Source organism: Pseudomonas sp. 57B-090624 (assembly GCF_003234055.1).
GTDB lineage: Bacteria > Pseudomonadota > Gammaproteobacteria > Pseudomonadales > Pseudomonadaceae > Metapseudomonas > Metapseudomonas tohonis.
This window is the reverse complement of the sequence record NZ_QKRU01000014.1, coordinates 1-56,255: the sequence shown is the minus strand read 5'-3', so window position 1 is coordinate 56,255 and position 56,255 is coordinate 1. Positions and strand designations below refer to the sequence as shown.

Sequence of the window (56,255 nt, the reverse complement as noted above, 5' to 3'; positions counted from 1 at the left end):
ACGCCGCGATAGCGGTCGTCGAGGCCGTAGATGGTGGTGTTGTACTGGTCGTGGGAGCGCAGGGTCTGGAGGATCAGGTCGGGCTTGAGGCCGCTGGCGCGGATGCGTTCGTGGATCAGGGTCTCCGGCAGCGGGTTGGCCTTGAAGTTGGCACGGCCGCTGGCGGTCTTCCAGGTGCGGGCGCCGGCCGAGTTGCCCAGGTAGAAGCCGCCCGGGTGCTGCACGCGCTGGTTGAAGTCGGCGAAGCCGGGGATGGTGTCGGCGATCAGCTCACGGATGCGGTCGTAGTTGGCGATCATCGCGTCCCAGTCCACCGGGTGGTTGCCCAGGGTGGCCTTGGCGATGCCGGCGACGATGGCCGGCTCCGAGCGCATCTCGCGGGACAGCGGCTCCAGCTGGCCGTTGGAGGCGTGGATCATGCTGAAGGAATCCTCCACCGTCACCGCCTGCGGACCGTGGGCCTGGTGGTCGATGTCGGTGCGGCCGAGGCAGGGCAGGATCAGGGCGTCGCGGCCGACGGTGAGGTGGCTGCGGTTGAGCTTGGTGCTGATCTGCACGGTGAGCTCGCAGTTCATCAGCGCCTGGTGGGTGCGCGGGCTGTCCGGCGTGGCCTGGGCGAAGTTGCCGCCGAGGCCGATGAAGACGCGGGCCTGGCCGTCGAGCATGGCGTTGATGGCTTCCACGGTGTTGTGGCCGTTCTCGCGGGGCACCTTGAACTGGAAGCGCTTCTCCAGGGCGTCGAGCAGGGCCGCCGGCGGGCGGTCGTTGATGCCCATGGTGCGGTCGCCCTGCACGTTGCTGTGGCCGCGCACCGGGCACAGGCCGGCGCCGGGGCGGCCGAGGTTGCCGCGCAGCAGTTGCAGGTTGACGATTTCCTGGATGGTCGGCACCGAATGGTGGTGTTGGGTGATGCCCATGGCCCAGCAGATGATCACGCGCTCGGCGCGGCGGTACATGCGCGCGGCCTGTTCGATCTCGGCGAGGGCGAGGCCGGACTGGCGCTCGATGTGTTCCCAGTCGGTGGCGTCCAGCTCGGCCAGGTAGGCGTCGACGCCGGCGGTGTGTTCGGCGATGAAGGCGTGGTCGAACACCGCCGGCTGGCCGGCGGCCTGGGCCTCGCGCTCCCACTGCAGGAGGAACTTGGCGATGCCGCGCATGGCAGCCATGTCGCCGCCCAGGGCCGGGCGGAAGAACGCGGTGTTCAGCGGGGCGGAGCCGTTGGTGAGCATCTCCAGGGCGTGCTGGGGATGCTGGAAGCGTTCCAGGCCGCGCTCCTTGAGCGGGTTGAAGGCGACCACCTGGGCGCCGCGCTTCACCGCCTCGCGCAGCGGTTCGAGCATGCGCGGGTGGTTGGTGCCGGGGTTCTGGCCGAGGACGAAGATCGCGTCGGCGTGCTCGAAGTCGGCGAAGGTCACGCTGCCCTTGCCGACCCCCACGCTCTGGCCGAGGGCCACGCCGCTGGCCTCGTGGCACATGTTCGAGCAGTCGGGGAAGTTGTTGGTGCCGTAGGCGCGGACGAACAGCTGGTAGAGGTAGGCGGCTTCGTTGCTGGCGCGGCCGGAGGTGTAGAACTCGGCCTGGTTCGGGTCGGGCAGGCGCTTGAGGTGGCTGGCGACCAGGGCGAAGGCGTCGTCCCAGCTGACCGGCAGGTAGTGGTCGCTGGCGGCGTCGTAGCGCATCGGCTGGGTCAGGCGGCCCTGGTATTCGAGCCAGTAGTCGCTCTGCTCGCGCAGCTGGCTGACGCTGTAGCGGGCGAAGAAGGCGGCGTCGACGCGGCGCTTGGTGGCTTCCCAGTTCACCGCCTTGGCGCCGTTCTCGCAGAACTTGATGCGGCCGTCTTCGGGGGAGTCGCCCCAGGCGCAGCCGGGGCAGTCGAAGCCGCCGTTCTGGTTGGTCTTGAGCAGGGCGCGCAGGTTCTTGAACGGCTGCTTACTGTCGAGCCAGAAGTGAGCGACGCTCTTGAGCGCGCCCCAGCCGGCGGCGGCGCCGTTGTAGGGCTTGTAGCGGGGATGCACGGGTTGCAGGCTCATGGCTGTACTTCTTCTGTCCGGGGCGCCGGGCTGTAGACCCGGGGCGCGCTGTGATGGGGCAGGTGGATCAGGTTCAGGTTGTGCCGGCGCGCCCATTGCACGGTGAGTGCCGTGGGGGCCGAGAGGCTGACCAGGGTGCCGAGGCCGGCACGCACCGCCTTGTGGATGAGTTCGAGGCTGCAGCGGCTGGTGACCACGGCGAAACCGGCGCGCGGGTCGAGCTTGTGCCGCAGGAGGGCGCCGATGAGTTTGTCGAGGGCGTTGTGGCGACCGATGTCTTCGCGGCACAGCGCCAGTTCGCCGCTGGCGTCGACGAAGAGCGCGGCGTGCAGGGCGCCGCTGCGGCGCCCGAGGTCCTGCTTGGCGGCGATGCGCTGGCGCAGGTCGGCCAGGTGCTCCGCCGGGGGCAGTGGCTGGGGAGGCAGCACGGTGAGGGTGGGCAGGGCCTGCTCCAGGGCCTCCACGCCGCAGAGGCCGCAGCCGGTGGTGCCGGCCAGTTGGCGGCGCTGGTCCTTCAGGGCCCAGAAGGCGCGGTTGGCGATTTCCACGTCTGCCTGGCGGGCGTCGTCGCAGCCGCCGAGGCGGGTGTCATAGATGTCATCGATCGAATCGACGATACCGGCGCTGAGGCTGAAGCCGGCGATGAAGTCTTCCAGATCGGCGGGCGAGACCATCATCACCGCGTGGCCGATGCCGTTGTAGGCGATGGCCAGGGCGCACTCCTCGGCCAGCAGGCCCTCGCCGGTCGTGGCGGCGCCGCCCAGTTCGGCATAGGCATAGCCCCGCGCCTGGGTCACGGGCTCGGTGTCGTTGACGGGGGGGAGGGATGGCTGGCGTGGCACGGGTGGCGCCCCTGCGACGGATTGACACAGGCAGCCTAGGCGCTGGTGGCGGGGTCCGTCTAATCGCTATTGCCGATACTGTGATCGACGGTGTCTATCAGGTCGGGGAAAACAGCCGGCGGGCCTCTTCGAAGCAGGCATCCGCCAGCGCGGAGCGGGGTTGCCCGCGGCGCTGGATGAGCCCCAGCGGCGCCAGGGTGTGGGCGTGCTCGATGGGCAGCAGGGCGAGGTGTTCGGTGAGTTCGTCGAGGCCACTGGCGAGCGGCATGATGGCGCAGCACAGGCCGGCGTTGACCGCCTGCAGCAGCTGGTGCACGGCGTCGGTCTCCAGGCGCGGCTGCGGCGCGAGGCCCCGGCTGCGGAAGCCGTGGTCGATCGACTGGCGGAAGTGCATGCCGGCGGAGAGCAGGCCCAGAGGCAGGCCGGCGAGAGCCTCCCAGGTGAGTTGCGGGGCGTCGAAGGCGAAGTGGCGGCGGTCGTGCAGCAGGCCCATGCGGGTGTCGGCGACTTCCAGGCTGTCGAAGTGTTCGCGATCGAGGCGGTCCAGGTAGGAGAGGCCGAGGTCGAGCTGGTTGCGTGCCAGGCGTTCGAGGATCTGCTCGGAGCTGAGGGCGAACAGCTGGAAGCGCAGGTCGGGATGCTGCCCGGCGAAGGCCTGGACCAGGCGCATGGGGTCGTAGCCGGCCAGGGGCACCACGCCCAGGCGCAGGGTGCCGACCAGGTGGCCGCGGCAGGCGGCCGCCTCGGCGTGCAGGCCGTCATGGGCGGCAAGCAGGGTGCGGGCCCAGGCGAGCACGCGCTGGCCGGCATCGGTGAAGCCTTCGAAGCGCTGGCCGCGCTGCACCAGCTCCAGGCCCAGCTCCTCTTCCAGGCTGCGCAGGCGCATGGACAGGGTGGGCTGGGTGACGTGGCAGCGCGCGGCGGCCTGGCCGAAGTGGCGGGTCTCGTCGAGGGCGACGAGGAACTTGAGCTGCTTGATGTCCATGGTCGCTCCCGCCGGGCTAGAGCCCGTCCACCAGTTCGCGGTAGCCGTCGACCGCGGCGAACTCCTCGGTGTCCTTCAGCGCACCCCGGCTGTCGGGCTGCAGCACCGCCAGCAGGTGGGCGACGCCGTAGGCCCGTGCGCTGCGCAGGATCGGCAGGCTGTCGTCGATGAACAGCGTACGCGCCGGGTCGAAGGGCGAATCCGCCTGCAGGGCGTGCCAGAACTGCTGATCTTCCTTGGGGAAACCGTAGTCGTGGGAACTGATCAGGCGATCGAACCAGGGCGCCAGTTCGACCCGTTCCATCTTCAGCGACAGCGAGTCACGGTGGGCGTTGGTGATCAGCACCACGCGCTTGCCGGCGCGGCGCAGGGCGGCGAGGAAGTGGTCGGCGTCGGGGCGCAGGGCGATCAGGTCGGCGACCTCGCGCTTGAGGTCGCGGATCGACAGCTTCAGCTCGCGGCTCCAGAAGTCCGTGCAGTACCAGTTGAGCTGGCCGGCGTGGTGCCTGAACAGCGGCACCAGTTCGGCGTCGGCCGCCTCGCGGCTGATGCCGTGGTGTTCGGCGTAGCGCTGGGGCAGGTAGTCCAGCCAGAAGTGGTTGTCGAAATGCAGGTCGAGGAGGGTGCCATCCATGTCCAGCAGGACGGTGTCGATGGCGGACCAGTTGAGCTGTGGCATGCGTGTCCGGGGCTGTAGGTGGGAGGGCTGTCGCGATTGCACCCTGGACGGTCGTCGGCGTGCAATCTCCTACGCAGATAATCGGAAAAGCCGGGGTATGATAACCCGCCGGTCATGCCAAGGAGTTCCGTTATGCGTCAGAAGCCCACCGTGCTCGCTCGCGAGATCGTCGCCAGCAGCCGCCTGTTCCGTGTCGAGGAGCTGCAGCTGCGCTTCTCCAACGGTGTCGAGCGTACCTACGAGCGTCTGGTGGGCAAGGGCTCCGGCTATGGCGCGGTGATGGTGGTGGCGATGGTGGACGCCGAGCACGTGCTGCTGGTGGAGGAGTACTGCGCCGGCACCGACGACTACCAGCTGTCGCTGCCCAAGGGGCTGATCGAGCCGGGCGAGGACGTGCTGGTGGCGGCCGACCGCGAACTCAAGGAAGAGGCGGGGTACGGCGCGCGCAAGCTGGAGCTGCTGACCGAGCTGTCGCTGTCGCCGGGCTACATGAGCCAGAAGATCCAGGTGGTGCTGGCCCGTGACCTTTACGAAGAGCGCCTGCCGGGCGACGAGCCCGAGCCGCTGGGCGTGGAGAAGGTCAGCCTGCGCGAGATTTCCAGCCTGTTGCAGCACCCGCAGTTCAGCGAGGGGCGCGCCCTGGCGGCGCTCTACCTGGCCCGCGACCTGCTGGGCCAGCGCGGGGAGTTCCTCGTATGAGCCATCCGCTGCTGCCCGCCGTCATCGAGCTGGTTGGCCTCGCCGGCCAGGCCATCCTGCCGTTCTGGCGCGCGGACGTCGCCGTGGTCGAAAAGGCCGATGCGTCCCCCGTCACCGCCGCCGACCTGGCTGCCCACCGCATCCTCGCCGACGGCTTGGCAGCGCTGGATGCCGGCATCCCGGTGCTATCCGAGGAAGCGGCGGACATCACGCTCGCCGAGCGCGCCGCCTGGGAGCGCTGGTGGCTGGTCGACCCGCTGGATGGCACCAAGGAGTTCATTTCCGGCTCCGAGGAGTTCACCGTCAACGTCGCGCTGATCGAGCGCGGGCGGGTGGTCTTCGGCGTCGTCGGCGTGCCGGTCACGGGCCGCTGCTACCTCGGTGGTGCCGGCCTGGGTGCCTGGCGCATCGATGCGGGCGAGCGCGAACCGATCAGGGTGCGTATGGCCCCTGCACAAGCCTTCACCCTGGTGGCCAGCAAGCGCCATTCGAGCCCCGCGCAGGAACGCCTGCTGGCCGGGCTGGGGGAGCGCTTCGGGGAATTGCAGCTGGCCAATATCGGCAGCTCGCTGAAGTTCTGCCTGCTGGCCGAAGGGGCGGCGGATTGCTACCCGCGCCTGGCGCCCACTTCGCAGTGGGACACCGCTGCCGCGCAGGGCGTGCTGGAAGGCGCCGGTGGCGAGGTGCTCGACCTGGCCGGCAAACCGCTGGGCTACGGCGCCCGCGAATCCTTCCTCAACCCGTCCTTCCTGGCCCTGCCGGCGGCAGCCGCGTGGCGTGGCGAGCTGCTGGAGCTGGCGCGCGCCCTGGATTGATCCGGAACGCGCCTGTCGGGCCATCACGCAGGGTGGCGCGGGGTTCCTCCCACCCCGCTTACCTCGTGACGATCAGTCGAGCATGTCCTTGAAGCGTTCGTCCTTGCCGTAGAGCAGCGGCTGGGCGAAGCCGGGGACCTTGATGCCCTCGGCGGTGACTTCCAGGGCCTTGTCGTCGATCAGGTCGTTGCCGAAGTTGTAGATGATGTCCAGCTCGCCCTTGAGCGCGCGCTCGTCGTACTGGCGGGCGGCGGCGCGGGTGGCTTCGCGCTTCTCGCAGTAGGCGGCGAAGGCTTTCTCGCCATGGCGCTTGCGCAGCATGTTCTCGGTCAGGCGCGGCGAGATCACCACGCCGCTGGCGTTGTTGCCGCCAAAACCCTTCGAGTTGACGAAGCAGATATCCAGGCTGCGTTGCTCCATGCGCTGGTCGCGGGTGGAGATCGACAGGTGCTGTTGGTGCACGTCGTCGGCGACCCGGTCGATGGTCTTGATGCCCGGCAGGATGCCGTAGCGGAAGGTGCCGAGGGCCGAGACCACCTGATCCCCGCTGGCGGTGGCCAGGCTGTGGCCGACGAAGGCCTTGACCGCGGTGATGGGCCAGGACTCGATGCCGAAGGCGGCGGCGACGCGGTCCAGCAGTTCGGATTCGGTGACGCGGTTGGCCGGGGTGCTGGAGCCGTGGGCGTGGACGAAGCTGTGCTGGCGCACGGTCTCGCTGCCGAACAGCTGGGTGGCGCTGGCCACGGCCTTGGCCAGGGTCAGGTAGTTGCCCGGGCCGGGGGCGGAAATGGATTTCTTGAAGCCGTCGGCGTTGATGAAGACGTCGGTCACCGCGCCATGGATATCGGCACCCAGCTCCAGGGCCAGGGCGTCGTCCATCAGCACCACGTACTGGCTGGACTCGGCCAGGGTGAAGCCGCAGTTCTCGCCGAAGGGGCGGCTGGCACGGCGGAAGTCCACGTCCTCGCGGCCGCCGACCTGGCGCAGGCCGTCCTCGGTGGCCAAGGCGCCCATGGCGCCGTAGCCGTCGATGCATTCCTGGTTGATCGGCGCCTCGGCGTTGCCCACCAGGGCGACCCGCGCGCGGCCGGAGCCGATCAGCTCGATGGCCTTCTGCAGGTTGTAGAGGAAGGTGGCGCAGGCGCCGGTGACGCTGCCGGTGGTGCCGACGCTGCCCAGCACGTACGCGTTGATGAAGTCGGCGGGCATGGTGTTCAGGCCCAGCGGCAGTTGCTTGGCGGTGACCCGGCCACCCTTGAGGCGCGACTGCATCAGGCCGCCGAAGCCGTTCTCGTCGAGCTGGCTCATGATGCTGCCGGAGAACACCGCGACTTCATCGGGCTGCACCCGGTCGACGATGCGCTGCCAGGGCAGGCCGATGGAGCGGATGGCGTCGGTGGCGGCGACCACGGACAGCTGCAGGCCGCGCGGGTGGAAGCGCGAGTTGTACAGCTCGCCCGGCTCGAAGCCGGTGGGCAGCTGGCCGGCGGATTTGACCGGCAGGGCGCGGAAGCTCTCGACCTTGAACTCGGTGGCGTCGGTGAGGGTGACGCGCACCTCGCCGGATTCCAGCGGCTCGACCGACCAACTGGCCGGCAGCGGCTCGGGCAACTGCTTGCGCGAGGTGACGAAGCGGATGCTGGAGCCCGGCTCGGCGGCGACGCCGATGCTCTTCTGCCAGGGGGCGGCGTCGACGTCCAGGTGCTGCTTCTCGATGCGGCGCACCAGGGTGGAGGCGAGGAGGCGTTCGCCGAAGCGCGACTCGATGTCGGCAAGGGTCAGCGGCGCGCCGTCGGCGTCCAGGTACTGGCCATCGACCACGGTCACCAGCTTGGTCATCACCGCCAGGCCGGCCAGGGTCTCCTGGCGCGCGGCGGCGTCGACGGACTCGATCACGGTACGGCGGAAGCCATGGTGGAACGAGCTTCGGCCCGCTGCGTTGTAGCCGCCGAAACCAACGATGACCGGAAGTCGAGACATGACGCGGGAACTCCTCAAATAGACCATTTCGTGACCGGGGCCGGGCCGAGCGCGGTGAAGAGGGGCCATGATGGCCGCAGGTGCGGCTGGCCAGGGGACGCGTCGGGGATGTCCGGCCACCGGGTACGAACCAGGTGGCAGCTCGAAAGATTCGAATGCCTAACCTGACGCGGCAGCTGACCGTCGAGTCACTTGAGGATTGATCGGTACTGCCCGTGTGCATGGGCGCCAGGTGTGGTCGCGAGGGCGGGCGGGAGGAACCGGGGCCGCTTGCACGGCCCCGTGGTTTGGGCTTCAGCGGTAGCTGATACCCGGGTTGGCGGTGCTGACGCGGGTGCCGGCCTTGCCCTGGACGATGGCTTCGATATCGGCGAGGGAGCCGATCACCGCGACGCGCCCGGTGTTGCGGGCGAATTCGCTGGCGGCCTGGACCTTGGGCCCCATGGAGCCGGCGGCGAAGCCGAGGCGTTCGAGCTCATCCGGGTGGGCTTCGGCGATGGCCTTCTGGGTCGGCTTGCCCCAGTCGATGTAGGCCGCGTCGACGTCGGTGGCGATCACCAGCAGGTCGCTCTCCAGCTGCTGGGCCAGCAGCGCGGAACACAGGTCCTTGTCGATCACCGCCTCGACGCCCTTGAGCTTGCCGTTGTCGTCATAGAGCGTGGGGATGCCGCCACCACCGGCGCAGATCACCACCGAGCCTTTTTCCAGCAGCCACTTCACCGGGCGGATCTCGAAGATCTGCTTGGGCCGGGGGCTGGCCACCACGCGGCGGAACTTGTCGCCGTCGGGGGCGATGGTCCAGCCTTTTTCTGCGGCCAGGCGCTCGGCTTCTTCCTTGGAGTACACCGGGCCGATGGGCTTGGTGGGTTTCTGGAAGGCCGGGTCCTTGGCGTCCACTTCCACCTGGGTGAGCAGCGTGGCGAAGGGCACCTCGAAGGGCAGCAGGTTGCCCAGTTCCTGTTCGATCATGTAGCCGATCATGCCCTCGGTCTCGGCGCCGAGGACGTCCAGCGGGTAGGTGCTGACCGCCGTGTAGGCGGCACCCTGGAGGGCCAGGAGGCCAACCTGGGGACCGTTGCCGTGGGCGACCACCAGTTCGTTGCCGGGCTGGATCTTGGCGATCTGCTCGGCGGCGATGCGCACGTTGATGCGCTGGTTCTCCGCGGTCATCGGCTCGCCACGACGCAGCAGGGCGTTGCCGCCCAATGCGACGACTATTCGCATGATTGTTCTCCTGTTGCGGTGGAGAGGGAGCGATAGGCTGCTCCTTCTCCGATATCAGGGACATTCCGGGAAGCCACAGGGGACGATGGCGCGCAACGCAGCCGACAAAGCCAGCGCCCCTGTGGCGACCTGGAGTCAGACGTCGGCGAGGGTCGAGACCAGGATCGCCTTGATGGTGTGCATGCGGTTTTCCGCCTGCTCGAAGGCGATGCAGGCCGGGGACTCGAACACGTCGTCGGTCACCTCGATGCCGTTGGCCAGTTGCGGATACTGCTCGGCGATCTGCTTGCCGACCTTGGTATCGCTGTTGTGGAAGGCCGGCAGGCAGTGCATGAACTTGGTCCGCGCGGTGCCGGAGGCCTTCATCATCTCGGCGTTGACCTGATAGGGCAGCAGCTGCTTGATGCGCTCGCCCCAGGCTTCCACCGGCTCGCCCATGGAGACCCAGACGTCGGTGTGGATGAAGTCGACGCCCTTGACCGCCGCCTTGGGGTCTTCGGTGATGGTGATGCGCGCGCCGCTTTCCTCGGCGAATTGCTTGCACTGGGCGATGAAGTCGTCCTCCGGCCACAGCGCCTTGGGTGCGGCGATGCGCACGTCCATGCCCAGCTTGGCGCCGATCAGCAGCAGCGAGTTGCCCATGTTGTTGCGGGCATCGCCCAGGTAGGCGTAGCTGATGTCGTGCAGCGGCTTGTCGCTGTGCTCGCGCATGGTCAGCACGTCGGCGAGCATCTGGGTGGGGTGGTATTCGTCGGTCAGGCCGTTGAACACCGGGACGCCGGCGAACTTGGCCAGCTCTTCGACGATCTCCTGCTTGAAGCCGCGGTACTCGATGGCGTCGTACATGCGCCCGAGCACGCGGGCGGTGTCCTTCATGGTCTCCTTGTGGCCGATCTGCGAGGAGTTGGGGTCGATGTAGGTGACGTTGGCGCCCTGGTCGTAGGCGGCGACCTCGAAGGCGCAGCGGGTGCGGGTGGAGGTCTTCTCGAAGATCAGCGCGATGTTCTTGCGTTTCAGGTGCTGCTGTTCGGTGCCGGTGTACTTGGCGCGCTTCAGGTCGCGGGAGAGGTCCAGCAGGTAGCGCAGCTCGCGGGTGCTGTGGTGCATCAGGCTGAGCAGGTTGCGGTTGTGCATGTTGAAAGCCATGGTCTTTCTCCTTTTGGGCAGGTCGGAATCCAGGCCCCGTCAGAACAGCTCGTGGCTGGCGGGGCGGGCGGCCGCGGGTGGCGGCCGCCGGGGTTCGGCTTTTTGCTATCAGTAGTCGATCGGGTCGCGCAGGATCGGGCAGGTCATGCAGTGGCCACCGCCACGGCCGCGGCCGAGTTCGCTGGCGCTGATGGTCACCACCTCGACACCGGCCTTGCGCAGCTGGGTGTTGGTGTAGGTGTTGCGGTCATAGCCGACCACCACGCCGGGCTCCAGGCAGACGACGTTGTTGCCGTCGTCCCACTGCTCACGCTCGGCCTCGAAGCTGTCGCCGCCGGTCTGCACCACGCGCAGCTGCTTGAGCCCGAGGGACTCGGCGACCACGTCGATGAAGCTCTTCTCCTCGCGACGGATGTCGATGCCGTAGGGGCGGCTTTCGTCCGGGCGCAGGATGAAGGGGACGATCTCCTTGACCACTTCCGGGAAGACCGTGACCAGGTCGCGGTCGCAGAAGGTGAAGACGGTGTCCAGGTGCATGGCCGCGCGGGACTTCGGCAGGCCGGCGACCACCACCTTCTGTGCCGCGCCCTTGGCGAACAGCGACTGGGCCAACTGGCCGATGGCCTGGCGCGAGGTGCGCTCGCCCATGCCGATGAGCACCACGCCATTGCCGATGGGCATCACGTCGCCGCCTTCGAGGGTGGCGCTGCCGTGGTCCTGGTCGGGGTCGCCGTACCAGACTTCGAACTCGGCGTTGGTGAACTCGGGGTGGAACTTGTAGATGGCGGTGGTGAGCAGGGTTTCCTGGCGTCGCGCCGGCCAGTACATCGGGTTGAGCGTCACCCCGCCGTAGATCCAGCAGGTGGTGTCGCGGGTGAACTGGGTGTTGGGCAGCGGCGGCAGGATGAAGCTGGAGTGGCCCAGGTAGTCGCGGTACATCTTGACCGCGCTGACGCCCTCGCTGTCCGGCAGGTCGGAGCCTGCGACCCCGCCGATGAGGAACTCGGCGAGTTTGCGTGGCTCAAGACCCTCGAGCCAGGAGCGCACTTCGTTGGTCAGGCCGATGCCGACCTGGTTGGCGGTGATCTTGCGGTCGAGGATCCATTTCAGGGCCTCGGGGTTCTGCACGATGTCGGTGAGCAGGTTGTGCATCTCCATCACCTCGACGCCGCGCTCGCGCATCTTGGTGACGAAGTCGAAGTGGTCGCGCTTGGCCTGGTTGACCCAGATGACGTCATCGAACAGCAGCTCGTCGCAGTTGTTGGGGGTCAGGCGCATATGGGCCAGACCAGGCGAGCAGACCATCACCTTATGCAGTTTGCCGGCTTCGGAATGAACGCCGAGTTTGACTTTGGACATGGCAGGTCTCCTTACGAGTTACAGAGTCAGGAAGCCGTCGTAGAGGCCGTAGGCCGCCACGAGCGCGCCGATGACCACGGCGGCGAAGATCAGCTTCTCAACGTTGGTGAAGATGGGTTGGCCGAGCTCGTGCTTGGCCTTGGCGAAGAGGATCGCGCCAGGGGCGTAGAGCAGGGCCGAGAGCAGCAGGTACTTCACGCCGCCGGCGTAGAGCAGCCACACGGCGTAGACCAGGGCGACGGCGGCGATGGCCAGGTCCTTGTTGCGGTCGCGGCCGTCCGTCTCGTAGGTCTCGCCACGGATCGGCAGCAGCAGGGCGTAGGCGGCGGACCAGAAGTAGGGCACCAGGATCATCGAGGTCGCCAGGTAGATCAGCGACAGGTAGGTGCTGGCGCTGAACAGCGTGACGATGAGGAACAGCTGGACCATGGCGTTGGTCAGCCACAGGGCGTTGGCCGGCACATGGTTGGCGTTCTCGCGACGGAGGAACTCCGGCATCGTGTGGTCCTTGGCGGCGGCGAAGAGGATCTCCGCGCACAGCAGCACCCAGGACAGCAGGGCACCGACCAGGGAGATGATCAGGCCGACGCTGATCAGCACCGCGCCCCAGTGGCCGACCACGTGCTCCAGCACCGCCGCCATGGACGGGTTCTGCAGCTTGGCCAGTTCAGGCTGGGTCATGATGCCGAGCGACAGCACGTTCACCAGCACCAGCAACAGCAGCACGGTGACGAAGCCGATGATGGTGGCCTTGCCGACATCGCTGCGCTTCTCGGCGCGGGCGGAGAAGATGCTCGCGCCCTCGATGCCGATGAACACCCAGACGGTGACCAGCATCATGTTGCGCACCTGGTTCATCACGCTGCCGAGCTCGGGGTTCATCGAGCCCCAGATGTCGGCGGTGAAGATGTCCAGCTTGAAGGCGAACAGGCAGATGAGGATGAACAGGAACAGCGGCACGATCTTGGCGACCGTGGTCACCAGGTTGATGAAGGCTGCCTCCTTGATCCCGCGCAGCACCAGGAAATGCACGGCCCAGAGCACCACCGAGGCACCGATGATGGCCGCCGGGGTGTTGCCCTCGCCGAAGATCGGGAAGAAGTAGCCGAGGGTGCTGAACAGCAGGACGAAGTAGCCGACGTTGCCCAGCCAGGCGCTGATCCAGTAGCCCCAGGCCGAGGAGAAACCCATGTAGTCGCCGAAGCCGGCCTTGGCATAGGCGTACACGCCGCCGTCGAGATCGGGCTTGCGATTGGCCAGGGTCTGGAAGACGAAGGCCAGGGTCAGCATGCCGACGGCGGTGATGCCCCAGCCGATGAGGATGGCGCCGACATCGGCACTGGCTGCCATGTTCTGCGGCAGCGAGAAGATACCGCCGCCGACCATGGAGCCAACTACCAGCGCCACCAAAGCGCCTAGTCGGAGTTTTTGGGTGGAGTCTGACATCTTGCACCTCCAGTAGGAGTAGGAACTGTGCTTAGTTGGCTCTTCCTTTCGGGGAAGAGTTATGACGTAGGTCAATAGCTAGCTATCAATCCGCGCGGGACAATTTCCTTACAGATTTCGGAGGGGGCGTGGCGGCTTCGGAGGCATGCTCGGAATGAGCAGAATAGGGGGTCGGCAAGCCATCCCAGGCGGCGCCCAGTTCAAACTAGTTGGTTTTTGTGACAGTTCAAGCTGTAAGAATTTGTTGTAAGAAACATGGCCAAATGCCATTTGCTTATATTGGAATTATTCAAGTTTCACTTGATTTCGAATGGATATAAGCCAACTAACTTGGAAGTTTCCTACATCAACTTTCCATAAGGTGGATGGAGCACGTTTCGACCTGGGCACCTGGCCGTCAGACGGGCCAGGGCAGGGCCCTGCCCTGGCTGTCTGGTCGACATGGAATACCAGCTCCGGCAGCGTGATCGCGAAACCTACGTGCACGTCGACCTGCGAGGTGAGGTGACCGGGCGCGGTCTCCATGAACGCTTCGCGTTGCATGGCGATGTCGCCTACAACGTGCTGCAGAGCGCCTGCCGGCGCCTGCGACGGCATGGATTTGCGGATCACTGCGGGCATGCGTGGGATTACGAGCGGGTCTTCGCCGACCTGCGCAGGCAATTGCACGCTGCGCCGGGAATGCCGGTGGACCTCGCGCGCTTTCTTCTCGACAGGTCGCTTTGACCGGGTAGATACGACGAACCCGGCGCGAGGGCCGGGTTCGACGTGGAAGACGACGGGCTGATGGTCCGCCGCCTGCCGCCAGGGCCGGGGAGGACCGAGGCTGCGCTGGGGAAAGAAACCCGGTGGCGGCTTGTGGCCGCTGCGGGCAGGCATCCCGGGGAGGCGGGATGCCCTGGTTCAATGCCTTGGCATTGAGATGCGGTGTACGGAGCAAGGCCTGTGCCAGTGCCGGTGGGCGCCGGGATTGCTGGCTTCGGCCCGGGGAGCGGCTCCGATCTGAGCGGAAGTCCGCCTATCAGTCCTGCTCGTCGGCGGGATTTCCGCCACCGAAGCTGAGGTTGTGCTTGCGCAGCTTGTCCGACAGCGTCTTGCGCGGCAGGCCCAGGGCCTCGGCGAGACTGCGCATGGAGTTGTGCGGGTTGGCCAGCTCCGCGAGGATCAGTGCCCGCTCGAAGGCTTCCACCTGCTCGCTCAGGCCGCCGCTGCTGCTGGGCAGTTCCGGCGCACCGTTGTCCAGGGCCAGGTCGAGGCCGAGGGCGAAGCGCTCGCTGGCGTTCTGCAGTTCGCGCACGTTGCCGGGCCAATCGTGGGTCAGCAGCAGGGCACGCTGCGAGCTGTCCAGCGTGCGCGGCTGGCTGCCGTGGCGCGCGGCGGCGGCTTCGGCGAAGTGCTGGAACAGCAGGAGGATGTCCTCGCCGCGTTCACGCAGCGGCGGGATGCGCAGGCTGGCGACGTTGAGGCGGTAGTAGAGGTCGGCACGGAAGCGGCCCTGGTCGGCGGCCTGGCGCAGGTCTTCCTTGGTGGCGGCGATGACGCGGATATCCAGCGGGATCAGCTGGTTGGCACCGAGCCGTTCGACCACGCGCTCCTGCAACAGGCGCAGCAGCTTGACCTGCACGTCGGGGCTCATGCTCTCGATCTCGTCGAGGAATACGGTGCCGCCGTTGGCGTACTCGAACTTGCCGATGCGGCGCTTCTGCGCGCCGGTGAAGGCGCCCTGTTCGTGGCCGAAGAGCTCGCTCTCCACCACCGACTCCGCCAGGGCGCCGGCGTTGATGGCGACGAAGGGGCCGTCGCGGCGCGCGGACAGGTCGTGCAGCGCGCGGGCCACCACCTCCTTGCCGGCGCCGGTCTCGCCGAGGATCAGCACGTCGGCGCTGGTGCCGGCGAGGGCTCCGATCTGCTCGCGCAGGCGCTGGGCAGCGGTCGACTGGCCCACCAGGCGGCCGCTGAGCTGCTGGCGGTCGGAGAGGGCCAGGCGCAGGCTGCGGTTCTCCAGCACCAGGCGGCGCAGGTCGAGGGCGCGGCGCACGCTGTCGAGCAGGTCTTCGCTGGCGAAGGGCTTCTCCAGGAAGTCATAGGCACCGGCGCGCATGGCCTGCACGGCCAGGGGTACGTCGCCGTGGCCGGTGATCAGCAGCACGGGCAGCTGGGGGTCGCGTTCGTGAAGCTGGCGCAGCAGTTCGAGGCCGTCGACACCGGGCATGCGGATGTCGCTGACCACCACGCCCGGCCAGTCGGCGGGCAGGTTCGCGGCCAGGCCCTTGGCGTCGCCCAGGGTGGCGACCTTGAGGCCGGCGAGGTCGAGGGTCTGGCTCAGGGCCTGGCGCAGGTGCGGGTCGTCATCGACCAGCAGGACCTGGGTGCCGGCTTCGAGTGGCTGGGTCATGCGGAATGGTCCTCGGGTGAGAGGGGGTTGGCGCCGGGGATGGCCGAGCGCAGGTGCAGGGTCAGCAGGGCGCCGCCTTCGGGGTGGTTGGCCAGCAGCAGTTCGCCGCCGAGGGCACGGATCAGGCTGTCGCAGATGGCCAGGCCGAGGCCCAGGCCCTGGGCACTGGTTTTGGTGGTGAAGAAGGGCTCGCGCGCGCGCTGCAGGGCTTCGCGGCTGAAGCCCGGGCCGTTGTCGCGCAGGGTCAGGGTCACGCCTTCGGCATGGGCTTCGGCGCTGAGCCAGATACGCCGGGGCTGCGGCTTCTCGCCCAGGGCGTCGAGGGCGTTGGCCAGCAGGTTGCCGAGCACCTGGCGCAGGCGGGTTTCACCGGCCTGGACCCAGAGCTGGGCCTCGGGCATGTCGCGGATCAGTTCCACCTCCATCGCCCGGCGACGCTTGGCCAGCAGCGCCAGGGCATCGTCGAGCGCCGGTTGCAGGGCGACGTTCTCCGGTGCGTGGCGGTCGCGCCGGGCGAAGGCGCGCAGGTGGGCGATGATCGAGGCCATGCGTCCGGTCAGCTCGCTGATCTGCCGCAGGTTGCCGCGGGCATCGTCATAGCGCCCGTGGTCCAGCAGCACGCCGGCGTTGTCGGCGTAGCTGCGGATGGCGGCCAGCGGCTGGTTGAGTTCGTGGCTGATGCTCGCGGACATGGTGCCGAGGGCGGAGAGCTTGCCGGCCTGCACCACTTCGTCCTGAGCGCGCACCAGCTCCTGCTGGGCCTGTTCGCGCTCCAGCACCTCGACCTTGAGTCGGCTGTTGAGGGCTTCGAGGTCCTGGGTGCGCTCCTGCACGCGCTGCTCCAGTTCGCGGCGGGCACGGGTGTCCAGGGCGATGCGGTCGAGGTAGTGGCGGCGGCGCTGCATCATCAGGCCGAGCAGCAGCAGCAGGGCGAGCAGGGTGGCGGCGGCGATGGCGTCGGTGGTACGCACCTGGCGGTCGACCAGGACCTGCGGCGCGAGGATGCTCACCGTCCAGCCGGTTTCACGGAGCTCGCGGCTCTGGGTGATCCACTCGCCGGGGCGCAGGCGGATGGGCTCGGGGGACTGGGTCGGGTAGGGCTGGTTGGCGGCGATGGCTGCGCGTTCGGCGTTGTCCAGCTCACGGGTGGCATGGAAGCGCCACTGCGGGCGCGAGGTGATGATCGCGACGCCGTTGGAGTCCGTCACCAGCAGCTGTTCCGGGGTATTGCCCCAGAGCGATTCGGCATCGTCCAGATCGACCTTGACGACCAGTATGCCGATCACCGCCTGGCCCTCGCGCACGGGACTTGCGTAGAAGTAACCGCGCTTGCCGGAGGTGGTGCCGAGGCCGAAGAAGCGCCCCTGACGGCCCTGCAGCGCCTCGCGGTAATAGGGACGGAAGGCGAAGTCGCGGCCGATGAAGCTGTCCGCCTTGTCCCAGTTGGAGGAACTGAGGGTGATGCCCTGGGGATTCATCAGGTAGATGACGTCGGCACCGGTCTCCTCGCGCACCTCGCTCAGCAACCGGTTGGCGGCTTCCAGGCGCGTCGGGTCGTGCGGCTCGGCCAGCTGGCTGCGCAGGGCGGGCAGGTCGGCGAGGATCGGCGGCAGTACTTCGAAGCGACGCAGGGTGCCCAGCAGGTTGGCGACGTAGAGGTCGAGGGTCTGCCGGTTCTGCTCGGCAAGGGCCTGGTTGTAGTAGCGCTCGGCCAGGTGGTGGGCCGGCCACAGCAAGGGCGCCAGGACCAGGGCCAGCAGGACGAGGCTGCGCCAGCGGGGGCGATAGGGGAGGGCGTTGGCGGTCATGGGTGTCGGAATGCGCCGGGGATGCGGCGCATTATGACACCGGCGGACTCAGCGAGGGTGACGCAGGCACTCGTCCAGGCCCTGGCGCCAGTCGGGCAGGGCGACGTCCCAGTCGCGCAGCAGCTTGCTGCCGTCCATCCGCGAGTTGAGTGGCCGCTGGGCCGGCGTCGGGTAGGCGCTGCTGGGGATGGGCTCCAGGCGGGCGCTGGGCTTGTCCTCGGCCTTGAGCGCGTCGGCGATGGCGCTGGCGAAGCCGAACCAGGAGGTCTCGCCGCCGGCGCTGAAGTGATAGGTGCCCCAGGCCTGGCGGCCGTCCTGCCAGCGCTGGATCAGCGTGGCGGTAGCGGCGGCGATGTGGCCGGCCCAGGTGGGTGCGCCGATCTGGTCGTCCACCACGCGCAGGTGTTCGCGCTCCTGCAGCAGGCGCTGCATGGTGAGCAGGAAGTTGCGCCCGTGCAGGGAGTAGACCCAACTGGTGCGCAGGATCAGGTGCGCACCGCCCACCGCGCGGATCGCCTCTTCCCCGGCCAGCTTGCTGCGGCCGTAGACGCCCAGCGGGTTGGTTGGGTCGTCCTCGTCATAAGGGGCGGGCTTGCTGCCGTCGAAGACGTAGTCGGTGGAGTAGTGGATCAGCGGCGCGCCCAGGGCGGCGGCTTCTTCGGCCAGCACGCCGGGGGCGCTGGCATTCAGGGCGAAGGCGGCCTGGGGCTCGCTCTCGGCCTGGTCCACGGCGGTGTGGGCGGCGGCGTTGATGATCAGGTCGGGGCGCTCGGCGCGGACCCGCTGGCGGATGGCCTCGCTGTCGGCAAGATCGAGGCGGTCGCGGCCCAGGACCAGCAGTTCGGCCCGGTCGGCGAGAGCCAGTTGCAGTTCGCGGGCGACCTGGCCGTTGTGGCCGGTGATGAGGATCTTCATGGGAATACGTCGGCCTCTGCGAGGCTCAGGCCGGCCTGGTCCTTGGCGGAGAGCTGGGGCGCTTCGCTCAGTTGCCAGTCGATGGCCAGCGTCGGGTCGTCCCAGCGGATGCAGCGCTCGTGGGCCGGGGCGTAGTAGTCGGTGGTCTTGTAGAGGAACTCCGCGAACTCGCTGAGCACCACGAAGCCGTGGGCGAAGCCTTCCGGGATCCAGAGCTGGCGCTTGTTCTCGGCAGACAGGTGCACGGAGACCCAGCGGCCAAAGTTCGGCGAGCTGCGGCGCACGTCGACAGCGACGTCGAGCACCTCGCCGGCTGTGACCCGCACCAGCTTGCCCTGGGCCTGTTGCAGCTGGTAGTGCAGGCCCCGCAGCACGCCCTTCTGCGAGCGCGAGTGGTTGTCCTGGACGAACTCCCGCTTGAGGCCGGTGGCCTCTTCGAAGGCCCGGGCGTTGAAGCTCTCGAAGAAGAAGCCGCGCTCGTCGCCGAAGACGCGGGGTTCGAGGATCAGCATCTCCGGCAGTTCGGTGGCGATGGCCTTCATGCCAGTTCCCCTGCCAGCTTGTAGAGGTATTGGCCGTAGCCGGTCTTGCCGAAGGCCTTGGCGCGTTCCAGCAGCAGCGTCTTGTCGATCCAACCGTTCTGGAAGGCGATCTCTTCCAGGCAGGCGACCTTGAGGCCCTGGCGGTGCTCGATGGTCTGCACGTACTGGGAGGCTTCGAGCAGGCTGTCATGGGTGCCGGTGTCGAGCCAGGCGAAGCCGCGGCCGAGCTTCTCGACACGCAGGTCACCACGTTGCAGGTAGGCGTTGTTGACGTCGGTGATTTCCAGCTCGCCGCGGGGGGAGGGCTTAACCGCCTTGGCGATGTCGATGACGTCGTTGTCGTAGAAGTACAGTCCGGTGACGGCGTAGCTGGACTTGGGCTTGGCGGGTTTTTCCTCGATGGATATGGCCTGGCCCTGGGCATCGAACTCGATGACGCCGAAGCGCTCCGGGTCGTTGACCCAGTAGCCGAACACGGTCGCGCCTTTGCTGCCTTCGGCCGCGCGCTTGAGCTTTTCGGTGAAGTGCTGGCCGTGGAAGATGTTGTCGCCGAGGATCAGGCAGACCGGGTCTCCGCCGATGAATTCCTCGCCGATCAGGAAGGCCTGGGCGAGGCCATCCGGTGAAGGCTGCTCGGCGTAGCTTAGGCGCACGCCGAACTGGCTGCCGTCACCCAGCAGGTTGCGGTACTGGGGCAGGTCCTGGGGGGTTGAGATGATCAGGATCTCGCGGATGCCGGCGAGCATCAGCACGGAGATGGGGTAGTAGATCATCGGCTTGTCGTAGATCGGCAGCAGCTGCTTGGACACGCCGAGGGTGATGGGGTGCAGGCGGGTGCCGGAGCCCCCGGCGAGGATGATGCCTTTCATGCTTGGGCTCCCAGGCGTTCGCGTTGGTAGCTGCCGTCCTGTACGCGGCGGCACCACTCCAGGTTGTCGAGGTACCACTGCACCGTCTTGCGCAGGCCGGTCTCGAAGGTTTCTTGAGGCCTCCAGCCCAGCTCGCGTTCGATCTTGCCGGCGTCGATGGCGTAGCGCAGGTCGTGCCCCGGGCGGTCTTTCACATGGGTGATCAGCTCCTCGAAGCGGGAGACGCCCTGGGGCTTGGCGGGTGCGAGCTCTTCCAGCAGCGCACAGATGCCGCGCACCACATCGATGTTCTTCTGCTCGTTATGGCCGCCGACGTTGTAGGTCTCGCCGACCACTCCACGGGTGACGACTTCGACCAGGGCGCGGGCGTGGTCCTCGACGAACAGCCAGTCGCGCACCTGCAGGCCGTCGCCATAGACCGGCAGCGGCTTGCCTTCGAGGGCATTGAGGATCATCAGCGGGATCAGCTTCTCGGGGAAGTGATAGGGGCCGTAGTTGTTGGAGCAGTTGGTCAGCAGCACCGGCAGGCCGTAGGTGCGGTTCCAGGCGCGGACGAGGTGATCGGACGCCGCCTTGCTCGCCGAGTAGGGCGAGCTGGGCGCATAGGGCGTGGTCTCGGTGAACAGGTCGTCCACGCCATGCAGGTCGCCATACACCTCGTCGGTGGAGATGTGATGGAAGCGGAAGGCGGCCTTGCGCTCGGCATCCAGTCCGGACCAGTAAGCGCGGGTGCTTTCCAGCAGCGCATAGGTACCGACGATGTTGGTCTGGATGAATTCGGCCGGGCCGTCGATGGAGCGGTCGACATGGGACTCGGCCGCCAGGTGCATGATGGCGTCGGGCTGGAAGCGCTGCAGGGCGGCGCCTACGACGGCGCTGTCGGCGATATCGGCCTTGAGGAACTGGTAGCGGGGGTTGTCCGCGACGCTGGTCAGGGACTCGAGGTTGCCGGCATAGGTCAGCTTGTCGAGGTTGAGGACTTCGTGATCGGTGTGGACCAGCAGATGCCGGACGAGTGCGGAGCCAATGAAGCCGGCTCCGCCGGTGATGAGGATGCGCATGTTCGAATCCGGAAAAATGAAACGATTATATCCAGCGTGGCGGTGGACTCTCCAGGGTTCATCCAACGCATGCACGGTAATTCAGATCAGTCGGCTTTTCTCATAGAAATCGAAGGCTTCCTGCATGTAGCGGCTATTGCCCAGGTTGAAGCCGAGTCCTGAATCGGAAGTTCTGGCCGCTCGCTTCAGCAGCTCGAAGAAGAGCGCGGCGACAACCGGAAAACCCGACAGCAGTTCGATGTTCCGGGTGAGGAATATATCCAGTGCATCGTCCGTGGACAGCTGGAAGGTCTTCATGCCCCCCCAATAAAGCAACTGATGGGTAGTGACACACTCTGCAGCGGGTCTGCTCTGGCTGACAAAAAGGCAACTCCTGGTCTGCTGCATCTTTTCCGCCGTCAGGAAGTTCGATGCCGCGAGGGCGGCCAGTCGCTGCTCCTGGGGGCCATAGTCGGCGAGTGTGTCCAGTATCGACCAGAGGTAACGGGCGTCCAGAAAGCCCAGCAGAACACTTAGATAGCGCTCTGTGAATGCCGTGAAGGCAGCCAGGTCGCTATCCTTCGCCTCATAGTCGATGCCGCTGAAGCGCCCTCGCCAGCCCTGGCCGCGCTTGCCCCTGCGCAACCGGATCATCAAGCTCTTGTAGGCCTCCAGATCAGAGCCCTTGGCAAGGATCTGCTCGGTGCTGGCGCGCAGATACTGCGGGTCGTCCCTGGGTAGCAGTTCGAAGTGGATGAAGGTGTTCAGCAGTGCTGTGTGGTCGCCGTAGAGCCGGAGGAACTCTCGCTGGCCATCGGTGGTTCTGAGTACCACCTTGTAGATGTTCCCGGGGGCTATGCCGTATTCGGCGGCGTGGAATGCGAACCCGCAGTGCCCCGTTTCGTGCAGGCGTGCCGCGAGTACGTCGGGCCTGTTCAAGGTGCAAGGTACGGCCCCGAGGAACTGGTCATGGTGATGGAGTTCAGCCCTGACCGGCTGCGCACAGGACGCCCAGCCAGAAAGCGCCGGGGTCCTCAGATTGATGTCGACCGAGCACCTGAACGTCATATCAGGCCCCTGTAGAACGCTGCTCGTCGCCAACCCGAAAGTGCCTGTCCGCCGAACGGCCGGCCATACATGGTGCGCCGGAAATGCTCGCGCTGATTGGGGTCGAGGCTATTGGCCAGGTTCTCGATGTCTCGTGGGTTGAAGATGCCGCGGTAGAGACCATCCATCTTGATCAGCGGAAGGCCCATCGCATGGAGGAAGGCATTGTTCTGGTGAATTTGCGAGCCCACCGAGAAGCAATCGAGGAAGCCTGCAAGGAGTTCGGCCCTCACCTCCTGCTGGATGCGTGCCCTATCCTCGCTTTCATTGCTGAGTGAATTGCAGAGTGCCTCCACGAACTGCGTCACGGTGCCTGAGAAGAATACGTCGACGCTCTTCATGTCCGTCAGTCGGGTGGTGGCGGGGGTGGTGCTCAGGAGTTGGGTGGTGTTGTACAGATACCTGGATGTGATCCGTACTGCGGCATCCCCAAGGGAGAAGGTCCTCCAGGACACCAGTTTGGAGTTGCGGGTCAGCTCGACCATCTTCTCGAGCAATCCATCGTCGTCCCGCAGCGCATGGGCGGCTCGCGTCGTGTCGTACAGGGCCCGAAAATGCTCCGCTGAGCGAGCGGCCTTGCGCAGGTGGCGTGACAGGGCCATTTCGCCACGCTTGATCACGAGAGGTCGTACGTCGCTGCAGCGGTATCGCTTCCAGAACCCTCGTATGCCTTTGCTTCTCAGCACTTCGCCGCTCATGGCGATGCAGAACGAGCCGAGGTGGTGCTCGATCTCATGGTTCTCGGTCGCACCCAGGACATCGCAACTCGACTCGAACATTTCCTGCAGGAAGCTTTTGCAGTGCTTGGTGCTGAAATAGATGCTGTCATTGACCATCAGCAGCCTTGGGCAGCTGTCGGCCATGGCGGACTCATAGAGAAACTCGAAGCCGGTCTTGTAGCTGCCGAAATCGCGACCGAAGTTGCGCCGTTCAATGTAGCAATCGATCAGATGCCGGTAATCCTTGGGGCTATCCAGTTTCAGGGTGTTGACGCAGAGCGTGTAGATACCCAACTCCTTGGCAGCTTCAAGAAGTTGGATGACGTCGTCTCTCAACCGACCCTTCTCGTACAAGGCCAGCAGCATCAGCTTCTGGCCCTGGTAAGGGGCCGTGAAGATGCCCCGCTCTCTGGAGCCGAGATTGCCGACGCCATTCTTCAACGACTGGAGCCAGAGATAGAAGTACGCGGCCCGGTAGGTCGCCTCGGTTCTGATCCTTTTCAACATGGGAGTCTCATCATTCGTGGGGTTCGTACTGCAGAACGGCTCAGGTCTTGGGGGGCTTGCGTTCAAGGAGGGACTCGTAGAGGTCCAGAACCTGGGTCACCGAGGTGCCCTCGATGATCTGTCCGTCTTCGAGGATCACGCAGCGATCGCAGACCTTTTCCACCTGTACTCGGGAATGGGAAACCATGACTACCGTCTGGCCCAAGGCGATCTTTTGCATCATGGTGCGCTCGGCCTTGCGGCGGAATTGGGCATCACCAACGCTGAGGACTTCGTCCACGAGCAGAACGTCGGGATTGAGGATGGTGCTTATGGAAAAGCCCAACCTGGCTGCCATGCCCGTCGAATAGGTGCGCAGGGGCTCTTCGAAGTACCGGCCCAGCTCGGAGTACGTTTTGACCTCTTCCAGGCGCGCTTTCACCTCTGCCTGGGGATGGCCTAGCAGCATGCCGCCAAACAGGGCGTTGTCGCGTCCACTCAGGTTTCCGTCGAAGCCTGATTGCAAGGCGAGGAGAGCAACCGAGACTCCATGGTTAACCAGGGAGCCCCTATCCGGGCGAAGGGCTCCCGATAGTATTTTCAGCAAAGTGGACTTGCCCGAACCGTTGCGTCCGAGGATGCCAAGCGTCTCTCCAGCCGAAACCCTGAGGTTCACCGAGCGAAGTGGCTCGGCAAAGTCACCCTTCGTGCCTTTGAGACGGAAGCGTACGCCGACCTGATGAAGTGAAAGCACCGTACCCTTGCTCATTCCATACCCCGTCTGGCGAAGCGGTCGCGATAGCGGGTGAAAACGATCCCCGTGGCGATAAGCAGCAGCGTGGAGGCTATGAGCAGATAGAGAATGCCTGCCATGTCCATGCTGCCGTTCCCCAGCAGTGCCTGGCGATAGAGCGCGATGAGGTGCAGCAATGGATTGCAGGCTATTAGGTCGGCGAAGCGCCCGCTCAGGTTGCGTGGGTCGTAGACCACTCCGGAGAGGAACATCAGGAGCGTCAGCCCCGTGCCCACGAGGTTCGACAGGTCGCGGATGAAGGGAATGATGGCGGCCACCAGCAGGCCCACCGCGCAGGTGAACATGAGTTGCAGGGCGAGCAGCAACGGCAACATGAGCAGGCCGCTTCCGGTCTTCAAGTGCCCGGTAACCAGCAGCAGAACCAGTAGCAGGGCAAAGGCAGGCAATTGTTTGAGGCTGGTCTGGAGTATCCCAACCAGTGGGAAAAACGCCGGAGAGATGCCTGTGTTCAGTAACAGTGTCTGTCCCCCCAGGATGCTGTTGCTGCTGGCAGTGATCGCCTTGGCGAACCACATCCAGGGCAGCAATCCAGTAAGGAGGAACGTGCCGTAACCTTCACGCCCGGCATGCAGCAGGCTGCCGAAGAGGAAGTAATAGACCAGCAGGTGCAGCAGGGGCTCCACGACCACCCAAGCGAGGTTCAGTCGGGTACGGGATGATTCCGATTTCAGGTTCAGCAGGGCACGGGTCCATATCAGTTGCAGGAAGTGAACGCCGGGTTGCTGTTTCGAGGTGCTTATCGAGGGTGGAGGCTGGGTGCCGTATTCGGCCATCAGGCGATAGCGCCTGGCCTCGGAAAGATTTCCCAGGCGACGATGCAGAGAAGAGAGGCGCTCCAGCGCCTCAGGAGCATCCGGATTCATCAGGTGCTGCTCTTGCCAGCAGGCGACGGCTCGATGAACGTGCCCCGATTGCTCTGCCATTTCGGCGATAGCGGCCAGAGCACCTGACCGGTCCTGGTCTCGCTCCATCACCTCCTGGGTGAAGGCGTCGACCTGTTCCGGACTGCCTGCCTTCATCGCCCACTCGGCAGAGGCCAGCCAGGTGCGCAGATGATCGGGGAACATGCCACGTGCTTCCGCCAAGAGGCTTCCAGCCTTGCCTGGCTCACCTATGGCCATATGGCTCATGGCCCCCTGCAACCAGGGAGCGGGATGCCCGGCATAGTGCGTGCGAAAGACTTTCCAGAGGGCAGAGGCCTCTTTCCAGCGGCCCTCGGACATCAGCCGATTGCCTTCGGCGAAGGCTGTGGCCGGGGGGAGCCGAGGTGTGGCTGGAGTATCGACGATGCTGCAATTGCGGGTCATGGCAGCACCTCAGAAGCGTCGGCAGAGCAGGGCGAAGAGTATCCCCAGGTTGCCTAGCCGGGTCTGCCTGTGTATCCCGGCCGCCCGAAGCATCAGATAGCCCTTGATAGCGGACGAGCGTCGAGCCTTGCGGAATTGCATCAGCAACCGGCGGTTCTCATCGGTCAGAAGATGGGCGACTTCTCCGAGGTTACGAATGTTCGATTCGTTCCAGCACCGGAAGCGACCGTTCAGCACCATGGCGATCCGGACGGCTCGAGCACGCATGGAGGTATTGGCGCCTACGAGATTGGCTGAGTGCTGTCGGTAGCTGACCGTGGGATGGCAATCATAGATGACCTCGCCACCCGCCCCGCTCACCAGGAGATAGCTCCACCAGTCATGGGAGATGGGATTCAGTGCCTTGCCGGCTGCGCGCAGCACGTCCCGGGCTGCGCGGTTGAACACCATGGTGTTGCCTCCACCGATGTTCTGCACGAGCGCATTGGCGAAGCCCGGTGGTCTCTCGAACAGAGGGGAATGACCCAGTCGACTGCCGTCTTCGGCGATCAGGTAGGTCCGGCCGCAGTAAAGGGCGGGTATGGACGGGGGGATTGCTTTCAGGGATCGGAGCGCTACGGAAAGCTTGTCCGGGTGCCATCTGTCGTCCTGATCACACCAGGCGAAGTAGTCGCCATCGATGGACGTGTTATGCACCAGGGACAGGAAATTGCTTGCGAACCCGCGTTCCGGGCCTTTGAGGATGCAGAGCCGACTCTTGCCGATACGTTGCTGATACCTCGACAGAATTGAGCCTGTGGTGTCCGATGACGCGTCATCGGAGGCGAATATCTTCCAGTTCCGATGCTTCATGCCGATTATGGAGTCCAGCTGTTCGCCCAGGAAGCGCGAGCCCTGGAAGGTACAGAGGAGTATCGCCACTCTCGGCGAGGTACAGGCCAGACCCTGGACCGTGTGGTTTCGGCTTGCGGTATCCCGGGCCGCATATGTCTTGGGAGGTATTGTTGCGAGCATCCCTTCTCCTGCACCGGAGCGGGCCCCGGGTGGTTATTTACACAGGGCAGGGAGCATAAAGAGGATGACGTGCCGATGAACCAGGCTGATTCCCCGAGGGATTGGTGACTTCCTTCCTTCGGGTGAAGGAAAAATCCGAGCAAGGGTTTGCCAATTGGCGGACACAAAAAAGCCCCGCATCGCTGCGGGGCTTTTTTCATGTCTTGGTGCCGGCACCAGGAATCGAACCCGGGACCTACTGATTACAAGTCAGTTGCTCTACCAGCTGAGCTATACCGGCAAGGGGCGGCCATTATAGCGATTGGCTGGGCTGAGTAAACCACCTGATGGTGCTGCTCAGAATCAGAAGGCGTGTGCTTATGCACAAGTGTGAGGTTTTTGGCACGGGAGTACTCGCGATCTGTGATCTGGGTCGCGGAATGGCGTAACTGGCTGTTTTTCCGATGATTTATTTTTTGCTCAAAAAGCGATCAATTCTCAGCAGGCCTTGCCTGGGTGGGCGTTCGGGCAGTTGCTCATAAATCATCAACAAAGTTATCCACAGGTTCTGTGGGCAAATCGCTGCGCTCCGCGAGTAGCAGGAGGTTGCGGGGGGTGAGGCGGTGTTCGCAGAAGCGACCGGCCTGCACCCGGTAGCCGCGTTCCTGGAGGAACAGGGCGCGGTCGAGCAACAGCCAGACCTCCAGCGGGCGGCGGAAGAGGGCGCGCAGCAGTTCGAGGTTGCGCACCTGGGCCAGGCGTTCCCAGCCCTGGGCTTCCAGTCGATCCCAATCGCGTGAGGCGGGGGTGTCCAGGCCCTTCAATTCGGCGAGGTCGCGGCAGTAGCGCTCGAAGGATTTCTCCAGCCATCTCACCGGTAACGAGGGCGTGGGCAGGTAGTGGTCGATGCCGCGCTGTTCCCGCTGCAGCAGGTCGAAGGCCAGGCGCCTGGCCATGGACTGGTCGCGCTGGCGACGGACGCGGGCGCCGGCGGTGACGGTTTCGCTCTGCACCAGGCGCAGGTCGCGGCGGTCCGGTCGCAGGCTCGAGTCCTGCGCGGCGGCGGACAGGGGGCGGTACTGCGCCTCGTCGATGCGGTTGTAGCAGCAAGGGGCCACGGCCAGTTGTCCACAGCCCTGGTCGCTGGCCAGGTGCAGCAGGCGTACGTGCAGGTCGCCGCAGGCATGCAGGGCGATGGCGGTGTGTTCGGGGCGCAGCTGGTCGGCGGTGTTGCAGGCCATCACGTCCTGCAGGCGGTGCGACGCGTCGATCCCGAGCCGGTCGCTGAGTCGCTGGCCGTCTTCCACCAGCAGGGAGTCGAATTCCAGGCAGGTGAGCGCCGCATCAGGGTGGGCCAGGCTGCGCCCCAGGTGGCCCTTGCCGGCACACCAATCGAGCCAATGACGGGGCGCCCGGCTGAATCGCAGGCTGCCGGCGAAGGCCTGGATCTGCTGCCATTTGCGCCCGGGTACGTCGAGGCAGAGGGCGGGCGGCCACGTGCGCGCTGGGGCCGGGGCGAAGGCGCCGATCTCGGCCAGCTCGCGCGAGCGGCCGGCCAGCCCGGGGAAGGGCGCAGGGGCATCGGGCAGGTCCAGCAGACCGTGGCTGGCTTCCGCCTGTTCCAGGCTGCGGCTGCGAAGCCAGCGGGCGAGATCGGGCAGTTCGTCTTCCCAGCCCAGGTGCAGCTCGGTGAAGGGCTCCGGGTGCCACAACGGGTAGCCGTGGCTGAGGAACTCATCCAGCGCGGTGAAGCGTTCGAGCAGCAGGGGGCCCTGAAGGGGGGCGGGGCTTGGCATGGCGAGGGAGATGACGGCGATCGGGTGCGCAGTATAGCGCCGCCCCTCGTGACGAGGGGCGGCGGGCGGTCAGCGGCCCTGGCAGGCGTCGACGCGCAGCCAGCGTTCCAGCAGGCGGAAGCCGCGTACCAGCAGGAAGGCGATCACCAGGTAGAACATCCCGGCGGCGAAGAAGATTTCGACCGGCAGGTAGGTGCGGGCAATGATGGTGCGGGCCATGCCGGTGAGTTCCAGCAGGGTCACGGTGCTGGCCAGGGCGCTGGCCTTGAGCATCAGGATCACCTCGTTGCTGTAGGCCGGCAGGCCGATACGCGCGGCGCGGGGCAGCACGATGTGCACCAGGGTCTTGAACTGCGACATGCCCAGCGCCCGCGCGGCCTCGATCTCGCCCGGCGGGATGGCCTGGATGGCGCCGCGGATGATCTCGGCGATATAGGCCGCCGTGTGCAGGGTCATGGTGATGACCGCACACCAGAACGGGTCGCGCAGGTAGGGCCAGAGCGGGCCCTTGCGCACCAGGTCGAACTGGGCGAGGCCGTAGTAGACGAGGAACAGCTGTACCAGCAGCGGCGTGCCACGGAAGAAGAAGATGTAGCCGTAGGGCAGGGCGCGCACGTACCAGTGGCGCGAGGAGCGGGCGATGCCCATGGGCAGGGCGAGGATCAGCCCGGCGACCACGGCGATAGCCACCAGCTCCAGGGTCAGCAGCGCCCCGTCGAACAGGCGCGGCAGGTACTTGATGATCACGTCCCAGTTCATGCCGCGCTCCTCTTGAAGCCGCGTCCGGCGCGTTTTTCGAGCCAGTGCATGCCGATCATCGCGAGGATGGTCAGGCCCAGGTAGATGAAGGCCGCCACCATGTAGAAGGTGAAGGGCTCCTTGCTGGCGGTCACGGCGATCTGCGAGCGGCGCATGATTTCCTCGAGGCCGATCACCGAGACCAGCGCGGTGTCCTTCATCAGGATCATGAACAGGTTGCCCAGGCCCGGCAGGGCGATGCGCCACATCTGCGGCAGGATCAGGCGCCATAGGACGCGCCCGTTGGACATCCCGAGCGCCAGGCCCGCCTCACGGTGCCCCTTGGGGATCGCCAGGATGGCCCCGCGGAACACCTCGGTGGCGTAGGCGCCGAAGCACAGGCCCAGGGCGATGGTGCCGGCGGCGAAGGCCGACAGCTCCAGGCCGGGCACGCCGATCTTCTCGCCGATGGCGCGCATGAGGTTCACGGTGCCGAAGTAGATCAGCAGGACCCAGAGCAGCTCGGGCACACCGCGTACCAGGGTGGAGTAGGTTCCGCCAAGCCACTGCAGCGGCTTTTTGGGGGAAGTCTTGGCCAGGGCGCCGAGCAGGCCCAGCACCAGACCGAGCGACAGCGCGCAGAGCGCCAGCTTGATGGTCATGAGGGTGCCGGCCGCCAGGGCGGGGCCGAATCCGTAGAGGTCGAGGTTCATCTGCAAGGCTACTGCTGGGGACCGGCGCCGCGTGGGCGGCGCCGGTCAGGCGGGCATCAATAGATGCTGAAGGGGAAGTACTTGTCGTTGATCTTCTTGTAGGTGCCGTCAGCGACGATTTCCTTCAGGGCCGCGTTCAGCTTCTCGCGCAGCGGGTCGCCCTTGCGCACGGCGATGGCGATCTTGTCGTTGTCGAACACCGGTTCGCCCTTGAATTCGAAGCCCTTGCCGGCATCGCTCTTGAGCCATTCCCAGTTGACGAACTTGTCGGCCAGCACGCCGTCGAGGCGACCGGAGGACAGGTCCAGGTAGGCGTTCTCCTGGGTGTCGTAGAGCTTGATGTCGACGACGTCGGCCATGTTGTCTTCGAGCCAGGTGCCGGCGATGGTGGCGCGCTGGGCACCGATGACCTTGCCTTTCAGGCTGGCCTTGTCGGTCTTGAAGTCAGCGTCCTTGGGAGCGATGAACTGCAGCTTGTTGGTGTAGTAGGCGTCGGTGAAGTCGACGGCCTGCTTGCGTTCCTCGGTGATCGACATGGAGGCGGCGAGGAAGTCGAATTTCTTGGCGTTCAGGGCCGGGATGATGCCGTCCCAGTCGGAGGTGACCACTTCGCACTCGGCCTTCATCTTGGCGCAGAGGGCCTGGGCGATCTCGACGTCGAAGCCGCCGACCTGGCCGCTGGCGTCGATCAGGTTGAAGGGCGGGTAGGCGCCTTCGGTGCCGATCTTGAGTTTGTCGGCGGCGACGGCGCTGGTCCCGAAGGCCAGGGTGGCGGCAGCGGCCAGCAGGATCTTCTTGTAGTTCTTCATGCGATGTTGCTCCGTGTTTAGCGATTGCTGGACATGAATTGTTTACAGCGCGCCGAGTTCGGGTTCTCGAACACCTGCTGGGGCGTCCCCTGCTCTTCGACCAGGCCCTGGTGGAGGAAGACCACCTCGCTGGAGACCTGGCGGGCGAAGTTCATCTCGTGGGTCACCAGCAGCATGGTCCGGCCCTCTTCGGCGAGCGCGCGGATCACGTTAAGCACTTCTTGTACCATCTCGGGGTCGAGCGCCGAGGTGGGTTCATCGAACAGGATCACTTTAGGCTGCATTGCCAGGGTGCGCGCGATCGCCGCGCGCTGTTGCTGGCCGCCGGAGAGCTGGGCGGGGTAGACGTGGCGCTTGTCGGCGATGCCGACCTTGGCCAGCAGGGCCTCGGCGATCTCGGTGGCTTCCGCCTTGCTCTGGCCGAGCACGCGGCGCGGCGCCTCGATGATGTTGTCGAGGACCGTCATGTGCGGCCACAGGTTGAAATTCTGGAATACGAAGCCGATCTCGCTGCGCAGGCGGTTGATCTGCCGGCTGTCGGCGGCGACCAGTTCGCCCGTGCGGGCGGCTTTGAGCTTGAGCTCTTCCCCGGCGACGATGATCTGGCCCTTGTGGGGGTTTTCCAGCAGGTTGATGCAACGCAGGAAGGTGGATTTTCCGGAACCGGAAGAGCCGAGGATGGAGATGACGTCGCCATCACGGGCGGTAAGGGAGATGCCCTTGAGCACTTCAAGATCGCCGTAGCGTTTGTGCAGGTTGCGGATTTCTAGCGCGGGCGTGGCCTCGGCCATGGGGGTTCCTCTTATTGTTCGGATGCGCTCCGGCTGCGATCGGCCTTCCTGGCGAAGGAGGCCAACCTAGCATAGGCCCCAAGGGGCGCCAAGGGCGGTACTGGCACCGCGCCGGCTCGCTTGTGGGGCTTGTCGCATGGATGCAGTCGATTGTCGCGCAGACGCAAGAAAAGACGGTTTTTGCCTGGGTTCGGCGCAAAGGCGGCGCACCCTACGCGCAAACCCCTGGCAATTCCAGTGCCAGGCCGCTCGTATGCGGGGCGTATCAGCGGGCCTTGCCGCGTCCTTCCAGCAGGCTGGAGACCTTGTCGCGCAACTCGTCGATGGAGAAGGGCTTGGCGATCATGTCCATCTGGGTGGCCAGTTCGCTGCCATCGATGCTGACGATCTCGGCGTAGCCGGTGGCGAACAGCACCCGCAGGCCCGGGCGCAGCTCTCGGGCCACGGCCGCCAGTTCCTGGCCGTTCATGCCGGGCAGGCCGATGTCGGTGAGCAGCAGGTCGATCTCGGTGTCGCTGCGCAGGATCGCCAGGGCCTGCTGGCCGTCGCAGGCCTCCAGCACCTGGTAGCCGAGCTCCTCCAGCACCTCGACCGTGAGCATGCGCACCACGTCGGCGTCTTCCACCACCAGTACGGTTTCGCGGCTGGCGGCTGCCGTGGGCGGCTCGATTGGGTTCTGTGTTTGTTCCGACAAAACGGGACCTCGCGGTAAAAGAAGACTGACACAGGTGCCTTGGCCGACGCTGCTCTGCAGGCGGATCTGGCCTCCGGTCTGTTTGACGAAGCCATATACCATGGACAGCCCCAGCCCGCTTCCCTGACCCAGTGGTTTCGTCGTGAAGAAGGGCTCGAAGGCGTGGCTCAGCACCTGCTCGTCCATGGCCCGCCCGGTGTCGCGGACCTCCAGCAGCAGATGGTCCGCGGCGGCGTCCTCGGCATCTCCCGAGGCAGCCTCCGGGGCGCTGGCGCGGATCAGCAGCCGGCCACCGTCGGGCATCGCCTCGCGGGCGTTGTCCACCAGGTGTTCCAGCGCCTTGCGCAGCTGCTCGGCGTCGCACAGCACGCTGGCGGGCAGCTCCTCCACCTGCAGCTCCAGCTCGACCGCGGGGCCGGCCCGTTCCGCCAGGCGCTGGCGATGCGCCGCGAGCAGGGTTTCCAGGCGTACCGGCTGGATGTCCAGGGCCTGCCGACGGGCGAAGGAAAGCAGGTTGTGGGTCAGCGCGGCGCCGCGCTCCGCCGAATCGGTGGCCGCGTCGATGAAGCGTTCCAGATCACGGCGCGTGTCGTCGGGCAGGCGCCGGCGGATCAGATCGAGGCCGACTCGGATGCCCGCCAGCAGGTTGTTGAAGTCGTGGGCGATGCCGCCGGTGAGTTGCCCGACCGCCTCCATGCGCTGGGCGTTGCGCAGCGCTTCTTCGGTGCGCTGGAGCACCTCGGCGGTGCGTTTTTCCTCGGTGATGTCGTGGCCGTTGCCGTACTGGATGTCGTTTTCCGGGGTGGCACTCCAGGACAGCCAGCGGTAGCTGCCGTCGCGGTGACGCAGGCGGTTCTCGAAGCGCCAGATGCGCTGCCCTTCGGCCAGCGCCTGACGGGTCTTGTCGGTGCTGGGGATATCGTCCGGGTGCTCCAGCCAATGTGTCGTGCGGCCCAGCAGTTCCTCCTCGCTCCAGCCCAGGGTGGCGGTCCAGGCCGGGTTGATGCTGAGCAGGCGCCCCTGCTGGTCGGCGACGCAGAGCAGGTCCTGGCTCAGGTTCCAGATGCGGTCGCGTTCCAGGGTGCGCAAGTGCAGGCGCTGGGCCTCCTCGGCGTGGCGGGCGCTGCGTTGCAGGTCGTTCGCCAGGCTGCCGGCGAGTTCGTCGAGGAAGGCGCTGTAGCGCTCATCCAGCTGCCGACGGGGGCTGATGCCGCAGACCAGGAAGCCCAGCGTCCTGGCTTCATCCTGCTGCTCCGGCAACGGCAGGATGCGGGCACGGGTCACCGCCTCCGGCCAGGGGGCGAGCGGCAGTGCCGTGGCGAGCGTGCAGTCCTGCGCAGGCATGCCGATCGACAGTGCCCAGGGCCCGTCGGCATCGCCCGGGTCGATTGTCGCCGGGGCCAGGGGGCTGTCCGCTTCGAGCCCGCAGCGCATGGCAAGCCGGGCGCTGCGACCGTCTCCGTCGAGGCGGTAGAGCAGGCAGAAGGGCAGGTCGGCGCCGGCCATGGCCAGCATCGTCTGGGCGATCTGGCAGGTTTCGTCGGGGCTGGTGGCGTTGCGGGTACTGTTGCGCAGGTCGCTGAGCAGGCGCGCGCGACGTTTCTCCAGCACCTGCGCGGTGGTTTCGATCACCGTGTTGAACAGCCCCACCGGGCGGCCGTCGGGGCCGAAGATCGGGCTGACGTTGTAGTTGAAGTAGCACTCCTCGACATAGCCGAAGCGCTGCATCGGCAACAGTCCGTCCTCGGTGTGCACGGCGATGCCGGTCTGCATGATGCCGTCGAACATCGGCTCGAGCGTGTCCCAGATGTCCGACCAGGCTTCCCGCGCCGGCCGGCCCAGGGCGGCGGGATGCTTGTCGCCGGGAATCGCGCTGTAGGCATCGTTGTAGAGCAGGTGGTAGTCCCGGCCCCAATAGATGCAGACAGGAAAGCGCGCATTGAGGCCGACGCCGAGGATCGACTTCAGGGGCGCCGACCAGCCCTCCAGGGGGCCCAGCGGCGTGGCGCTCCAGTCGTGGGCGCGTATCAGCGGAGCCATGGCCCCGCTGCTGGTGAGGAAGTCGCCCGCTGCCGCAGGCCCGGCACAAGGGTCCGGCGGCGTCGCCTGCATGGGTTGGAGGGGGCCGTGATGGCTGGCTTCCATGGCATTCATTCGAGGCGCATGCGCGCAATCCGGAACGGGATAACTTTGAAATTGGCGGCCGGAAAAAATTCCCTTTTTCTTGATGAACCTTTTTCCCGCTCCCCGTGTTCCAAGCGGAACCCTGGCACTTGGTGTCGATTGGCCATGTGACGAGGGTGATTGGTTAAAGGGAACGAGCGCATTACCATGCGAAACCCTTCGATATCCCCAATAGATCGGTGATTTTAGGCACCAGGCCAGGGAACCCCAGATGACTCACGAAAATTCCACCGACGAGAAGAGTTTCCGGCGCATTCTCGCCCGCAACGTCGCCCTTCCGCTGGGTGTCGGCGTGCTCGGGGCCATGCTCTTCGTCGCGCTGATTTCCTACCTGCTCTATGTGCTGAGCTGGGTCGAACACACCGATATCGTCATCAGCAACGCCAACGACGGCCTGCGCCTGTCCGTGGACCAAGAGTCGGGCCTGCGCGGCTACCTGATCTCCGGCAATGCCACCTTCCTGCAGCCCTACGAGCAGGCGCGCCCGCGCATCAAGGCGGCCATGACCGGCCTGCGCGAGATGGTCAAGGACAACCCGCCCCAGGTGGAGCGCGTGCGCACCATCGAAGCGCTGCAGGAGGAGTGGGACCGCTTCGCCAAGGAAATGATCGAGCGCAAGCGCAACGGCCTGGACGTGGTGGACACCGTCAGCGAGGGGCGCGGCAAGCAACTGGTCGATGGCATCCGCGAGCAGTACCGCATCTTCATCAACCTGGAGCGCCAGCTGCGCCACGAGCGCAACGAGAAGGCCAGCGATACGGCGATCCTCACCATCGTCCTCTACCTGCTCTTCAGCCTCAGCTTGAGTGGCCTGCTGGCCTATTTCGGGCGCCGCGAACTGCTCTCGCTGTCTTCGACCTACAGCGCCTCCCTGGAGCAGCAGCGGGCCCACAGCGAGCACCTGCAGCGCCAGGCCTGGCTGCGTGACGGCCAGGCGCGGCTCTCCGAACGCATCATCGGCCAGCAGACCCCGCCGGTGCTGGGGCGCAACATGCTGGAGTTCCTGGCCGGCTACCTCGACATGGCCGTGGGCGCGCTCTATGGGCGCGACGAGCATGGCGGCCTGCAGCGCGTTGCCTCCTATGGCTTCTCCCGCGAGCAGGAAGCACGCGAGCAGAACTTCGGCAGCGCCGAGACCCTGGTGGGCCAGGTGGCCATCGAGAAGCGCGCGCGCGTGCTCGATGCCCTGCCGGCGGGCTACATCAAGGTCAATTCCGGGCTGGGTGACGTCGAGCCGCAGTCCGTGCTGCTGGTGCCGACCTTCAGCGATGGCGAGGTCAATGGCGTCATCGAGCTGGGCTTCCTCAGGCGCCTGGAGCCCCGCGACTCCGCGCTGCTGGAAATGATCGCCAGCAACCTCGGCACCGCCCTCGAGGCGTCCCGCTACCGCCAGCGCCTGCAGGCGGTGCTGGAGGAGACCCAGCAGCTCAACGAAGAGCTGCAGGTGCAGCAGGAGGAGCTCAAGACCGCCAACGAGGAGCTGGAGGAACAGTCCCGCGTGCTGCGCGAGTCCCAGGCCCACCTGGAGACCCAGCAGGCCGAACTGGAGCAGACCAACGAGCGCCTCGGCGAGCAGGCCCAGGAAATGGCCGCCCAGCGCGACGACCTGGACGAGAAGAACAACGCGCTCAACCAGGCACGCCTGGAGCTGGAGGCCCGCGCCGAGGAGCTGCAGCGCGCCAGCCGCTACAAGTCCGAATTCCTCGCCAACATGTCCCACGAGCTGCGCACGCCGCTCAACAGCTCGCTGATCCTGGCCAGGCTGCTGGCGGACAACCAGGCGGGCAACCTCAACGAGGAGCAGATCAAGTTCGCCGAGTCCATCTACTCCGCCGGCAACGACCTGCTGAACCTGATCAACGACATCCTCGACATCTCCAAGGTCGAAGCCGGCAAGCTCGACGTGCGTGCCGAGAACTCCAACGTCCAGCGCCTGGTCGAGGGGCTGAAGGGGGTGTTCCAGCCGCTGGCCGACGAGAAACGCCTGGCCTTCCACCTGGAGATCGACGCCGACGCGCCGACCGTGCTCTACACCGACCGCCAGCGCGTCGAGCAGATCCTCAAGAACCTGCTCTCCAACGCCTTCAAGTTCACCGACCAGGGCGCCGTCGGCCTGCGTGTCAGCCGCGCCCAGGGCGGTATCGCCTTCGCCGTCAGCGACAGCGGCATCGGTATCCGCAGTGACCAGCTCGGGCCGATCTTCGAGGCCTTCCACCAGGCCGACGGCACCACCAACCGGCGCTTCGGCGGCACCGGCCTGGGGCTGTCCATTTCCCGTGATCTTGCCGAACTGCTCGGTGGCTCCATCCTGGTGTCCAGCGAGCCGGGCAAGGGCAGCCTGTTCACCCTGCTGCTGCCGGAAACCTACCAGCCCCTTGGCGAGGCCGAGGCCGGCCCCCTGGCGCTGGTCGAGCGCCCGCCGGTGGAACGCCAGGCTCCGCGCCTCGCCCCGCCGCCGGCCCCGGAGGCGCCCCGCGCCGAACCCATCCCCAGCTTCCCCGATGATCGCGGCCTGGCCGAGCTGGGCGGGCGCTGCGTGCTGGTGATCGAGGACGAGCCCAAGTTCGCGCAGATCCTCTACGACCTGGCCCATGAGCTGGGCTACCGCTGCCTGGTGGCCCACGGCGCCGACGAGGGCTACCAGTTGGCCGACGGTCATTCGCCGGACGCCATCCTCCTCGACATGCGCCTGCCGGACGAGTCCGGGCTCTCGGTGCTGCAGCGCCTGAAAGGCAACCCGCGCACCCGCCACATTCCCGTGCACGTCATTTCGGTGGAGGACCTCAGCGAGGCGGCCCTGCACCTGGGCGCCATCGGCTACGCGGTGAAGCCCACCACCCGTGAGCAGCTCAAGGATGTGTTCGGCAAGCTGGAAGCCAAGCTCACGCAGAAGGTCAAGCGCGTGCTGCTGGTGGAGGACGACGCCCTGCAGCGCGACAGCATCGCCCGCCTGATCGGCGACGAGGATATCGAGATCACCGCCGTCGAGTTCGGCGAGCAGGCCCTCGAGCTGCTGCGCAACACGCTGTTCGACTGCATGATCATCGACCTCAAGCTGCCGGACATGCAGGGCAACGACCTGCTCAAGCGCATGGGCAGCGAGGACATCTGCTCCTTCCCGCCGGTCATCGTCTACACCGGGCGCAACCTCACCCGCGACGAAGAAGCCGAGCTGATGAAGTACTCGCGCTCTATCATCATCAAGGGCGCGCGCTCGCCCGAGCGGCTGCTGGACGAGGTCACGCTGTTCCTGCACAAGGTCGAGTCGGAGCTCTCCAGCGAGCGGCAGAAGATGCTCAAGACCGCACGCAGCCGCGACAAGGTGTTCGAGGAGCGACGCATCCTCCTGGTGGACGACGACGTACGCAACATCTTCGCCCTCACCAGTGCCCTGGAGCAGAAGGGCGCGCGCGTGGAGATCGCCCGCAACGGTCGCGAGGCCATCGACAAGCTCAACGAGGTGGCCGACATCGACCTGGTGCTGATGGACGTGATGATGCCGGAGATGGACGGCTACGAGGCCACGCGCCTGATCCGCCAGGACGCACGCTGGGCCAAGCTGCCGATCATCGCCGTCACCGCCAAGGCGATGAAGGACGACCAGGACCTGTGCATGAAGGCCGGCGCCAACGACTACCTGGCCAAGCCCATCGACCTGGATCGGCTGTTCTCGCTGATCCGCGTCTGGCTGCCGAAGCTGGAGCGCATCTGAGATGTCCGAACGCACCCAGGAAATCGAGCTGCGCCTGCTGATCGAGGCGATCTACCTGAAGTACAGCTACGACTTCCGCGACTATTCGGGCGCGTCCCTCAAGCGTCGCGTGCTCTACGCCCTGCGCCAGTTCGACTGCGCCACCATCTCGGCGCTGCAGGAACGCATCATCCACGACGCCCAGGCATTCCACGAGCTGCTGCAGTACCTGACGATCCCGGTCAGCGAGATGTTCCGCGACCCCTCCTACTTCCTCGCGCTGCGCCAGGAAGTGGTGCCCATCCTGCGCACCTACCCCTCCATCAAGGTGTGGATCGCCGGCTGCAGCACCGGCGAGGAGGTGCATTCCCTGGCCATCCTCCTGCACGAGGAGGGGCTGCTGGAGCGCACCCTGATCTACGCCACCGACATCAACCCGCAGTCCCTGGAGAAGGCCCGTCGCGGCATCTATTCCCTCGACGACATGCGCCAGTACAGCGAGAACTATCGCAAGGCGGGTGGGCGCGGGTCGCTGTCGGATTACTACACTGCGGCATACGACGGCGCGCTGTTCGACAAGTCGCTGCGGGAGAACGTCACCTTCGCCGACCACAGCCTGGCGACCGATGCGGTGTTCTCCGAGACCCAGCTGATCTCCTGCCGCAACGTGCTGATCTATTTCAACAAGCAGCTGCAGGACCGGGCCCTGGGCCTGTTCCACGAATCGCTCTGCCACCGGGGCTTCCTCGGCCTGGGTAGCAAGGAGAGCCTGGATTTCTCCGCCTACTCCAGCCGCTTCGAAGCGCTCAACCGCCAGGAAAGGGTGTTCCGCAAACTATGAACGCGCAGAGGCGTGACGCAGTGGTGGTCGGGGCCTCCGCCGGTGGCGTGGAGGCGTTGCTGACGGTGTTCAGCGGGCTGCCCGCCGGCTACGGCCTGCCCCTGGTCTGCGTGCTGCACCTGCCGGAATCCCGTGACAGCCTGTTGGCCGACCTGTTCGGCCGGCGCCTGGCACTGCGCGTCAAGGAGGCCCAGGACAAGGAGGACCTGAGCCCCGGTACGCTGTACTTCGCACCCCCCGGCTATCACCTGTCGATCGAGAGTGACCACAGCTTTTCCCTGAGCCGCGAGGAGCCGCTGCATTATTCGCGGCCCTCGATCGACGTGCTGTTCGAGTCGGCTGCGGACAGCTACCGGGAGCGCCTGGTGGGCGTGCTGCTCACCGGTGCCAACCAGGACGGTGCCGCCGGGCTCGCCGCGATCAAGCGCGCCGGCGGCCTGAGCATCGTCCAGGACCCGGCCGAGGCGCAGGTGCCGACCATGCCCGAATCCGCCCTGGCGACCCACGTGCCCGACTACATTCTTCCGTTGCGCGGCATTCGCGCACTCCTGGCCCAACTGGACCCCTCCCATGCCGACTAGCCAAACGAGCAAGCTGCTGATCGTCGACGATCTGCCGGAAAACCTTCTGGCGCTGGAGGCGTTGATCAAGGGCGAGGGGCGCGAGGTGTACAAGGCGGGCTCCGCCGACGAGGCGCTGGCGCTGCTGCTGGAGCACGAATTCGCCCTGGCCATCCTCGACGTGCAGATGCCGGGCATGAACGGCTTCGAGCTGGCCGAGCTGATGCGCGGGACGGAAAAGACCAAGCACATCCCCATCGTCTTCGTCAGCGCCGCCGGGCGCGAGCTCAACTACGCCTTCAAGGGCTACGAGAGCGGCGCGGTGGATTTCCTCTACAAGCCGCTGGACAACCACGCGGTGCGCAGCAAGGTGGCGGTGTTCGTCGAGCTGCACCGCCAGCGCAAGCTCATGGCCTGCCAGCTGGAGGCCCTGGAGCAGGGCCGCCGCGAGCAGGACGCCCTGCTGGCCGAGCTGCGTGCCACCCAGGCCGAGCTGCAGCGCGCGGTGCAGATGCGCGACGACTTCATGTCCATCGTTTCCCACGAGCTGCGCACGCCGCTCAACGGCCTGATCCTCGACACCCAGCTGCGCCAGATGTACCTGGCCAAGGGCAACTCGGCGATCTTCACCGAGGACAAGCTCAAGGCCATGTTCGATCGCGACGAGCGCCAGATCCGGAGCCTGATCCGCCTGATCGAGGACATGCTCGACGTCTCGCGCATCCGTACCGGCAAACTCTCCATCCGTCCCGAACGCACCGAACTGGGGCGGCTGGTTCGCAACGTCACCGAGAACTTCGAGCAGCAGATGCAGAGCGCCGGCTGCGAGCTCGCCCTGGAAGTGGAGGGCGAGCTGCATGGCGTCTGGGATGCCTTCCGCATCGAGCAGGTGATCAGCAACCTGCTGAGCAACGCCCTGCGCTACGGGCCGGGCAAGCCGGTACGGGTGCGGGTGCGGGCGGACGCGGGCGAGGCCTGGGTGGACGTGATCGACCGGGGTGTGGGCATCTCGCCGGCCGACCAGCGCCGTATCTTCCAGCAGTTCGAGCGGGTCAACGGCTCGGAGAAGATCGCCGGCCTCGGGCTCGGCCTGTACATCTCCGAGCAGATCGTGGCGGCCCACGGCGGTCGCATCGACGTCACCAGCGAGAAGGGCGAGGGCGCCACCTTCAGCCTGGTGCTGCCCCTGGGCTGAGGCCCTTCACTCCACCTGCGACTCGTCCGGGTCCCGCGGCTGCTCGCCATCGTCGCGGTCCGGGTCGACGGGTTCGGGGTCGCGTCCGGGTTTCTGCGGGTCCTTGTCCACGGGCAGGTCGTCTTTTCCGGTCATGGGGCACCTCCTGGGGTCATGCTGTTTCGAGCTGGAGGGCTCCTCGGGCGTTCAACTAGAAATCAAAGGCAGGCGCTGCATCCGGCCGTCCATGGCCGCACCGGGCCTCGCCGAGAGGACGAGTGGCATGGCGCAGGGTGCAGGATGCGGCGGCGTCTTCATTGATCCTGCGCAGGCGCTGTTCGCTGGCGTCGCGCAGGCAGTCTTGGAAATGCGCCTCCCCCAGGGGCGTGTCGCGGACATTCCGGGTCCGGATCTCGCAGCGTTGCGCGCGTGTCTCCAGCCAGGCCTTGAACTGCTTCCGATGAAGCGCCCTCTGTTGCGTGCCCTCCCTGGCCAGCAACTGGTCATGCCGGGCCTGGAGACGGTCGTCGACCCTTTGGCGGAGTTCGTATGCACAATCGTTGGTCTCCGCTGCCGAGCCGCGCTCCATGCACGGCGAGGGCGTAGCGGCCCAGGCGAACAGGGGGGTGAGGCCAAGGAGCAGGAGGAGGGGGGCGCGCATGAGATGGCCTGACTACGGTTAGTACAGGCCTCAGAGTGTCGAGGTATGGGCGAGTTCCGGACACCGAATCGCAGGCAACAAAAAACCCGCACTAGGCGGGTTTTTCGTTTGCTTTCAGCTGATGCCGGCACCACCTGAAAGCTTGAAGGTGGTGCCCAGGGACGGAATCGAACCGCCGACACGGGGATTTTCAATCCCCTGCTCTACCAACTGAGCTACCTGGGCAACGGGGCGCTATTAAACGGATTTCATCGGGGGTCGTCAAGCGTGTTTCGAAAAAAATTTTCAGCCTTTACGGGCGCTTACGCGCTCGGGGGGACGTAGCCGTCCGCCTTGGCGTATTCCTCGCCGGAGAAGAACTTGTCCATCTCGGCCTGGAGGAACTTGCGGTCCTCGGCGTTCATCATGTTCAGGCGACGCTCGTTGATCAGCAGGGTTTGGTGCTTCTGCCATTCGTCCCAGGCCTTCTTCGAGACGTTGTTGAAGATATCCTCGCCCTTGGCACCGGGGTAGGGCGGGCGGTCGAGGCCGGGCAGCTCTTCGTTGTACTTGCGGCACTTGACGGTGCGGGTCATGGCTTTTCTCCTGCATTCAATACATCGGCCGCGCGCTTGAGCAGCTTCTTCACCGGGGCGGCGAGGCCCAGGCGCGGCGGGGTGGCGAGGTTATACCAGAGCCAGTCGGCATCGGCCACGACGCCTTGGTCGCCCTCCACATGCACCAGCCAGGGTTCGATGGCCAGCTGGAAGTGGCTGAAGGTGTGGGTCAGCTCCGGCAGCGCCTCGCGCTCGCCCAGGCGCAGGGCGTGCTGGCTGGCGATGGGTTCGAGGGCGGCCAGGTCGTCCAGCTCCGGCAGGCTCCAGAGCCCGCCCCAGAGCCCGGTAGAGGGGCGGCGGTAGAGCAGGATGGCGCCTTCGCGGTTGGCCAGGATGGGCATCAGCGTGCGCTTCTGCGGCAGTTCCTTGCGCGGCTTGGGGATCGGGTAGCGGATCTCCAGGCCGAGCAGGTGCGCCTGGCAGCCGCTCTGCAGCGGGCACAGCAGGCAACTGGGCTTGCTGCGGGTGCAGAGGGTGGCGCCCAGGTCCATCATCGCCTGGGTGTAGTTGTTCACGCGTTCGTGGGGCAGGAAGCGCTCGGCGACCGCCCACAGCTGCCTGGCGACCTTGGGCTCGCCCGGGTAGCCCTCCTGGGCGACGTAGCGGGCCAGTACGCGCTTGACGTTGCCGTCGAGGATCGGCGCGCGCAGGCCCATGGACAGGCTGGCGATGGCGCCGGCGGTGGAGCGGCCGATGCCGGGCAGCTCGGCGAGCTGCTCGACATCGCGGGGGAACTCGCCGCCGTGGCGTTCCATGACGATCTTGGCGGTCTTCTGCAGGTTGCGCGCACGGGTGTAGTAGCCCAGGCCGGTCCACAGGTGCAGCACCTCATCCTCGGGGGCTTCGGCCAGGTCGCGCACGGTGGGCAGGGCTGCCATGAAGCGGTCGAAGTAGCCGAGCACGGTGCTGACCTGGGTCTGCTGCAGCATGATTTCGGAAACCCAGACGCGGTACGGGGTGATGCCCAGCTGCCAGGGCAGGTCATGGCGGCCGTGGCGGTCGTACCAGTCGAGGACGGCGCTGGAGAACTGCTCGGGGCTCATCGCTTGAACAACCCCTTGAGCGCGTCCTTGAGTTCCGGGCTGACCTTGTCGCCGAGCTTCTCTTCGAGCTTCTCGCTGATCTTGTCGCCGGCCAGCCTGGCGGCGATCTTGCCCATGCCGTCCTTGTCCAGGCGGCAGGCCTTGGCGCCGATCTCCAGCGGGCCACGGCAGTGCAGCGGCCATTCGATGCCGACGTAGCGCTTGTTCACCTGGCAGGCCGGGTCGGGCATCTCGCCCTTGTCGCCCTCGATGACGATGCCGATGCGGTAGTCGAGACCGAGCACGCGCAGGTCCACATCACCGTTGCCGCTCAGCGACAGGCCGGGGATGCGCGCCTTGAGGTCGGGGTTGCTGGCCACGCCGTTGTTGAACACCAGGCTGCCCTGCAGCTGCTCGAAGGGGGTCTCCTTGCCGCTGTAGGTGGTGGTGAGGGCCTTGCGGTTGAGCGTGGCGATGCCCTGGCACAGTTGCTGTTCGAGGTTGGCGTCGAGCAGCGCGCCGTCGTTCAGGACGAAGCTGGCGGTGCCGTTGAGGCCGTCGACCCAGGCCTTCTGGCTGTTGCCGCTGGTGCGGATGTCGGCGCTGAGGTCGAGGGCGCCGCGTACCGGGGGCTTCTGTTCCAGGGCGGTGAGGATCTTCTCCACCGGGATGTGGTTGATGCGCTTCTGCGCGGTCAGCAGCGGCACCGGCGGGCGTACGTCGAGGCTGGCCTTGGCCTCGAAGTCGCCGCCGTAGAGGGCGCCACGCAGCTGTTCCAGTTCGACCAGGCCGCCCTTGCCGCGGGCCTTGAGGCGGGCGTCGCCCAGGGGCAGCTTGTCGACGGTCAACTGGCCGAAGGCGAGGTCGGCTTCCAGGTCGAGCTTGCGCAGGGTCTCCAGCGGCAGCACCGGTTCCTGGCTCCAGGCCTGCTGGGTGGGCTTGTCGGGCAGCGGCGTGGTACCGGCCTGGCCGGCAGCGGCGACGGCGCCTTGCACTTCGGCCTGGCGCGCGCTGGTGTCCTTGTCCTTCTTCTGCGGCGGCAGGTAGCGGTCGAGGTCGAGCTTGTCGCCCTTGAGCTGCACGCGCAGGGCTTCTTTGTCGAGGTCGGCGATGGCCAGGCGGCCGTTGAAGGTGCTGTCGTCCAGCTTCAGGTTGAGCTGTTCCAGGGCGAGGCTGCCGGGCGTACCGGCCAGCTTGGCGGCCATCTCGAATTTCTTCAGGGTGCCGGCGTCCTGCATGGGTGGCAGTTCGACGCCGAGCCCGGCGAGGAACTCGCGCAAATCGAGCTGGGCGATGGACAGGCCGCCTTCCAGGCGTGGGGTCTTGTCGAGGTCGTGGACCTTGAGCTCGCCGAGGGCGCGCAGCTGGTTGGCGGAGAGCTTCAGGCCGTTCCACTCGGCGACGTTGGCGGCGAGGTCGGCCAGCAGCTGGCCCTGGGCGTTGAAGGTGAGGGTCTTGCCCTTGAGCGGCTCGCCCGAGGCTTCACCGCTGAGCCTGGCGTCTTCGAGCTGGTAGCGCTTGAGGGCGCGGTCGAAGCGCAGGCTGGCGGCCAGTTCGGTCTTGGCGCGCATCAGCGGCTGGTTGCTGCCGAAGAAGGCGGTGAGCTTGAACGGGATGCTGGCGGCTTCGCGGATGGCGCCGGTGGTCAGCTCGATGCTTTCGGCGCTGTATTGCTTGCCGGTCTTGGCGTCGGTGTAGTCGACGCGGGCGTTGTTCACGGTGAGGCTGTCGATGTCCAGCTTCAGCGGGCGCGCCGGCGCGCTGTCGGGCTGCTGGGCCGGGGTATCGCCCGGGGTGCCCGGCTCGGTGGCGTCGGTGGGCGCGGCCTGGGTAGCCTGGGCCGGGCGGCCGATGTCTTCCCAGTTGCCGTGGCCCTTCTCGTCACGCATCAGGGTCAGGTTGAGGCCCTCGATGCGGATGTCGCTCATCTGCACTTCCTTGCGCAGCAGCGGCAGCACGCGCACGGAGAGGCCGAGCATGGCCAGGTCGGCGAAGGGTTTGTCGGGGGTGGCGGCGCTGGCCAGGGTGGTGTCGTGCAGCTCCAGGCCCAGCCAGGGGAACAGGCTCCAGCCGATGTCGCCCTTGAGGTCGAGTTCCAGGTTGGCCTTGTCGCGGGCGATCTGGCGGATCTCGTCCTTGTAGTCGTTAGGGTCGAACAGGTGGGTCAGGGCGAAGCCCAGCGCCACGACGATCAGCAACAGTCCGAGGAGGAGTAGGCCCAGGAGTTTGCCGATGGATTTCATGGACGAGTCCTTGTGGTGGATGCAGTTGGATTGAGGGCGCCGAGTATAGCGCCCGTGAGGTCAGGTGTTTGGATGATGAAATCGCCCGGCGGTTCACCGGCTGCCCGGCGGATCTGGCGCGCGTCGCACCGCCGTTTGGCGTGAGCGGCCGGGAAGGGCGGCGTGGCGCTGATCTAGTCTGGCCGCCACCGGTATGACAATGACGAGGTGCCCATGAACGTGGCGGTGCTGGCCTTCCCGCTCTACATCCTGCTGATGCTGCTGGAGCTCGCCTACGAGCGGTATTCCGGCCGCTCCACCTACCGCCTGGCGGACGCCGCCACCAGCATCAACACCGCCGTGCTGCGGGTGCTGCTGGAAGGCCCGCTGCGCCTGCTGCTGGTGCTGCCCTATGCCTGGCTCTACGAACACGGGCGGCTGCTGGAGCTGGATGCGGCCTCGCCCTGGGTCTGGCTCGGCGGCTTCGTCGCGGTGGATTTCTGCTTCTACTGGGCCCACCGCACCCTGCATCGCTACAACCTGCTGTGGGGCGCGCACCAGCCGCACCATTCCAGCGAGGACTTCAACCTGTCCACCGCGCTGCGCAAGGGGGCCTTCCAGACCGCCTTCGACTGGCCCTTCTACCTGCCCCTGGCGCTGCTCGGGCTGCCGTTGCCACTGTTTCTGGTGCTGCTGGGCGTGCAGCTCACCTACCAGTTCTGGATCCACAGCCAGCACGTAGGGCGCCTTGGCTGGCTGGAGACGGTGCTGGTGACGCCGTCGCTGCACCGCGTGCATCACGGGCAGAACGATTGCTACATCGATCGCAACCACGGTGGTGTGTTCATCCTCTGGGACAAGCTGTTCGGCACTTTCACCGAGGAGCGCGAGCCGGTGATCTATGGCGTGACCACGCCGGTGCGCACCTTCGACCCGATCCGCCTGCAGTTCAGCTGGTGGCGGCTGCTCTGGGCCGACGCCCGGGCGACCCGCTCCTGGTGGGACAGGCTGCGCCTGTGGTGGATGCCTACCGGCTGGCGCCCGGCGGATGTGCGCGAGCGGCCCTGGCCGGCGATGACCGAGGAGCGTTTCGAGGCCAATTACCCCCGGCAGCTGGTGGCCTACGCCTTCGTGCAGTTCCTGCTGATCAACCTGCTGGCGCTGGGTTTTCTCGCCAGCGTGCGCCGCGCGGCGGTGTGGGAGCCCTGGCTGCTGGTGGTGGCGATCCTTGCGGGCTGCCTGAGCCTGGGGGTGCTGTTCGAGGGGCGCGGCACCCTCTGGAGAGTCGAGGCGCTGCGCCTGGTGGCGATGGCCGGCCTCGCGCTGGGCTGGAGCGTCTGGCTGGCGCCGGGGCTGTGGTGGCTGGGGCTGGTGCTGGTGGGGGTGTGCCTGGGCAGCCTGGCCTGGCTGGTGCTGCTGGGCCGCACGGCGCAGGGGGCCGCGACGGCCTGAGGCTTAGAAGCCGACCAGCGGCAGGTGGGTGCGGGCGGCCAGCGCTTGGCTTTCCAGGTGGTCGGCGGGGGCTGCCAGCTGCAGCTCGCAGCCGGCTTCACGGGCCATGCGCCGGGCTTCGTCGAGCAGGCGCCCGGCCACGCCACGCTGGCGGGTGATGGCACGCACGCAGAGGTGCGAGAGCTGCCAGTGCTTTTCGCCACGGCGCAGCAGGGCTGCACCGAGCAGGCGATCGTTGAAGCGGCCGGTGATCAGGCTGCCTTCGGCCAGCGCGGATGTGACCAGGTGCTCAGTCCCGGCAAAAGGTGCGAACAGCCAATCGGGGGCGTCGGCGTAGATGCGGGCGAGGTCGTTCCTGTCCTGGTCGCTGATCGTGCTGGGGGTTTCGACGATGACGGGCATGCGAGTCCTTATTGAGGCGCGGGCGGTGAGGACGGGATAATACGCGACGCAATGCCGCAGTCTCGTGGGACTTGCGGTTTTGCGCGTGGCCCGTGCTTGGGGAGCAACCAGTTCGGTACGGGCCGCCCACCTGCGTGCACCTATAAAGGATAAATAATCAATGAGCAGTACCTTGAGTCCGGGCAGCGACGCCCGGCCGGCGTTCCTGTCGAAGGAACGGACGGTGGCCCGACAGGGCTTCAACCGCTGGCTGGTTCCGCCGGCGGCCCTCGCCATCCACCTGTGCATCGGCATGGCCTACGGTTTCTCCGTGTTCTGGCTGCCCCTGTCCAAGGCCATCGGCATCACCGCGCCGGTCGCCTGTGCCCCCGAGCTGGGCTTCTTCGCCCAGGTCTTCGCCAGCGATTGCGACTGGCAGATCTCGATGCTCGGCTGGATCTACACCCTGTTCTTCATCTTCCTCGGCTGCTCGGCCGCCGTCTGGGGCGGCTGGCTGGAACATGCCGGGCCGCGCAAGGCGGGCCTGGTCTCGGCCTTCTGCTGGTGCGGCGGCCTGCTGATCGCGGCGTTCGGCGTCTATATCCACCAGATCTGGCTGATGTGGGTGGGCCTGGGCGTGATCGGCGGCATCGGCCTCGGTCTCGGCTATATCTCGCCGGTTTCGACCCTGATCAAGTGGTTCCCGGACAAGCGCGGCATGGCCACCGGCATGGCGATCATGGGCTTCGGCGGTGGCGCGATGGTCGGTGCGCCCCTGGCTGCCGAGCTGATGAACCACTTCGCCAGCGCTGAAAGCGTCGGCGTCTGGCAGAGCTTCGTGGTCATGGCGGCGATCTACTTCGTCTTCATGGTCGGTGGCGCCCTGGCCTACCGCGTACCGCCGACCGGCTGGAAGCCCAAGGGCTGGACCGCACCGGTGAAGCGCGTCAACAACGCGATGATCACCAAGGGCCACGTCCACGTGAACACCGCCTGGAAGACCCCGCAGTTCTGGCTGGTCTGGGCCGTGCTGTGCCTCAACGTCTCCGCCGGCATCGGCATCATCGGCATGGCCTCCCCGCTGCTGCAGGAAGTCTTCGCCGGCAAGCTGATCGGCAACCACCTGAGCTTCAACCAGCTTGATGCCGCGCAGCTGGCGCAAATCGCCGCCATCGCCGCGGGCTTCACCGGCCTGCTGAGCCTGTTCAACATCGGTGGCCGCTTCTTCTGGGCGTCCTTCTCCGACCTGATCGGGCGCAAGGCGACCTACTTCGTGTTCTTCGCCCTCGGCTTCGTGCTCTACGCGCTGGTGCCCTGGACCGGTCACCTGGGCAGCGTCGCGTTCTTCGTGTTCTGCTTCTGCCTGATCCTGTCCATGTACGGCGGCGGCTTCGCCACCGTGCCGGCCTACCTGGCGGACCTGTTCGGCACCCAGATGGTCGGTGCCATCCACGGACGCCTGCTGACCGCCTGGGCCTTCGCCGGCATCCTCGGCCCGGTGCTGGTGAACTACATCCGCGAATACCAGCTGAGCATCGGCGTCGAGCGTGCCGCCGCGTACGACATCACCCTGTACATCCTCGCCGGCCTGCTGGTGCTGGGCTTCATCTGCAACATGCTGGTGCGCCCGGTGGATCCGAAGTACTTCATGACCGACGCCGAACTGGCCGCCGAGCGTGCCATCGGCCATGACGCCAGCAAGGAAGCCGCAGACCTCGAGTGGGCGGCCGATCCGTCCAGCAAGCCGCTGGTGATCGCCGCCTGGCTGGCCGTGGGCCTGCCGCTGGCATGGGGCGTGTGGATCACCCTGCAGAAGACAGCTGCGCTGTTCAGCTGAGTGCCACGCCTGTGAATCGCCGGGGCCGACAGCATGTCGGCCCCGAGCGTTTCAGCCCTCCTGCAGTCCTCCCGCCGATCGGCTTCAAGCCCGTCGCATTCTCGGCCTATAATGTCGCCCCTTTTGCCCAATGATTTTTGCGGAGCTGGTGATGGCCGAACGTAAGGCATCCGTCGAACGCAACACCCTGGAGACCCAGATCAAGGTCTCGATCAACCTGGATGGCACTGGCAAGGCGCGCTTCGACATCGGCGTGCCCTTCCTCGAGCACATGCTCGACCAGATCGCCCGCCATGGGCTGATCGACCTGGACATCGAGTGCAAGGGTGATCTGCATATCGACGACCACCACACCGTCGAAGACGTCGGTATCACCCTCGGCCAGGCCTTCGCCCAGGCCATCGGCGACAAGAAGGGCGTCGTCCGCTACGGCCACTCCTACGTGCCGCTGGACGAAGCGCTGTCGCGCGTGGTGATCGACTTCTCCGGTCGCCCCGGCCTGCAGATGCACGTGCCCTTCACCCGCGCCGTGGTCGGTGGCTTCGACGTGGACCTGTTCCAGGAGTTCTTCCAGGGCTTCGTCAACCACGCCCTGGTGACCCTGCACATCGACAACCTGCGTGGCCACAACACCCACCACCAGATCGAGACCGTGTTCAAGGCCTTCGGCCGCGCGCTGCGCATGGCCATCGAGCTCGACCCGCGCATGGCCGGCCAGATGCCTTCCACCAAGGGCGTGCTCTGATGCAGACGGTCGCTGTCATCGATTACGGCATGGGCAACCTGCACTCGGTTGCCAAGGCCCTGGAACACGTGGGCGCCGGGCGGGTGATGGTCACCAGCGACGCCAACGTCATCCGCGAGGCCGATCGCGTGGTCTTCCCCGGCGTGGGGGCGATCCGCGACTGCATGGCCGAGATCCGCCGCCTGGGCTTCGACGAACTGGTGCGCGAAGTGAGCAGGGACCGTCCCTTCCTCGGCATCTGCGTCGGCATGCAGGCGCTGCTGGAGCACAGCGAGGAGAACGGCGGGGTCGACTGCATCGGCCTGTTCCCCGGCAAGGTGCGCTTCTTCGGCAAGGGCATGGTTGAGGATGGCGAGCACCTGAAGGTGCCGCACATGGGCTGGAACGAGGTGGCCCGTACCCTCGACCACCCGCTGTGGCACGGCATTCCCGACCACGGCCGCTTCTACTTCGTGCACAGCTACTACATCGAGGCCGGCAACCCGCGCCAGGTGGCCGGTCGCGGCCACTACGGCAAGGATTTCGCCGCCGCGCTGGCCGAAGGCTCGCGCTTCGCCGTGCAGTTCCACCCGGAGAAGAGCCACACCAACGGCCTGCAGCTGCTGCAGAACTTCGCCGCCTGGGATGGCCGCTGGTAAGCCATGAGCCGCGCGAAGAAAGCCCCCGTCCTGCAACTCGATGCCGCCCAGACGCAAGGCGCCGTGCTGGCGATCAAGCGCTTCATGGCCGAGCGCTTCGAGCTGGAGCTGGGCTCGTTCGAGGCCGAGGAAGTACTGGATTTCTTCGCCCGGGAATTCGCCCCGACCTTCTATAACAAGGCGATCTTCGACGTGCAGGCGCACCTGAAAGACAGGTTCGAGAGCATCGAGAGCGACCTGTGGGCGCTCGAGAAAGGTAACTGAGGGCGACGAGTCCCAAGCTGCAAGAGAAACCAATGCGCCTGCTTGCAGCTTGAGGCTCGCAACTTGCCGCTCTTTTAGACGTTAGGAAAAAAGACATGCTGATTATTCCCGCAATCGATCTGAAGGACGGTGCCTGCGTGCGCTTGCGCCAGGGCCGCATGGAAGATTCCACGGTGTTCTCCGACGACCCGGTGAGCATGGCCGCCAAATGGGTGGAGGGTGGCTGCCGCCGCCTGCACCTGGTGGACCTGAACGGTGCCTTCGAAGGCCAGCCGGTGAACGGCGAGGTGGTCACCGCCATTGCCAGGCGCTACCCGAACCTGCCGATCCAGATCGGCGGCGGCATCCGCTCCCTGGAAACCATCGAGCACTACGTCAAGGCCGGTGTCAGCTACGTGATCATCGGCACCAAGGCGGTGAAGCAGCCGGAATTCGTCACCGAGGCGTGCAAGGCCTTCCCGGGCAAGGTCATCGTCGGCCTGGACGCCAAGGACGGCTTCGTCGCCACCGACGGCTGGGCCGAGGTCAGCACCGTGCAGGCCGTGGACCTGGCCCGTCGCTTCGAGGCCGACGGCGTCTCCGCCATCGTCTACACCGACATCGCCAAGGACGGGATGATGCAGGGCTGCAACGTCGAGGCCACCGCGGCCCTGGCCGCCGCCAGCCGCATCCCGGTGATCGCCTCCGGCGGCATCCACAACCTGGGTGACATCGAGAAGCTGCTGGCCGCCAAGGCCCCCGGCATCATCGGCGCCATCACCGGCCGCGCCATCTACGAAGGCACCCTGGACGTCGCCGAGGCCCAGGCCTTCTGCGATGCAGCGACAAGCGGCAAGCGATAAGCGACACGTAACGGCGCTGCTGGTCCTGGCCCGCTCCTGAAGCGCGCCGCTTGCAGCCTGCAGCTGTTTTTCGGAGAAAAAGCATGGCCCTGGCTAAACGCATCATCCCCTGCCTCGACGTGGACAACGGCCGCGTGGTCAAGGGCGTGAAGTTCGAGAACATCCGCGATGCCGGTGATCCGGTGGAGATCGCCCGTCGCTACGACGAGCAGGGCGCGGACGAGATCACCTTCCTCGACATCACCGCCAGCGTCGATGGCCGCGACACCACCCTGCACACGGTGGAACGCATGGCCAGCCAGGTGTTCATCCCGCTGACCGTGGGCGGCGGCGTGCGCACCGTGCAGGACATCCGCAACCTGCTCAACGCCGGTGCCGACAAGGTCTCCATCAACACCGCCGCGGTGTTCAACCCGGAGTTCGTCGGCGAGGCCGCCGCGCGCTTCGGTTCCCAGTGCATCGTGGTCGCCATCGACGCGAAGAAGGTTTCCGCACCCGGGGAAACGCCGCGCTGGGAAATTTTCACCCACGGCGGGCGCAAGCCCACCGGCCTGGATGCCGTGGCTTGGTCGAAGAAGATGGAAGAGCTGGGTGCCGGCGAGATCCTCCTGACCAGCATGGACCAGGACGGCGTGAAGAGCGGCTATGACCTGGGCGTCACCCGGGCCATCAGCGAAACCGTCGGCATCCCGGTGATCGCCTCCGGTGGCGTGGGCAACCTGGAGCACCTGGCGGCCGGCATTCTCGAAGGCAAGGCCGACGCGGTGCTAGCGGCGAGCATCTTCCACTTCGGCGAATTCACCGTGCCGGAGGCCAAGGCCTATCTCGCAAGTCGCGGCATCGTCGTGCGTTGAGCACGATTCTTGCCTTTAATTGAGCTTCGGCTGCAACCGTGATCCGGTTCGCAGCCTGGGCGGCTGACGTCGTTACCCTGTACCCACGGGGACCGAATCAGCGGTTTTTCCCATCCCTCCTTACAAGGTAGTTGTATATGTCGAAACGCCTCCTGCTCGCTCTGGCGGGCACTCTCATGGTGCTGGCCGGATTCGCCCGCGCCGATGTGGATGAGAATTACTCGGTGGTGCTGCTGACGGAGAATTTCCCGCCCTACAACATGGCGATCAACGGAAAGAACTTCGCTCAGGAAGACAACGTCGACGGCATCGCCGTGGACGTGGTGAAGGAAATGTTCAAACGCGCAGGCATCAAGTACAACCTGACCCTGCGCTTCCCCTGGGAGCGCATCTACAAGCTGGCGCTGGAGAAGCCCGACTACGGCATCTTCGTCACCGCCCGCCTGCCGGAGCGCGAGCAGTCCTTCAAGTGGGTCGGCCCCATCGGCCCGGACGACTGGGTCCTGCTCGCCCGTGGCGACAGCACCATCAGCCTCACCAGCCTGGAGCAGGCCAAGCAATACAAGGTCGGCGCCTACAAGGGCGATGCCATCTCCCAGGCCCTGGCCGAGAAAGGCATCGAGGCAACGACCTCCCTGCGTGACCAGGAGAACGCCAAGAAGCTGGAGAAGGGCCAGATCGACCTCTGGGCCACCGGTGACCCCGCCGGCCGCTACCTGGCCAAGCAGGAAGGCGTCTCGGGCCTGAAGACCGTGCTGCGCTTCAACAAGGCCGAACTGTTCCTGGCGCTGAACAAGGAGACCCCCGACGAGGTGGTCAAGCGCCTGCAGGACGCGCTGGACAAGATGCGCGCCGAGGGCCTGGTCGACCAGATCCTCAACAGCTACCTGTGATACCCAGCGACCGGCCAAGAGCCGGTCGCTTGCCATTGGATGGCAGGACGGGGCGATCCATACGTCCGTGGGCCGAGGCCCATGCAGGGAAGTCGCTAGCCATAACCACAAATTCAAGCGAGCGGATGACAATGCACAAACTGATGAGAAACGCCCTGACCCTGGGCCTGATGTTCCTGGCCTTCGGGGCCCGCGCCGAGCTTCCGGCCGACTACAAGGTCGTGTTGCTGACCGAGAACTTCCCGCCCTTCAACATGGCGGTGGACGACAAGAACTTCGCCCGTGACGACGGCATCGACGGCATCAGCACCGATATCGTCCGCGAGATGTTCAAGCGCGCGAACATCGAATACACCCTCACCCTGCGCTTCCCCTGGGATCGGCTCTATCGCCTGACCCTGGACAAGCCCAACTACGGCCTGTTTTCCACCACCTTCACGCCCGAGCGCCAGCCGCTGTTCAAGTGGGTCGGCCCCGTCGCCAAGACCGGCTGGGTGCTGCTCGCCGCCCCGGGCAACAACATCGCCCTCAAGGACCTGAAGAGCGCCGGCCAGTACCGCATCGGCGCGTACAAGAACGACGCCGTGAGCCAGCACCTGGAAAGCCAGGGCCTGTCCCCGCAGAACGCCCTGCGTGACCAGGAGAACGTGAAGAAGCTGATCAAGGGGCAGATCGACCTGTGGGCCACCACCGACCCGGTCGGCCGCTACCTGGCCAAGCAGGAAGGCGTCACCGGCCTGCAGACCGTGCTGCGCTTCAATGATGCCGAGCTGTACCTGGCCTTCAACAAGGACACCCCGGACGAGGTGATCGAGCGCCTGCAGAAGGCCCTCGACCAGATGCGTGCCGATGGCTTCGTCGACGAAGTGACCAAGAACTACCTGTAACCCCGCCTGCCGCTACCCATCTCGCAGGGTGGGTAGCGCTTGCACCGTTCTGGTGCTTTGACGTTCTGTCGATTAGGCCCCGTGTACACACGGGCTGCCCATCACCGGGTAAAAATCCGGATTCGTAGAGCGTCGACGTGCCTTGGTCCCTATGAAGGGGCGTAGCCAGACTTCGGCGTGTGGACATAGGGTGTGCCACGCGCACCAGGGGAGCCTGCCAGAAGCACCGTGTGGCGGTGCGCACGGCACACCCCACGGCACGCGTTCATCCTGCTGGGTTCTCAACTCGAATCGTCAGGGGCAGAGCCGATAACTCATGACCACGCCCTAAGGGCGTGGTTTCCCAAGCTCAAATGAACCCCCTCATACGGCTGCTCTGGCAGGCTCTGCCGTGCGCGTCAGTCCAGGCGGTAGCTGTGGATGCGCTTGTCCGGGTTGACGTCGTACCAGTCGCCTTCTGCCCAGAACACCCGGTCGGTGCGCGGGTCCAGCCCCTGCACGCCCAGGTAGCCTTCGATGGCGAGGCGGCTCCAGCTCCGACCCCAGTCACGTGAATAGAACACCGCATCGGAGGAAATGGTCGCCGGCTCGCCGTTGCCCTTTGGGTAGAGCCACAGGGGGACGCTGTAGCTGCTGTCGGTATTGGCCAGCAGAACCCCCTTGCCGATGCTGAACCCGCGCAGGCCGGTGCTGGAGGGCAGCGGCCAGAATGGGCTGGGCAGGCTGCCCCGGGCTTGCCAGTCGAGGGTCTGCCGGTCCAGTTCGGCGACCCGGGTGGCCTCGTCTCCTTCGCGCTCGATCACCGCGATCACGCGCTTGTCGTCGTTGCTCACCACCTCGTCCAGGTGCAGGCCGAACTCCCGTTCCAGCGGGCCCATCCGCCACTGGCCCTGTTCACGTACCAGGCGGGCCTTGCTGGTGACGAACACCGGGGTGGTCAGGTACATGCCGTCGGGCTCGCCGTAGAGAAAGGACTGCGAGACCCAGATCGCCGCGTGCTGGTCGTCGAACTGCCGGATGTGGCTGGTGATGCGGCCGTACTCGCCGTTGTAGTCGCCCCAGTTGACGCCTTCAGGTGCGCGACTGCGGATGGTGTCGAGGCTGACCAGCAGATCGTCGCTGGCGACGATCGCCTCGCGGGTCGCGCCCTGGTCGGGCGAGTAGTAGAGGCCGCCGCGCAGGTTCTCGGGCGCGCCGTAGGCACTGCCGCTCTGCGGCAGGCTGGCCCAGGCCCAGACCTGCCGGTTGTCGAAGAAATAGGGTTCGAGCGCCCAGGCCAGGTCGTTGGCCTCCGCCAGCAGGCCCTGGTCCAGGGGCGCCCAGCTGGCGCCCTGGTCGTCGCTGCGCAGGACCACCGTCTGCCGGATATCCGCCTGCTGCCACTCATCGGGGCGGTTGACGCCGGTGAGCAGGTAAAGGGCGTCGCCATCGGGCGTCGCCACCAGGCAGGCGGTTTCGCCGAGGTGGGCGACCTGGACGAACTCGCCGTTGGCGTCGAGCCGCGACAGGTAGGTGGTCTGCGGATCGCTGGAGAGGCCGCCGCCGAAGAGGCCACCGAAGCCCGAGGGCTCCTCGTCGTCCGGTTCGGCAGCGCCGCCGCGGATCAGTGCATCGAGGTCGATGCCGGGCTGTTCCTCGGCCTTTTCCGCGCGGTCCATTCGGCCGACCAGCCAGGTGTTCTTCGGTGTCGCCAGCACGCCGGTGCAGTATTGCTGGCGGGCCCGTTGCTCGACGCGGCTGGTGGTGCCCACGACCTCTTCGCCCGGGCTGGCGCCGCCGAGTTCCAGCTTGGCGCTGACAATGATCCAGATATAGCCCGTGGGCACCGCCGCGGCGATGGCGAACGCCAGGAGGAGGAGGGCCTTGATCAGGGAAACGCGACGGGACATGGAGCGGCATCCTTGCAGAAGAGGCGCTGAAGCCTAAGTATTCGCCGCACGTTTGCCCAGCCGCGATGCCGGGGAATTTGCGCTGGCGCACGCCGATTCAGCGATAGACGCCGCCCTTGCCGTGGGCCGCCATGGCGCGGTTGCTGCGCAGGGCGATCATCTGCTGCACCCCGATCAGCTCGAAGCCCTGTGCCTTCAGGCGCGGTAGCTCGCGTTCGAGCAGCGCCAGGGTGGCGGGGTGGGGGTGACCGATCATCACCGCCGAGCCTTGCTTGCGGGCGAGCTTGAGCGCGGCTTGGAACTGTGCGGCGATGGCTTCGGGGTGCATGTCGTCGTCGAGGAAGACATCCCGCGAGAGGCTCGCCAGGCCGATCTTCTGCGCTTCGGCGGCGGCCACGGTGGCGGCGCTGGTGCGGCTGTCGATGAAGAAGCGGTGATCGCCCTGCAGGCGGTGCATCAGCCAGGCCATGGCCTGGGGCTGGGCGGTCATGCGGCTGCCCATGTGGTTGTTCAGGCCCTGGGCGTGAGGCACCACGCGCAAGGCGGCGTCGAGGCGCCGCTGCAGTTCGTCCACCGGCATGTCCGGGCGCCAGGCGAAGGGGCCGCCGGCCGGGTCCATGGGCAGGTGCAGCATCACCGTCTTGCCGGCGGCGTGGGCGGTGTTGGCCAACTGGGTGGCGTGGGGCGCATCGGGGATGATCGACAGGGCCACCGGGCCGGGCAGGGCGAGCACGCGTCGATCACGCTCGGGTGTCTGGCCGAGGTCGTCGATCACCAGGGTCAGGCGCGGGCGGCTGTCGAGCGGGGTGGCCGGAGCGGCGGGAGCGGCCTGCGCCGGCCCGTCGGCCTTGGCGGGCGGTGTTGCCGGGCCTGGGTTGGAC

49 protein-coding genes, 2 tRNA genes and 1 pseudogene (1 of these 52 running past the window's edge) are annotated in these 56,255 nt (G+C 66.3%); 16 read left to right on the top strand and 36 right to left on the bottom strand.

Features of this window, described 5'->3' with window-relative positions; all coding sequences use genetic code 11:
- The 4 genes from DMX10_RS09090 to yrfG form a co-directional block, all read right to left on the bottom strand.
- Window positions 1-2,030: the 5' portion of an FdhF/YdeP family oxidoreductase gene (locus DMX10_RS09090; RefSeq protein WP_111260780.1), read on the bottom strand. It extends 292 nt beyond the left edge of the window; the window shows 2,030 of its 2,322 coding nt (coding positions 1-2,030); the start codon lies at window positions 2,028-2,030; its stop codon lies beyond the left edge, outside the window.
- Window positions 2,027-2,872, bottom strand: coding sequence for a formate dehydrogenase accessory sulfurtransferase FdhD (gene fdhD / locus DMX10_RS09085; protein ID WP_111260779.1), 846 nt, complete (start codon window positions 2,870-2,872; stop codon window positions 2,027-2,029). Before fdhD ends, DMX10_RS09090 begins: the two co-directional genes overlap by 4 nt.
- Window positions 2,873-2,969: 97 nt before the next feature.
- Window positions 2,970-3,857, bottom strand: coding sequence for a LysR family transcriptional regulator (locus DMX10_RS09080; protein ID WP_111260778.1), 888 nt, complete (start codon window positions 3,855-3,857; stop codon window positions 2,970-2,972).
- 16 nt (window positions 3,858-3,873) lie between these two features.
- Complete coding sequence (gene yrfG, locus DMX10_RS09075) at window positions 3,874-4,536, bottom strand: GMP/IMP nucleotidase (protein WP_043240479.1); 663 nt, start codon at window positions 4,534-4,536, stop codon at window positions 3,874-3,876.
- A 132-nt stretch (window positions 4,537-4,668) separates the two neighbouring features.
- Between yrfG and nudE the strand changes: the two genes are divergently transcribed.
- Together nudE and cysQ are read left to right on the top strand one after the other, a co-directional pair.
- The gene (nudE, locus tag DMX10_RS09070; protein WP_111260777.1) at window positions 4,669-5,235 is read left to right on the top strand and encodes an ADP compounds hydrolase NudE; all 567 of its coding nucleotides are present in this window, start codon (window positions 4,669-4,671) and stop codon (window positions 5,233-5,235) included.
- Complete coding sequence (cysQ, locus tag DMX10_RS09065; RefSeq protein WP_111260776.1) at window positions 5,232-6,050, top strand: 3'(2'),5'-bisphosphate nucleotidase CysQ; 819 nt, start codon at window positions 5,232-5,234, stop codon at window positions 6,048-6,050. The genes nudE and cysQ overlap by 4 nt, the downstream gene beginning before the upstream one ends.
- A gap of 72 nt (window positions 6,051-6,122) precedes the next feature.
- Here cysQ and DMX10_RS09060 read toward each other — a convergent pair whose 3' ends face one another.
- From DMX10_RS09060 to arcD, 5 genes are all read right to left on the bottom strand, one after another.
- A complete protein-coding gene (locus tag DMX10_RS09060; protein ID WP_111260775.1) occupies window positions 6,123-8,030 on the bottom strand; it encodes a beta-ketoacyl synthase in 1,908 nt (635 codons plus the stop codon).
- Window positions 8,031-8,324: 294 nt separating this feature from the next.
- Window positions 8,325-9,254 (bottom strand): carbamate kinase, encoded by a 930-nt coding sequence (arcC, locus tag DMX10_RS09055; protein WP_111260774.1) that lies wholly within the window; start codon window positions 9,252-9,254, stop codon window positions 8,325-8,327.
- A gap of 135 nt (window positions 9,255-9,389) precedes the next feature.
- Window positions 9,390-10,400 carry an ornithine carbamoyltransferase gene (locus DMX10_RS09050; RefSeq protein ID WP_111260773.1) on the bottom strand — a complete coding sequence of 337 codons (1,011 nt, stop codon included), beginning with the start codon at window positions 10,398-10,400 and terminating at the stop codon, window positions 9,390-9,392.
- Window positions 10,401-10,508: 108 nt separating this feature from the next.
- Window positions 10,509-11,759 carry an arginine deiminase gene (arcA, locus tag DMX10_RS09045; protein ID WP_111260772.1) on the bottom strand — a complete coding sequence of 417 codons (1,251 nt, stop codon included), beginning with the start codon at window positions 11,757-11,759 and terminating at the stop codon, window positions 10,509-10,511.
- An 18-nt stretch (window positions 11,760-11,777) separates the two neighbouring features.
- Entirely contained in the window at window positions 11,778-13,205 is a 1,428-nt protein-coding gene (gene arcD, locus DMX10_RS09040) for an arginine-ornithine antiporter (protein ID WP_111260771.1), read from the bottom strand.
- A 387-nt stretch (window positions 13,206-13,592) separates the two neighbouring features.
- Here arcD and DMX10_RS09035 point away from each other — a divergent pair.
- Window positions 13,593-13,931, top strand: a pseudogene (locus DMX10_RS09035) (DUF5064 family protein); the annotation flags it as partial.
- Between the two features lie 295 nt (window positions 13,932-14,226).
- Here the strand turns inward: DMX10_RS09035 and DMX10_RS09030 are convergent.
- From DMX10_RS09030 to DMX10_RS08945, 18 genes are all read right to left on the bottom strand, one after another.
- On the bottom strand, window positions 14,227-15,600 hold the full coding sequence (locus DMX10_RS09030) for a sigma-54 dependent transcriptional regulator (protein ID WP_111260769.1): 1,374 nt from the start codon (window positions 15,598-15,600) through the stop codon (window positions 14,227-14,229).
- A complete protein-coding gene (locus tag DMX10_RS09025; protein ID WP_111260768.1) occupies window positions 15,597-17,408 on the bottom strand; it encodes an ATP-binding protein in 1,812 nt (603 codons plus the stop codon). Before DMX10_RS09025 ends, DMX10_RS09030 begins: the two co-directional genes overlap by 4 nt.
- A 48-nt stretch (window positions 17,409-17,456) precedes the next feature.
- Complete coding sequence (gene rfbD, locus DMX10_RS09020) at window positions 17,457-18,323, bottom strand: dTDP-4-dehydrorhamnose reductase (RefSeq protein ID WP_111260767.1); 867 nt, start codon at window positions 18,321-18,323, stop codon at window positions 17,457-17,459.
- Window positions 18,320-18,865, bottom strand: coding sequence for a dTDP-4-dehydrorhamnose 3,5-epimerase (gene rfbC / locus DMX10_RS09015; RefSeq protein ID WP_111260766.1), 546 nt, complete (start codon window positions 18,863-18,865; stop codon window positions 18,320-18,322). Before rfbC ends, rfbD begins: the two co-directional genes overlap by 4 nt.
- Window positions 18,862-19,734: a glucose-1-phosphate thymidylyltransferase RfbA gene (rfbA, locus tag DMX10_RS09010; RefSeq protein WP_111260765.1), complete on the bottom strand. Its 873-nt coding sequence runs from the start codon at window positions 19,732-19,734 to the stop codon at window positions 18,862-18,864. Before rfbA ends, rfbC begins: the two co-directional genes overlap by 4 nt.
- Window positions 19,731-20,795, bottom strand: a complete 1,065-nt coding sequence (rfbB, locus tag DMX10_RS09005) for a dTDP-glucose 4,6-dehydratase (RefSeq protein WP_111260764.1) — start codon at window positions 20,793-20,795, stop codon at window positions 19,731-19,733. The genes rfbA and rfbB overlap by 4 nt, the downstream gene beginning before the upstream one ends.
- A gap of 81 nt (window positions 20,796-20,876) precedes the next feature.
- Entirely contained in the window at window positions 20,877-21,713 is an 837-nt protein-coding gene (locus DMX10_RS09000) for a hypothetical protein (protein WP_158545588.1), read from the bottom strand.
- A gap of 125 nt (window positions 21,714-21,838) precedes the next feature.
- A complete protein-coding gene (locus DMX10_RS08995) occupies window positions 21,839-23,107 on the bottom strand; it encodes a rhamnan synthesis F family protein (protein ID WP_111260762.1) in 1,269 nt (422 codons plus the stop codon).
- A 40-nt stretch (window positions 23,108-23,147) separates the two neighbouring features.
- A complete protein-coding gene (locus tag DMX10_RS08990; RefSeq protein WP_111260761.1) occupies window positions 23,148-23,855 on the bottom strand; it encodes an ABC transporter ATP-binding protein in 708 nt (235 codons plus the stop codon).
- Complete coding sequence (locus DMX10_RS08985) at window positions 23,852-25,207, bottom strand: ABC transporter permease (RefSeq protein ID WP_111260760.1); 1,356 nt, start codon at window positions 25,205-25,207, stop codon at window positions 23,852-23,854. Before DMX10_RS08985 ends, DMX10_RS08990 begins: the two co-directional genes overlap by 4 nt.
- Before the next feature lie 9 nt (window positions 25,208-25,216).
- Window positions 25,217-26,221, bottom strand: a complete 1,005-nt coding sequence (locus DMX10_RS08980; protein WP_111260759.1) for a glycosyltransferase family 2 protein — start codon at window positions 26,219-26,221, stop codon at window positions 25,217-25,219.
- Window positions 26,222-26,425: 204 nt separating this feature from the next.
- Window positions 26,426-26,501, bottom strand: a tRNA-Thr gene (locus DMX10_RS08975).
- 235 nt (window positions 26,502-26,736) lie between these two features.
- Window positions 26,737-27,996, bottom strand: a complete 1,260-nt coding sequence (locus DMX10_RS08970; protein WP_111260758.1) for a methyltransferase — start codon at window positions 27,994-27,996, stop codon at window positions 26,737-26,739.
- 69 nt (window positions 27,997-28,065) lie between these two features.
- Window positions 28,066-28,755, bottom strand: coding sequence for an ABC transporter permease (locus tag DMX10_RS08965; RefSeq protein WP_111260757.1), 690 nt, complete (start codon window positions 28,753-28,755; stop codon window positions 28,066-28,068).
- Window positions 28,752-29,447, bottom strand: coding sequence for an ABC transporter permease (locus tag DMX10_RS08960; protein ID WP_111260756.1), 696 nt, complete (start codon window positions 29,445-29,447; stop codon window positions 28,752-28,754). Before DMX10_RS08960 ends, DMX10_RS08965 begins: the two co-directional genes overlap by 4 nt.
- A gap of 56 nt (window positions 29,448-29,503) precedes the next feature.
- On the bottom strand, window positions 29,504-30,256 hold the full coding sequence (locus tag DMX10_RS08955; RefSeq protein ID WP_021218649.1) for an ABC transporter substrate-binding protein: 753 nt from the start codon (window positions 30,254-30,256) through the stop codon (window positions 29,504-29,506).
- Between the two features lie 17 nt (window positions 30,257-30,273).
- The gene (locus DMX10_RS08950) at window positions 30,274-31,047 is read right to left on the bottom strand and encodes an ABC transporter ATP-binding protein (RefSeq protein ID WP_111260755.1); all 774 of its coding nucleotides are present in this window, start codon (window positions 31,045-31,047) and stop codon (window positions 30,274-30,276) included.
- A 265-nt stretch (window positions 31,048-31,312) separates the two neighbouring features.
- On the bottom strand, window positions 31,313-33,781 hold the full coding sequence (locus tag DMX10_RS08945) for an ATP-binding protein (protein WP_158545587.1): 2,469 nt from the start codon (window positions 33,779-33,781) through the stop codon (window positions 31,313-31,315).
- A 355-nt stretch (window positions 33,782-34,136) separates the two neighbouring features.
- On the opposite strand from DMX10_RS08945, the gene DMX10_RS08940 reads away from it, so the two are divergent.
- Genes DMX10_RS08940 through DMX10_RS08925 form a run of 4 tightly spaced genes read left to right on the top strand, consistent with a single transcriptional unit; the run spans window position 34,137 to window position 40,212 of the window.
- Window positions 34,137-37,637: a response regulator gene (locus DMX10_RS08940; protein ID WP_111260753.1), complete on the top strand. Its 3,501-nt coding sequence runs from the start codon at window positions 34,137-34,139 to the stop codon at window positions 37,635-37,637.
- A gap of 1 nt (window position 37,638) precedes the next feature.
- Window positions 37,639-38,457: a protein-glutamate O-methyltransferase CheR gene (locus DMX10_RS08935; RefSeq protein ID WP_111260752.1), complete on the top strand. Its 819-nt coding sequence runs from the start codon at window positions 37,639-37,641 to the stop codon at window positions 38,455-38,457.
- The gene (locus DMX10_RS08930; protein WP_111260751.1) at window positions 38,454-39,038 is read left to right on the top strand and encodes a chemotaxis protein CheB; all 585 of its coding nucleotides are present in this window, start codon (window positions 38,454-38,456) and stop codon (window positions 39,036-39,038) included. Before DMX10_RS08935 ends, DMX10_RS08930 begins: the two co-directional genes overlap by 4 nt.
- Window positions 39,028-40,212: a hybrid sensor histidine kinase/response regulator gene (locus tag DMX10_RS08925; RefSeq protein ID WP_111260750.1), complete on the top strand. Its 1,185-nt coding sequence runs from the start codon at window positions 39,028-39,030 to the stop codon at window positions 40,210-40,212. Before DMX10_RS08930 ends, DMX10_RS08925 begins: the two co-directional genes overlap by 11 nt.
- 6 nt (window positions 40,213-40,218) lie before the next feature.
- Here DMX10_RS08925 and DMX10_RS33155 read toward each other — a convergent pair whose 3' ends face one another.
- From DMX10_RS33155 to DMX10_RS08900, 6 genes are all read right to left on the bottom strand, one after another.
- Window positions 40,219-40,347: a hypothetical protein gene (locus DMX10_RS33155; protein ID WP_256604778.1), complete on the bottom strand. Its 129-nt coding sequence runs from the start codon at window positions 40,345-40,347 to the stop codon at window positions 40,219-40,221.
- A gap of 55 nt (window positions 40,348-40,402) precedes the next feature.
- Window positions 40,403-40,852, bottom strand: a complete 450-nt coding sequence (locus DMX10_RS08920) for a lysozyme inhibitor LprI family protein (protein WP_111260749.1) — start codon at window positions 40,850-40,852, stop codon at window positions 40,403-40,405.
- A 149-nt stretch (window positions 40,853-41,001) separates the two neighbouring features.
- Window positions 41,002-41,077: transfer RNA gene (locus tag DMX10_RS08915), tRNA-Phe, on the bottom strand.
- Window positions 41,078-41,154: 77 nt separating this feature from the next.
- Window positions 41,155-41,427: an oxidative damage protection protein gene (locus DMX10_RS08910; protein WP_111260748.1), complete on the bottom strand. Its 273-nt coding sequence runs from the start codon at window positions 41,425-41,427 to the stop codon at window positions 41,155-41,157.
- Complete coding sequence (gene mutY / locus DMX10_RS08905; RefSeq protein ID WP_111260747.1) at window positions 41,424-42,491, bottom strand: A/G-specific adenine glycosylase; 1,068 nt, start codon at window positions 42,489-42,491, stop codon at window positions 41,424-41,426. Before mutY ends, DMX10_RS08910 begins: the two co-directional genes overlap by 4 nt.
- On the bottom strand, window positions 42,488-44,713 hold the full coding sequence (locus DMX10_RS08900) for an AsmA family protein (RefSeq protein WP_111260746.1): 2,226 nt from the start codon (window positions 44,711-44,713) through the stop codon (window positions 42,488-42,490). The genes mutY and DMX10_RS08900 overlap by 4 nt, the downstream gene beginning before the upstream one ends.
- 213 nt (window positions 44,714-44,926) lie before the next feature.
- On the opposite strand from DMX10_RS08900, the gene DMX10_RS08895 reads away from it, so the two are divergent.
- Complete coding sequence (locus DMX10_RS08895; RefSeq protein ID WP_111260745.1) at window positions 44,927-46,144, top strand: sterol desaturase family protein; 1,218 nt, start codon at window positions 44,927-44,929, stop codon at window positions 46,142-46,144.
- A gap of 3 nt (window positions 46,145-46,147) precedes the next feature.
- On the opposite strand, the gene DMX10_RS08890 is transcribed toward DMX10_RS08895, so the two are convergent.
- Window positions 46,148-46,546, bottom strand: a complete 399-nt coding sequence (locus tag DMX10_RS08890) for an acetyl-CoA sensor PanZ family protein (protein WP_111260744.1) — start codon at window positions 46,544-46,546, stop codon at window positions 46,148-46,150.
- Between the two features lie 160 nt (window positions 46,547-46,706).
- On the opposite strand from DMX10_RS08890, the gene DMX10_RS08885 reads away from it, so the two are divergent.
- From DMX10_RS08885 to DMX10_RS08850, 8 genes are all read left to right on the top strand, one after another.
- A complete protein-coding gene (locus DMX10_RS08885; protein ID WP_111260743.1) occupies window positions 46,707-48,362 on the top strand; it encodes an OFA family MFS transporter in 1,656 nt (551 codons plus the stop codon).
- Window positions 48,363-48,513: 151 nt separating this feature from the next.
- Window positions 48,514-49,107: an imidazoleglycerol-phosphate dehydratase HisB gene (gene hisB / locus DMX10_RS08880; RefSeq protein WP_111260742.1), complete on the top strand. Its 594-nt coding sequence runs from the start codon at window positions 48,514-48,516 to the stop codon at window positions 49,105-49,107.
- Window positions 49,107-49,745 (top strand): imidazole glycerol phosphate synthase subunit HisH, encoded by a 639-nt coding sequence (gene hisH, locus DMX10_RS08875; protein WP_111260741.1) that lies wholly within the window; start codon window positions 49,107-49,109, stop codon window positions 49,743-49,745. The genes hisB and hisH overlap by 1 nt, the downstream gene beginning before the upstream one ends.
- Window positions 49,746-49,748: 3 nt before the next feature.
- Window positions 49,749-50,009, top strand: a complete 261-nt coding sequence (locus DMX10_RS08870) for a DUF2164 domain-containing protein (RefSeq protein WP_111260740.1) — start codon at window positions 49,749-49,751, stop codon at window positions 50,007-50,009.
- A gap of 95 nt (window positions 50,010-50,104) precedes the next feature.
- Entirely contained in the window at window positions 50,105-50,851 is a 747-nt protein-coding gene (gene hisA, locus DMX10_RS08865; protein ID WP_111260739.1) for a 1-(5-phosphoribosyl)-5-[(5-phosphoribosylamino)methylideneamino]imidazole-4-carboxamide isomerase, read from the top strand.
- A gap of 83 nt (window positions 50,852-50,934) precedes the next feature.
- Window positions 50,935-51,705, top strand: a complete 771-nt coding sequence (gene hisF / locus DMX10_RS08860) for an imidazole glycerol phosphate synthase subunit HisF (protein WP_111260738.1) — start codon at window positions 50,935-50,937, stop codon at window positions 51,703-51,705.
- Window positions 51,706-51,842: 137 nt separating this feature from the next.
- Window positions 51,843-52,598: an ABC transporter substrate-binding protein gene (locus tag DMX10_RS08855; protein ID WP_111260737.1), complete on the top strand. Its 756-nt coding sequence runs from the start codon at window positions 51,843-51,845 to the stop codon at window positions 52,596-52,598.
- A 131-nt stretch (window positions 52,599-52,729) separates the two neighbouring features.
- Entirely contained in the window at window positions 52,730-53,485 is a 756-nt protein-coding gene (locus DMX10_RS08850; RefSeq protein WP_111260736.1) for an ABC transporter substrate-binding protein, read from the top strand.
- 398 nt (window positions 53,486-53,883) lie between these two features.
- On the opposite strand, the gene DMX10_RS08845 is transcribed toward DMX10_RS08850, so the two are convergent.
- Together DMX10_RS08845 and DMX10_RS08840 are read right to left on the bottom strand one after the other, a co-directional pair.
- Window positions 53,884-55,374, bottom strand: a complete 1,491-nt coding sequence (locus tag DMX10_RS08845; RefSeq protein WP_111260735.1) for a hypothetical protein — start codon at window positions 55,372-55,374, stop codon at window positions 53,884-53,886.
- A gap of 97 nt (window positions 55,375-55,471) precedes the next feature.
- Window positions 55,472-56,255 (bottom strand): divergent polysaccharide deacetylase family protein (locus DMX10_RS08840; RefSeq protein ID WP_256604777.1); only part of this gene is annotated, 784 nt, incomplete at its 5' end.

Bases quoted from the DNA above. Each gene is read 5' to 3' on its own strand.
- DMX10_RS08930 (WP_111260751.1), top strand. From the start codon at position 38,454: ATGAACGCGCAGAGGCGTGACGCAGTGGTGGTCGGGGCCTCCGCCGGT.
- DMX10_RS08980 (WP_111260759.1), bottom strand. From the start codon at position 26,221: ATGCTCGCAACAATACCTCCCAAGACATATGCGGCCCGGGATACCGCA.
- DMX10_RS08855 (WP_111260737.1), top strand. From the start codon at position 51,843: ATGTCGAAACGCCTCCTGCTCGCTCTGGCGGGCACTCTCATGGTGCTG.
- rfbB (WP_111260764.1), bottom strand. From the start codon at position 20,795: ATGCGCATCCTCATCACCGGCGGAGCCGGCTTCATTGGCTCCGCACTC.
- DMX10_RS08920 (WP_111260749.1), bottom strand. From the start codon at position 40,852: ATGCGCGCCCCCCTCCTCCTGCTCCTTGGCCTCACCCCCCTGTTCGCC.
- DMX10_RS09025 (WP_111260768.1), bottom strand. From the start codon at position 17,408: ATGACCGCCAACGCCCTCCCCTATCGCCCCCGCTGGCGCAGCCTCGTC.
- DMX10_RS08925 (WP_111260750.1), top strand. From the start codon at position 39,028: ATGCCGACTAGCCAAACGAGCAAGCTGCTGATCGTCGACGATCTGCCG.
- DMX10_RS08870 (WP_111260740.1), top strand. From the start codon at position 49,749: ATGAGCCGCGCGAAGAAAGCCCCCGTCCTGCAACTCGATGCCGCCCAG.
- DMX10_RS08960 (WP_111260756.1), bottom strand. From the start codon at position 29,447: ATGAACCTCGACCTCTACGGATTCGGCCCCGCCCTGGCGGCCGGCACC.
- mutY (WP_111260747.1), bottom strand. From the start codon at position 42,491: ATGAGCCCCGAGCAGTTCTCCAGCGCCGTCCTCGACTGGTACGACCGC.
- rfbC (WP_111260766.1), bottom strand. From the start codon at position 18,865: ATGAAGGCCATCGCCACCGAACTGCCGGAGATGCTGATCCTCGAACCC.
- arcC (WP_111260774.1), bottom strand. From the start codon at position 9,254: ATGCGAATAGTCGTCGCATTGGGCGGCAACGCCCTGCTGCGTCGTGGC.
- DMX10_RS09060 (WP_111260775.1), bottom strand. From the start codon at position 8,030: ATGTCTCGACTTCCGGTCATCGTTGGTTTCGGCGGCTACAACGCAGCG.
- yrfG (WP_043240479.1), bottom strand. From the start codon at position 4,536: ATGCCACAGCTCAACTGGTCCGCCATCGACACCGTCCTGCTGGACATG.
- DMX10_RS08940 (WP_111260753.1), top strand. From the start codon at position 34,137: ATGACTCACGAAAATTCCACCGACGAGAAGAGTTTCCGGCGCATTCTC.
- DMX10_RS08990 (WP_111260761.1), bottom strand. From the start codon at position 23,855: ATGAGCAAGGGTACGGTGCTTTCACTTCATCAGGTCGGCGTACGCTTC.
- DMX10_RS09050 (WP_111260773.1), bottom strand. From the start codon at position 10,400: ATGGCTTTCAACATGCACAACCGCAACCTGCTCAGCCTGATGCACCAC.
- DMX10_RS08985 (WP_111260760.1), bottom strand. From the start codon at position 25,207: ATGACCCGCAATTGCAGCATCGTCGATACTCCAGCCACACCTCGGCTC.
- DMX10_RS08995 (WP_111260762.1), bottom strand. From the start codon at position 23,107: ATGTTGAAAAGGATCAGAACCGAGGCGACCTACCGGGCCGCGTACTTC.
- DMX10_RS08845 (WP_111260735.1), bottom strand. From the start codon at position 55,374: ATGTCCCGTCGCGTTTCCCTGATCAAGGCCCTCCTCCTCCTGGCGTTC.
- arcA (WP_111260772.1), bottom strand. From the start codon at position 11,759: ATGTCCAAAGTCAAACTCGGCGTTCATTCCGAAGCCGGCAAACTGCAT.
- rfbD (WP_111260767.1), bottom strand. From the start codon at position 18,323: ATGAAGATCCTCATCACCGGCCACAACGGCCAGGTCGCCCGCGAACTG.
- DMX10_RS09080 (WP_111260778.1), bottom strand. From the start codon at position 3,857: ATGGACATCAAGCAGCTCAAGTTCCTCGTCGCCCTCGACGAGACCCGC.
- DMX10_RS08895 (WP_111260745.1), top strand. From the start codon at position 44,927: ATGAACGTGGCGGTGCTGGCCTTCCCGCTCTACATCCTGCTGATGCTG.
- DMX10_RS08965 (WP_111260757.1), bottom strand. From the start codon at position 28,755: ATGAACTGGGACGTGATCATCAAGTACCTGCCGCGCCTGTTCGACGGG.
- hisF (WP_111260738.1), top strand. From the start codon at position 50,935: ATGGCCCTGGCTAAACGCATCATCCCCTGCCTCGACGTGGACAACGGC.
- DMX10_RS08970 (WP_111260758.1), bottom strand. From the start codon at position 27,996: ATGCCAAGCCCCGCCCCCCTTCAGGGCCCCCTGCTGCTCGAACGCTTC.
- nudE (WP_111260777.1), top strand. From the start codon at position 4,669: ATGCGTCAGAAGCCCACCGTGCTCGCTCGCGAGATCGTCGCCAGCAGC.
- DMX10_RS08910 (WP_111260748.1), bottom strand. From the start codon at position 41,427: ATGACCCGCACCGTCAAGTGCCGCAAGTACAACGAAGAGCTGCCCGGC.
- DMX10_RS08890 (WP_111260744.1), bottom strand. From the start codon at position 46,546: ATGCCCGTCATCGTCGAAACCCCCAGCACGATCAGCGACCAGGACAGG.
- rfbA (WP_111260765.1), bottom strand. From the start codon at position 19,734: ATGAAAGGCATCATCCTCGCCGGGGGCTCCGGCACCCGCCTGCACCCC.
- DMX10_RS08945 (WP_158545587.1), bottom strand. From the start codon at position 33,781: ATGGCTCCGCTGATACGCGCCCACGACTGGAGCGCCACGCCGCTGGGC.
- hisH (WP_111260741.1), top strand. From the start codon at position 49,107: ATGCAGACGGTCGCTGTCATCGATTACGGCATGGGCAACCTGCACTCG.
- DMX10_RS08955 (WP_021218649.1), bottom strand. From the start codon at position 30,256: ATGAAGAACTACAAGAAGATCCTGCTGGCCGCTGCCGCCACCCTGGCC.
- arcD (WP_111260771.1), bottom strand. From the start codon at position 13,205: ATGTCAGACTCCACCCAAAAACTCCGACTAGGCGCTTTGGTGGCGCTG.
- DMX10_RS08885 (WP_111260743.1), top strand. From the start codon at position 46,707: ATGAGCAGTACCTTGAGTCCGGGCAGCGACGCCCGGCCGGCGTTCCTG.
- DMX10_RS08950 (WP_111260755.1), bottom strand. From the start codon at position 31,047: ATGGCCGAGGCCACGCCCGCGCTAGAAATCCGCAACCTGCACAAACGC.
- hisA (WP_111260739.1), top strand. From the start codon at position 50,105: ATGCTGATTATTCCCGCAATCGATCTGAAGGACGGTGCCTGCGTGCGC.
- DMX10_RS08900 (WP_111260746.1), bottom strand. From the start codon at position 44,713: ATGAAATCCATCGGCAAACTCCTGGGCCTACTCCTCCTCGGACTGTTG.
- cysQ (WP_111260776.1), top strand. From the start codon at position 5,232: ATGAGCCATCCGCTGCTGCCCGCCGTCATCGAGCTGGTTGGCCTCGCC.
- DMX10_RS33155 (WP_256604778.1), bottom strand. From the start codon at position 40,347: ATGACCGGAAAAGACGACCTGCCCGTGGACAAGGACCCGCAGAAACCC.
- DMX10_RS08935 (WP_111260752.1), top strand. From the start codon at position 37,639: ATGTCCGAACGCACCCAGGAAATCGAGCTGCGCCTGCTGATCGAGGCG.
- DMX10_RS08850 (WP_111260736.1), top strand. From the start codon at position 52,730: ATGCACAAACTGATGAGAAACGCCCTGACCCTGGGCCTGATGTTCCTG.
- hisB (WP_111260742.1), top strand. From the start codon at position 48,514: ATGGCCGAACGTAAGGCATCCGTCGAACGCAACACCCTGGAGACCCAG.
- DMX10_RS09030 (WP_111260769.1), bottom strand. From the start codon at position 15,600: ATGACCCAGCCACTCGAAGCCGGCACCCAGGTCCTGCTGGTCGATGAC.